This window comes from Chryseobacterium sp. 2987, assembly GCF_031456375.1.
Lineage (GTDB): Bacteria > Bacteroidota > Bacteroidia > Flavobacteriales > Weeksellaceae > Chryseobacterium > Chryseobacterium vaccae.
Genome location: NZ_JAVDUN010000002.1, coordinates 230687 through 287923 on the forward strand (window position 1 = coordinate 230687; position 57237 = coordinate 287923).

Annotated in this window: 59 protein-coding genes (1 of these 59 running past the window's edge); 30 read left to right on the forward strand and 29 right to left on the reverse strand. The window is 37.6% G+C overall.

Features of this window, described 5'->3' with window-relative positions:
• Positions 1-328 carry the 5' end (the start) of a T9SS type A sorting domain-containing protein gene (locus J2Y40_RS06080; protein ID WP_309997776.1) on the reverse strand. The gene continues 1070 nt to the left of window position 1, outside the view, so 328 of the gene's 1398 nt are visible here — the first part of the coding sequence; it begins with the start codon at positions 326-328; its stop codon lies off the left edge, out of view.
• 145 nt (positions 329-473) lie between these two features.
• Between J2Y40_RS06080 and J2Y40_RS06085 the strand changes: the two genes are divergently transcribed.
• From J2Y40_RS06085 to J2Y40_RS06095, 3 genes are read left to right on the forward strand one after another with little or no spacing between them, the layout of a single operon-like run.
• The gene (locus J2Y40_RS06085; RefSeq protein WP_153399626.1) at positions 474-1817 is read left to right on the forward strand and encodes a cytochrome ubiquinol oxidase subunit I; all 1344 of its coding nucleotides are present in this window, start codon (positions 474-476) and stop codon (positions 1815-1817) included.
• A complete protein-coding gene (locus J2Y40_RS06090) occupies positions 1814-2818 on the forward strand; it encodes a cytochrome d ubiquinol oxidase subunit II (RefSeq protein ID WP_309997778.1) in 1005 nt (334 codons plus the stop codon). Before J2Y40_RS06085 ends, J2Y40_RS06090 begins: the two co-directional genes overlap by 4 nt.
• A gap of 8 nt (positions 2819-2826) precedes the next feature.
• Complete coding sequence (locus J2Y40_RS06095; protein ID WP_309997780.1) at positions 2827-3336, forward strand: ClbS/DfsB family four-helix bundle protein; 510 nt, start codon at positions 2827-2829, stop codon at positions 3334-3336.
• 147 nt (positions 3337-3483) lie between these two features.
• Here J2Y40_RS06095 and lysS read toward each other — a convergent pair whose 3' ends face one another.
• From lysS to J2Y40_RS06115, 4 genes are all read right to left on the reverse strand, one after another.
• A complete protein-coding gene (gene lysS / locus J2Y40_RS06100) occupies positions 3484-5181 on the reverse strand; it encodes a lysine--tRNA ligase (protein WP_309997782.1) in 1698 nt (565 codons plus the stop codon).
• Positions 5182-5385: 204 nt separating this feature from the next.
• Entirely contained in the window at positions 5386-6318 is a 933-nt protein-coding gene (rlmF, locus tag J2Y40_RS06105; protein ID WP_153399619.1) for a 23S rRNA (adenine(1618)-N(6))-methyltransferase RlmF, read from the reverse strand.
• Between the two features lie 3 nt (positions 6319-6321).
• On the reverse strand, positions 6322-6696 hold the full coding sequence (locus tag J2Y40_RS06110; RefSeq protein ID WP_309997784.1) for a c-type cytochrome: 375 nt from the start codon (positions 6694-6696) through the stop codon (positions 6322-6324).
• Positions 6696-6917 carry a hypothetical protein gene (locus J2Y40_RS06115; protein ID WP_153399615.1) on the reverse strand — a complete coding sequence of 74 codons (222 nt, stop codon included), beginning with the start codon at positions 6915-6917 and terminating at the stop codon, positions 6696-6698. Before J2Y40_RS06115 ends, J2Y40_RS06110 begins: the two co-directional genes overlap by 1 nt.
• Before the next feature lie 139 nt (positions 6918-7056).
• Here J2Y40_RS06115 and J2Y40_RS06120 point away from each other — a divergent pair, with 139 nt between their 5' ends.
• From J2Y40_RS06120 to J2Y40_RS06205, 18 genes are all read left to right on the forward strand, one after another.
• Positions 7057-7701 carry a hypothetical protein gene (locus J2Y40_RS06120; RefSeq protein WP_309997786.1) on the forward strand — a complete coding sequence of 215 codons (645 nt, stop codon included), beginning with the start codon at positions 7057-7059 and terminating at the stop codon, positions 7699-7701.
• Positions 7702-7919: 218 nt separating this feature from the next.
• Positions 7920-8453 carry a hypothetical protein gene (locus tag J2Y40_RS06125; RefSeq protein WP_309997789.1) on the forward strand — a complete coding sequence of 178 codons (534 nt, stop codon included), beginning with the start codon at positions 7920-7922 and terminating at the stop codon, positions 8451-8453.
• A 238-nt stretch (positions 8454-8691) separates the two neighbouring features.
• Positions 8692-10116: an anthranilate synthase component I family protein gene (locus J2Y40_RS06130; protein ID WP_309997791.1), complete on the forward strand. Its 1425-nt coding sequence runs from the start codon at positions 8692-8694 to the stop codon at positions 10114-10116.
• A gap of 45 nt (positions 10117-10161) precedes the next feature.
• On the forward strand, positions 10162-10761 hold the full coding sequence (locus J2Y40_RS06135) for an aminodeoxychorismate/anthranilate synthase component II (protein ID WP_153399607.1): 600 nt from the start codon (positions 10162-10164) through the stop codon (positions 10759-10761).
• A gap of 42 nt (positions 10762-10803) precedes the next feature.
• On the forward strand, positions 10804-11793 hold the full coding sequence (gene trpD, locus J2Y40_RS06140; RefSeq protein ID WP_309998594.1) for an anthranilate phosphoribosyltransferase: 990 nt from the start codon (positions 10804-10806) through the stop codon (positions 11791-11793).
• A 55-nt stretch (positions 11794-11848) separates the two neighbouring features.
• Positions 11849-12628 (forward strand): indole-3-glycerol phosphate synthase TrpC, encoded by a 780-nt coding sequence (gene trpC / locus J2Y40_RS06145; protein ID WP_309997794.1) that lies wholly within the window; start codon positions 11849-11851, stop codon positions 12626-12628.
• 1 nt (position 12629) lies between these two features.
• A complete protein-coding gene (locus tag J2Y40_RS06150) occupies positions 12630-13322 on the forward strand; it encodes a phosphoribosylanthranilate isomerase (RefSeq protein ID WP_394349968.1) in 693 nt (230 codons plus the stop codon).
• 55 nt (positions 13323-13377) lie between these two features.
• A complete protein-coding gene (gene tnpA / locus J2Y40_RS06155) occupies positions 13378-13830 on the forward strand; it encodes an IS200/IS605 family transposase (protein ID WP_153399603.1) in 453 nt (150 codons plus the stop codon).
• A gap of 78 nt (positions 13831-13908) precedes the next feature.
• The gene (locus J2Y40_RS06160) at positions 13909-14445 is read left to right on the forward strand and encodes a hypothetical protein (RefSeq protein WP_153399602.1); all 537 of its coding nucleotides are present in this window, start codon (positions 13909-13911) and stop codon (positions 14443-14445) included.
• On the forward strand, positions 14417-14953 hold the full coding sequence (locus J2Y40_RS06165; RefSeq protein ID WP_153399600.1) for a hypothetical protein: 537 nt from the start codon (positions 14417-14419) through the stop codon (positions 14951-14953). The genes J2Y40_RS06160 and J2Y40_RS06165 overlap by 29 nt, the downstream gene beginning before the upstream one ends.
• A gap of 17 nt (positions 14954-14970) precedes the next feature.
• Entirely contained in the window at positions 14971-16161 is a 1191-nt protein-coding gene (trpB, locus tag J2Y40_RS06170; protein WP_153399598.1) for a tryptophan synthase subunit beta, read from the forward strand.
• Positions 16154-16537 (forward strand): DoxX family protein, encoded by a 384-nt coding sequence (locus J2Y40_RS06175; protein ID WP_309997801.1) that lies wholly within the window; start codon positions 16154-16156, stop codon positions 16535-16537. The genes trpB and J2Y40_RS06175 overlap by 8 nt, the downstream gene beginning before the upstream one ends.
• A 19-nt stretch (positions 16538-16556) precedes the next feature.
• Positions 16557-16697 (forward strand): hypothetical protein, encoded by a 141-nt coding sequence (locus J2Y40_RS06180; RefSeq protein ID WP_309997803.1) that lies wholly within the window; start codon positions 16557-16559, stop codon positions 16695-16697.
• Positions 16694-17428 (forward strand): tryptophan synthase subunit alpha, encoded by a 735-nt coding sequence (gene trpA / locus J2Y40_RS06185; protein WP_309997805.1) that lies wholly within the window; start codon positions 16694-16696, stop codon positions 17426-17428. The genes J2Y40_RS06180 and trpA overlap by 4 nt, the downstream gene beginning before the upstream one ends.
• A gap of 78 nt (positions 17429-17506) precedes the next feature.
• Positions 17507-18235, forward strand: a complete 729-nt coding sequence (lipB, locus tag J2Y40_RS06190; RefSeq protein ID WP_153399592.1) for a lipoyl(octanoyl) transferase LipB — start codon at positions 17507-17509, stop codon at positions 18233-18235.
• A 26-nt stretch (positions 18236-18261) separates the two neighbouring features.
• On the forward strand, positions 18262-18393 hold the full coding sequence (locus J2Y40_RS06195) for a hypothetical protein (RefSeq protein WP_309997806.1): 132 nt from the start codon (positions 18262-18264) through the stop codon (positions 18391-18393).
• Positions 18394-18610: 217 nt separating this feature from the next.
• Complete coding sequence (locus J2Y40_RS06200; RefSeq protein WP_309997807.1) at positions 18611-19561, forward strand: protein-glutamine glutaminase; 951 nt, start codon at positions 18611-18613, stop codon at positions 19559-19561.
• 70 nt (positions 19562-19631) lie between these two features.
• Positions 19632-19949 (forward strand): hypothetical protein, encoded by a 318-nt coding sequence (locus tag J2Y40_RS06205; protein WP_153399588.1) that lies wholly within the window; start codon positions 19632-19634, stop codon positions 19947-19949.
• A gap of 118 nt (positions 19950-20067) precedes the next feature.
• On the opposite strand, the gene J2Y40_RS06210 is transcribed toward J2Y40_RS06205, so the two are convergent.
• Positions 20068-20820 carry an SDR family oxidoreductase gene (locus J2Y40_RS06210; RefSeq protein WP_309997809.1) on the reverse strand — a complete coding sequence of 251 codons (753 nt, stop codon included), beginning with the start codon at positions 20818-20820 and terminating at the stop codon, positions 20068-20070.
• Positions 20821-21053: 233 nt separating this feature from the next.
• Here J2Y40_RS06210 and J2Y40_RS06215 point away from each other — a divergent pair, with 233 nt between their 5' ends.
• The 3 genes from J2Y40_RS06215 to J2Y40_RS06225 are packed head-to-tail and all read left to right on the forward strand — an operon-like array spanning position 21054 to position 22575.
• Positions 21054-21686 (forward strand): NAD(P)H-dependent oxidoreductase, encoded by a 633-nt coding sequence (locus J2Y40_RS06215; RefSeq protein ID WP_153399584.1) that lies wholly within the window; start codon positions 21054-21056, stop codon positions 21684-21686.
• 31 nt (positions 21687-21717) lie between these two features.
• Complete coding sequence (locus J2Y40_RS06220) at positions 21718-22152, forward strand: MarR family winged helix-turn-helix transcriptional regulator (protein WP_153399582.1); 435 nt, start codon at positions 21718-21720, stop codon at positions 22150-22152.
• The gene (locus J2Y40_RS06225; protein WP_153399580.1) at positions 22153-22575 is read left to right on the forward strand and encodes an organic hydroperoxide resistance protein; all 423 of its coding nucleotides are present in this window, start codon (positions 22153-22155) and stop codon (positions 22573-22575) included.
• A 468-nt stretch (positions 22576-23043) separates the two neighbouring features.
• On the opposite strand, the gene J2Y40_RS06230 is transcribed toward J2Y40_RS06225, so the two are convergent.
• The 9 genes from J2Y40_RS06230 to J2Y40_RS06270 form a co-directional block, all read right to left on the reverse strand.
• Positions 23044-23673, reverse strand: a complete 630-nt coding sequence (locus tag J2Y40_RS06230; RefSeq protein WP_153399578.1) for a peptide deformylase — start codon at positions 23671-23673, stop codon at positions 23044-23046.
• A gap of 449 nt (positions 23674-24122) precedes the next feature.
• Positions 24123-24995 (reverse strand): ChaN family lipoprotein, encoded by an 873-nt coding sequence (locus J2Y40_RS06235; RefSeq protein WP_309997815.1) that lies wholly within the window; start codon positions 24993-24995, stop codon positions 24123-24125.
• Between the two features lie 114 nt (positions 24996-25109).
• The gene (locus J2Y40_RS06240; RefSeq protein WP_153399574.1) at positions 25110-26138 is read right to left on the reverse strand and encodes a hemin-degrading factor; all 1029 of its coding nucleotides are present in this window, start codon (positions 26136-26138) and stop codon (positions 25110-25112) included.
• Positions 26139-26142: 4 nt separating this feature from the next.
• Positions 26143-26793: a class I SAM-dependent methyltransferase gene (locus tag J2Y40_RS06245; protein WP_153399572.1), complete on the reverse strand. Its 651-nt coding sequence runs from the start codon at positions 26791-26793 to the stop codon at positions 26143-26145.
• Positions 26794-26795: 2 nt separating this feature from the next.
• Positions 26796-27566: a heme ABC transporter ATP-binding protein gene (locus J2Y40_RS06250; protein WP_309997820.1), complete on the reverse strand. Its 771-nt coding sequence runs from the start codon at positions 27564-27566 to the stop codon at positions 26796-26798.
• A complete protein-coding gene (locus J2Y40_RS06255) occupies positions 27566-28606 on the reverse strand; it encodes an iron ABC transporter permease (protein WP_153399568.1) in 1041 nt (346 codons plus the stop codon). Before J2Y40_RS06255 ends, J2Y40_RS06250 begins: the two co-directional genes overlap by 1 nt.
• Positions 28590-29468 (reverse strand): ABC transporter substrate-binding protein, encoded by an 879-nt coding sequence (locus J2Y40_RS06260; protein WP_309997825.1) that lies wholly within the window; start codon positions 29466-29468, stop codon positions 28590-28592. Before J2Y40_RS06260 ends, J2Y40_RS06255 begins: the two co-directional genes overlap by 17 nt.
• A 17-nt stretch (positions 29469-29485) precedes the next feature.
• On the reverse strand, positions 29486-30589 hold the full coding sequence (locus tag J2Y40_RS06265) for an HmuY family protein (protein WP_153399564.1): 1104 nt from the start codon (positions 30587-30589) through the stop codon (positions 29486-29488).
• Positions 30590-30599: 10 nt separating this feature from the next.
• Entirely contained in the window at positions 30600-32720 is a 2121-nt protein-coding gene (locus J2Y40_RS06270) for a TonB-dependent receptor domain-containing protein (RefSeq protein WP_309997828.1), read from the reverse strand.
• A 96-nt stretch (positions 32721-32816) separates the two neighbouring features.
• On the opposite strand from J2Y40_RS06270, the gene J2Y40_RS06275 reads away from it, so the two are divergent.
• Together J2Y40_RS06275 and J2Y40_RS06280 are read left to right on the forward strand one after the other, a co-directional pair.
• Complete coding sequence (locus J2Y40_RS06275; protein ID WP_153399561.1) at positions 32817-33626, forward strand: T9SS type A sorting domain-containing protein; 810 nt, start codon at positions 32817-32819, stop codon at positions 33624-33626.
• A 194-nt stretch (positions 33627-33820) separates the two neighbouring features.
• Positions 33821-35125, forward strand: a complete 1305-nt coding sequence (locus J2Y40_RS06280; RefSeq protein ID WP_309997831.1) for a T9SS type A sorting domain-containing protein — start codon at positions 33821-33823, stop codon at positions 35123-35125.
• Positions 35126-35218: 93 nt separating this feature from the next.
• On the opposite strand, the gene J2Y40_RS06285 is transcribed toward J2Y40_RS06280, so the two are convergent.
• From J2Y40_RS06285 to J2Y40_RS06295, 3 genes are all read right to left on the reverse strand, one after another.
• Entirely contained in the window at positions 35219-35509 is a 291-nt protein-coding gene (locus J2Y40_RS06285; RefSeq protein WP_153399558.1) for a putative quinol monooxygenase, read from the reverse strand.
• Positions 35510-35598: 89 nt separating this feature from the next.
• A complete protein-coding gene (locus J2Y40_RS06290) occupies positions 35599-36486 on the reverse strand; it encodes a sulfite exporter TauE/SafE family protein (RefSeq protein WP_153399556.1) in 888 nt (295 codons plus the stop codon).
• Positions 36487-36687: 201 nt separating this feature from the next.
• Complete coding sequence (locus tag J2Y40_RS06295; protein ID WP_153399554.1) at positions 36688-37095, reverse strand: Rrf2 family transcriptional regulator; 408 nt, start codon at positions 37093-37095, stop codon at positions 36688-36690.
• A 300-nt stretch (positions 37096-37395) separates the two neighbouring features.
• Here J2Y40_RS06295 and J2Y40_RS06300 point away from each other — a divergent pair, with 300 nt between their 5' ends.
• The 4 genes from J2Y40_RS06300 (at position 37396) to J2Y40_RS06315 (ending at position 41518) form a co-directional block, all read left to right on the forward strand.
• The gene (locus J2Y40_RS06300; RefSeq protein WP_153399552.1) at positions 37396-37824 is read left to right on the forward strand and encodes a DUF4268 domain-containing protein; all 429 of its coding nucleotides are present in this window, start codon (positions 37396-37398) and stop codon (positions 37822-37824) included.
• 524 nt (positions 37825-38348) lie between these two features.
• Entirely contained in the window at positions 38349-39002 is a 654-nt protein-coding gene (locus tag J2Y40_RS06305; protein WP_153399550.1) for a hypothetical protein, read from the forward strand.
• A 176-nt stretch (positions 39003-39178) separates the two neighbouring features.
• Positions 39179-40180, forward strand: coding sequence for a hypothetical protein (locus J2Y40_RS06310; protein ID WP_309997836.1), 1002 nt, complete (start codon positions 39179-39181; stop codon positions 40178-40180).
• An 87-nt stretch (positions 40181-40267) separates the two neighbouring features.
• A complete protein-coding gene (locus J2Y40_RS06315) occupies positions 40268-41518 on the forward strand; it encodes a serine hydrolase domain-containing protein (protein ID WP_309997838.1) in 1251 nt (416 codons plus the stop codon).
• A 128-nt stretch (positions 41519-41646) separates the two neighbouring features.
• On the opposite strand, the gene gldG is transcribed toward J2Y40_RS06315, so the two are convergent.
• From gldG to J2Y40_RS06370, 11 genes are all read right to left on the reverse strand, one after another.
• Positions 41647-43314, reverse strand: a complete 1668-nt coding sequence (gldG, locus tag J2Y40_RS06320) for a gliding motility-associated ABC transporter substrate-binding protein GldG (RefSeq protein ID WP_153399544.1) — start codon at positions 43312-43314, stop codon at positions 41647-41649.
• Between the two features lie 4 nt (positions 43315-43318).
• Entirely contained in the window at positions 43319-44047 is a 729-nt protein-coding gene (locus J2Y40_RS06325; protein ID WP_153399542.1) for an ABC transporter permease, read from the reverse strand.
• Between the two features lie 96 nt (positions 44048-44143).
• Positions 44144-44695, reverse strand: a complete 552-nt coding sequence (locus J2Y40_RS06330) for a CopD family protein (RefSeq protein WP_153399540.1) — start codon at positions 44693-44695, stop codon at positions 44144-44146.
• Between the two features lie 93 nt (positions 44696-44788).
• Positions 44789-45439 (reverse strand): hypothetical protein, encoded by a 651-nt coding sequence (locus J2Y40_RS06335; protein ID WP_309997841.1) that lies wholly within the window; start codon positions 45437-45439, stop codon positions 44789-44791.
• Between the two features lie 245 nt (positions 45440-45684).
• Positions 45685-46881, reverse strand: a complete 1197-nt coding sequence (gene kbl, locus J2Y40_RS06340) for a glycine C-acetyltransferase (RefSeq protein WP_153399536.1) — start codon at positions 46879-46881, stop codon at positions 45685-45687.
• 93 nt (positions 46882-46974) lie between these two features.
• Positions 46975-47547 (reverse strand): hypothetical protein, encoded by a 573-nt coding sequence (locus J2Y40_RS06345; protein WP_153399534.1) that lies wholly within the window; start codon positions 47545-47547, stop codon positions 46975-46977.
• A gap of 94 nt (positions 47548-47641) precedes the next feature.
• A complete protein-coding gene (locus tag J2Y40_RS06350; protein ID WP_153399532.1) occupies positions 47642-49567 on the reverse strand; it encodes a M1 family aminopeptidase in 1926 nt (641 codons plus the stop codon).
• Positions 49568-49897: 330 nt separating this feature from the next.
• Positions 49898-51826, reverse strand: coding sequence for a M1 family aminopeptidase (locus J2Y40_RS06355; RefSeq protein WP_309997845.1), 1929 nt, complete (start codon positions 51824-51826; stop codon positions 49898-49900).
• An 87-nt stretch (positions 51827-51913) separates the two neighbouring features.
• Complete coding sequence (gene dacB / locus J2Y40_RS06360) at positions 51914-53383, reverse strand: D-alanyl-D-alanine carboxypeptidase/D-alanyl-D-alanine-endopeptidase (protein ID WP_153399528.1); 1470 nt, start codon at positions 53381-53383, stop codon at positions 51914-51916.
• 159 nt (positions 53384-53542) lie between these two features.
• The gene (gene priA / locus J2Y40_RS06365) at positions 53543-55990 is read right to left on the reverse strand and encodes a primosomal protein N' (RefSeq protein ID WP_153399526.1); all 2448 of its coding nucleotides are present in this window, start codon (positions 55988-55990) and stop codon (positions 53543-53545) included.
• 177 nt (positions 55991-56167) lie between these two features.
• Complete coding sequence (locus J2Y40_RS06370; protein WP_309997847.1) at positions 56168-57076, reverse strand: AEC family transporter; 909 nt, start codon at positions 57074-57076, stop codon at positions 56168-56170.
• Positions 57077-57237: the final 161 nt, after the last annotated feature.

Consider the following 57237-nt stretch of genomic DNA (forward strand, 5'->3'; position numbering starts at 1 on the left):
ATTTACCATCAGCAACCGGATATACAGTATTACTATCAGCATATAAAACAGAAGCATCACCCTGTGCAGGCAATGTTATCGTACTTAGCAGCGTTCCATTGGCATCATAGGTCATAAAATTGGCATTAGAAGCAGCATCTAATGGGCAGATTACAACATAATTGTCAGAAGTCACGTAATGTCTGTTCCATACAAGGTCGTTACTATTATTTACGGTAAAATCTATTGTACCATTCGTTCCATAAGAGGCATCTTTCGTTAAAGATAATTGAGAATACAATACAGATGAAAAGCATAAGGCTGCCGCCAGAATGAGTCTTTTTTCCATGGTTATGTGTTTTTAATTTTGGCAAATATAGTTTTATTCTCAAAAAATACCAAAGTTAAAACCGATTTCTAAAATTCATGCTGTTGTAAATCATATTCATCATCAATAATTTATCCGTAAATTTATTTACTCAAAAGTTGATATTATGGATGATTTTATTGCCGCCCGTGCGCAGATGGCCATATCACTAGGTTTCCATATCATTTTCGCCTGTGTGGGAATGGTCATGCCTTTTCTGATGGCTTTCGCTCACTGGAAATACCTTAAGACCAATAATGAAGTATATAAAGGGCTCACTAAAGCCTGGAGTAAAGGTGTTGCGATCCTGTTTGCAACTGGGGCCGTTTCCGGAACAATGTTATCCTTTGAGCTGGGGCTTCTCTGGCCCGGATTTATGAAACATGCCGGACCTATATTCGGAATGCCGTTTTCTTTAGAGGGAACAGCATTTTTTATTGAAGCTATTGCGATAGGATTCTTTTTATATGGATGGGAGAAGTTCAACAAATGGTTTCACTGGTTCTGCGGATTTCTTGTAGGGTTAAGTGGTTTGGCTTCCGGAATTCTGGTGGTTGCAGCCAATGCATGGATGAATTCTCCTTCCGGATTCGATTATATCAACGGACAGTATCTGAATATTGACCCAATCAAAGCAATGTTCAATGATGCGTGGTTTCCGCAGGCACTTCATATGACTGTTGCTGCATTTTGCGCTACAGGATTTGCGGTAGCCGGGGTGCATGCTTTTCTGATTATGAAGAAGAAAAATGTGGAATTTCATACCAAAGCATTCAGAATAGCTGCCGGTTTTGCATTAATAGGGGCATTCGGAGCCCCTTTAAGCGGTGATGTTGCCGCCAAATCTGTTGCTGAAAGACAACCTATTAAACTTGCTGCAATGGAAGCTCATTTTGAAACTGAAAAAGGAGCGGCATTTGTTATTGGAGGTATTCCTGATGAAGAAAAAGGTGAAATAAAATATGCTATAAAGATCCCTAAAGTTTTGAGTTTTCTGGTAAGCAATGACTTCAACTCCGAGGTGAAGGGTCTGAATGATTTCCCAAGAGATGAATGGCCTCCAATTGCTGTTACCCATTATGCTTTTCAGATTATGATCTTCTTTGGGGTGGTCATGATATGTATTGGAGCCGTTTACCTGTATGCTCATTTTTTCAGGAAAGAATGGCTCACCAAAAACTGGCTTTTAAAAACATTTCTGATTGCGACTCCTTTTGGATATATTGCTTTAGAAGCAGGATGGACAGTTACTGAAGTAGGACGCCAGCCATGGATTATTTACGGAGTGATGAGAACAATAGATGCCGTAACTCCAATGCCGGGAATACAGTATTCTTTTTATTTCTTTACTGCCATTTTCGTTTCATTATCCCTGATTATTATTTTCCTGCTGAGAAGACAAATCCAGATGGTACCGAAGCTTTATGATCCTACCGATCCTCAGTTTAACGATAAAAACAAAAAATCATGATCTACATTGTTATAGGTTTTCTCTGGCTTTCTATCTGTCTTTATATTATTTTAGGCGGAGCCGATTTCGGAGCCGGAATTGTAGAACTTTTTACCCATAAAAAAGCCCGTCATAAAACGGAAGAGATCATGTATGAATCCATTGCTCCGGTATGGGAGGCCAATCATATGTGGCTGATCATCGCTATTGTGATTCTTTTTGTAGGTTTTCCTGAAATTTACACTACAATGTCTACGTATCTTCATATTCCGTTGGTACTAATGCTTTTGGGAATTATAGCAAGAGGAACAGCCTTCACATTCAGACATTATGATGCTGTGAAAGACAACTGGCAGGTTTTATATACCCAAATCTTTTATTATGCCAGTCTTCTGACCCCCTTTTTTCTGGGTCTGATTGCTGCAGCTACCGTTTCATATTCTATCAATCCTGATGCCGTTGGTTTTCTGGATCTGTATATTTTCAGCTGGCTGAACTGGTTCGGGGTTTCTGTGGGATTATTTACTGTAGCCCTTTGCGCTTATCTGGCTTCTATATTCTCATTAAGAGAGACGCGAGATAAAGCAGACCTGCTCCTGATGATCAGAAAATCCAAACAGACCATGATCTTTGTGGTCATCACGGGGGCATTGGTATTTTTAACCGCCTATCTTTCAGACATTCCTCTTTTGATGTGGGTATTTTCAAAGCCTTTGGGAATTATGGCGATTGCTTTTGCGACCATTGCCTTATTGCTTATTCTTCGGGCTATGAATACACAAAAACTGCTTCCGGTACGCGCTCTTGCAGGTTTCCAGATGGTGATGATCCTTGTTGCCGCTACCTATCAGCACAATCCGGATATCATTTTATTAGGAAACGGACAGCACCTTTCATTACTGGCTCATACAGCTCCTCCTAAAACCATCTCAGCTTTAGGATGGGCTCTGATGCTGGGTTCTCTGTTTATTCTTCCGTTTTTGTTTTATCTGATGGCTTCATTCAGCAAACAGAGAAAATAAATAAGAATATGATTCAATACGAAAATAAGACGGATCTGATTGATACCATAAAAAAGAATTACCTGCTTTATGATCAGGAATTCAACGATATCAAAGAAGAAGAAAAAGATCTGCTGAAACCGGGAGTTGATAAAACACCTGCTCAAAATATTTCCTATCAGCTGGGCTGGACTAGTCTTCTTTTACAATGGGAATCTGATGAGCAGAAAGGTATTGAAGTAAAAACTCCCACATCGGAATACAAATGGAATAATTTAAAAGGGTTATATGAATCTTTTTACGAAAAATACAGTTCTTACAGCCTGAAGCAGCAAAGAGATCTTCTGAGAAAACAAGTAGATGAGATTGTCCAATGGATAGAAAATCTTGATCATGAAACCTTATTTCTTCCGGAACAGAGAAAATGGGCAACCACTCCTGCAAAATGGCCAATTTGGAAATGGATCCATATTAACACTGCAGCTCCATTTAAGAATTTCAGGGCACAGCTTCGGAAATGGAAAAAAGAAAATCAATGAATTTTGAAGAGTATGATAACATCTTAAAGTTATTTTCCTTTTATTATTATCATGCAGAATATCAGAAACGATATGTAGCCGTTACTACATAAAAACGGGCTGCTTCAAATTTGAGGCAGCCCGTTTTATACTTCTTTAAAGTTATTTTTAAACCAGTTTCATCAAAAGATTTTCATCAATCTTTTCTACTTTCACCAGGTTATTTTTCGTTAAAGTTTTGGAAGCTTTATCCCATTTCTTTCCTGACAATTGGCATCTGTCTTTCACTTCTGTCAAAGCCATTGGTTCTTCCTGAGAATTAAGGATTTCAAGAATTACTTTTTCATCTTCACCCAATTCAATCTGAGGAACCGTTTTTTCAGGTCTCATCTGAGGGAAGAACAATACTTCCTGGATGGATGCGTTATTGGTAAGGAACATGATCAATCTGTCCATACCTATTCCTAATCCTGAAGTTGGCGGCATACCGTATTCAAGGGCTCTTAAGAAGTCCTGATCAATGAACATTGCTTCATCATCTCCTCTTTCTGACAAAGCCATCTGTGCCTCAAAACGCTCTCTCTGATCAATTGGATCATTAAGCTCTGAATAGGCATTGGCAATTTCTTTTCCGCATACCATCAACTCAAAACGTTCCGTTAAGCCTTCTTTGCTTCTGTGTTTCTTAGTCAGTGGAGACATTTCAACCGGGTAATCTGTAATGAAAGTCGGTTGGATGAAGTTTCCTTCACATTTTTCGCCGAAGATCTCATCAATTAATTTTCCTTTACCCATTGTTTCGTTCACTTCGATACCGATAGACTTCGCGAAATCATATAATTCCTGCTCTGTTTTTCCTGTAATATCGAAACCTGTAAATTTCAGGATCGCTTCCGTCATGGAAACTCTTGGATATGGAGCTTTGAAATCAACATTATGCTCTCCAAACGTAGCTGTAGTAGTTCCATTTACCTGAATGGCACAGAACTCCAATAATTTCTCAGTGAAATCCATCATCCAGTTGTAGTCTTTATAAGCTACATAGATTTCCATTGCAGTAAACTCAGGGTTGTGGGTTCTGTCCATTCCTTCATTTCTGAAGTTTTTCGAGAACTCATAAACACCATCAAATCCTCCAACAATCAGTCTTTTTAGATATAATTCGTTAGCAATTCTTAAATATAATGGAATATCTAAAGCATTGTGATGCGTGATAAACGGTTTTGCAGCTGCTCCTCCTGGAATAGACTGCAAAATAGGTGTTTCCACTTCAAAATATCCTGCATCATTGAAGAATGTTCTCATAGCATTGAACAATTTTGTTCTTTTCACGAAAATTTCTTTCACCTGAGGATTTACCGTTAAATCTACATAACGCTGTCTGTATCTTAGTTCAGGATCTGTAAAGCCATCGTGTACTACTCCGTTATCATCAGTTCTCGGCTGAGGAAGCGGACGAAGTGACTTAGTAAGAAGCGTAAAGTTCTTTACTAAAACCGTCTTCTCTCCTACCTGAGTAGTAAACAAAGTACCTTCAATACCGATGATATCACCAATATCTAAAAGGTGCTTGTACACTTCGTTATATAATTCCTTATCTTCTCCCGAACAGATTTCGTCTCTGTTGAAGTAAACCTGAATCTTTCCTTTAGAATCCTGCAATTCTGCAAAAGAAGCCTTTCCCTGAATTCTGCGGGACATTAATCTACCAGCGATCTTCACCTGTTTATTTTCAGAAAAATCCTGTTTTATAGATTCTGTAGTATCTGTAATGGTATACTCATCCGCAGGGAACGCATTAATTCCCATTTCAGTAAGCTTGTTCAGCTTTTCTCTCCTAATGATTTCTTGTTCTGATAATTGCATTTCTTATTTTTCTAAAAGCGTACAAATTTAGGCATTTTTGAGTTGACCATCAATGTCTTTTATCAGAAATTTAGTAAATGACGGTGGTGAAGGAGAATTTTTATTGAGATGAGAGATAATAGACGGAGAGATGAGAGACTTTTGAAAATGTGAATGGGCAATGGTGAATCTGCTTTGCTGTGAATTTTTACATACAACAATTGACTATTGACATTTAAACCCCGCTCTGTCCTTCTCCGGAACAAATGTCCAGGCCAATATTCTGCTGACTTTTTGCCCCTGTGCCATATCGATAATTTTAAAATCAGCGGCTTTCACTTTTTTGATGAGCGTCATTAATTTATAAAGGTTATCGCCTTTTGAAACCAGGCATGTAAACCATAAAACCTGAGATGAATAAGAAGAACTCTCCTCAATCATTTTTGAGATAAAGGCCAGTTCACCGCCTTCACACCATAATTCGGACTGTTGTCCTCCAAAATTAAGCAGAGGCTTCCGGGATTTTGACTGTCCCAAGCCCTTTCTTTTTCTTACGCTTCCTTTTAACGCAGATTCTTCAGAATCATGAAAAGGAGGATTACACATCGAAAATATAAACCGCTCACCAGGCTCAACAATATTTTTGAATATATGATTGGAATCGGGTTGTTGCTTCACATGAATAAAAGATGATAAATCAGGATTCTGGTCCAAAATAAGCTGTGCATTTTTAAGTGAATCCTTATTAATATCCGTTCCGGTCATTGTCCATCCGTAAGACCTATAGGACAGCAAAGGATAAATCAGATTAGCTCCTGTTCCGATATCCAGTCCTTTTACTGAACTTCCTGTCGGAATTTCCGGATATTGTTCTGCCAGCAGATCAGCAATATAATGAATGTAATCTACCCGCCCGGGAATAGGAGGACATAGGTTAGTCTCCGGAATATCCCAGTCTTTGATATTATAAAAATGTAACAGTAAGGCTTTGTTCAGTAATTTTACAGCTTTAGGAATGCTAAAATTGATAGTTGCCGTATGGTAAGTATTTACAAAAACATAATGCTTCAGTTCCGGCACACAAGAAATAAGCTGCTCAAAATCATAAGGATCCCGATGCAGATTTCTTGTGTGCAGACTGGATTTTTCAGCGGCCATATTTTATTTTTTCTGGCTTAAAATATAGGCTACCATTTTTTTGGCATCTTCTTTAGAAACCTGTGGATGGGCAGCCATCGGAACGCCTCCCCAAACTCCGCTTCCGCCTTCTATAATCTTGGAAGCCAGAAGTTCAATATCCTTATCAGAATACTTTTCTGCGATCTCCTTATAAGAAGGTCCTATCATTCTTTCATTTACGGCATGGCATCCTGAACAGTCTAATGTCCCGATAATCTGTTCACCGGAAAGATCTGATTTTGCAGGCTCTGAAGCCGCAGTGGTTTCAGATGGTATACTTTCTACCGCCATATTTTCTTTTTTAGAACAGGAAAGGATCAGAAATCCTGTAACTCCTGCCAAAAGTAATTTTTTCATTATTTTTTCGCTGTAGAATCTGTTTTAGCAGCTTCAGGAGCGGAAGTTGCAGGAGCAGCGGCTGGCGTTGCGGCTGGTTTAGCTGTAGAATCTGCAGCTACAGTTGGAGCATCAGGTTCTGGCAGCATGGTGTTGCTATCCTGTAATGTGTGATCAGGTTTTTTAGAACAGCTAACAGCCAATAAACCTCCGATAAATGCGATTGCTAATACTTTTTTCATTATTTTTTCTATAAAATTTAGACAAAAATATAAAAAATTAGCGTTTAAACTCATGACATATGTCCACATTCATGATATTTATACAGAAATTTAATGATTTTATAACGGCTATATCCGCAGATAATTTTAAATTTAAACTATGATTTTCATTTCTAAAATCCTGTTTTTCACCAGCCATCATGGTTTTTATACTGTGATCGTTCTTCTGCTGTTCTTTGGGTTGCTTTCATTTCTGACAAAAAAAGCATGGCTTCTTGCTCCGATTTTGCCGCTGGCTATTCTGAACGGCTTTGCCGGACAATACCTGAACGCTTGGTTTTTAAATCAATACGGAGTAGAAAGTATTGCTGTTATCACTTCAGATGTTGAGACCAACTCCACATTAAATGACATGTACATTCATGATTATGAAGCTATTGTAAAAAATCAGAACGGAAAATATACCCCCACATTCTTTTCTACCACAACGGCCTCTATTTATCCTATTGAAAATGCGATCAGAATTCCAGAGGTAGAAAAGCCATTCCCGGTAAAATATATTCCGGGCTATGAAAAAAATATTGTCATCCTGTATTATCAATCGGAAGCAGGAAAAAATCTGCTCAGATATGAAAAATTGGCTCCGGTGAATTCTGCAAGAATAAAATATGAAACAGACAGGACCAATAAAGAATTTATTCAAGAATATTCTGCCGCTTTGGAAGAGTATTTACAGTTATATGACGATCCTGAATACAAGAATAAACTTGAGGAATTAAAAAAAGAATCAAACAGCTCCAGATAGCAGTTTTGGAGCGTTAAAAGTCTGTTTAAATTCACTCAATACATCCATGATTATCAAATATTTTATCCTTTGATGAAATTCAATAAATCTTATTTAAAAATAATTCTAAATTTAGTCCAGAGTTTTTAATTATCATTTGAACTGAACCTGCCCTTTATCCCCTTTACAACCACTATCTATTGAAAACAGACTTTATAGAAAAAAAAACTATTTTGAAAATGATCTGGATTTGTTCCATTTCATGTTTCATCTTCTTTTTTATTGCGGTCAAGGCTTTTATGAACCAACAGATAACCCTTGATAATATTACTGAAATAAAAGGAATTTTAAAAGAAAATATTATAATTGAAAAAGGAAAAAGGGGAAGCGAAACTTTAGTTATCAGATTAAAAGAGTATCCGGAAATAAAGTTCGTGATTGGCAGTATTTCCATAGATCAAACTTATACTCACGAATTAATGTCCGAAAACAAGCAGTATGATACTCTTAGTTTCTTCATTGAAAGTAAAGAATTCAGGAGGAAGATTTTAAGATCAGAAAATGTTCCGTTTCCGGAAAATTATTTACGCAAAAACACCATAAGCATCGTTGAAATTCATAAGAACAACTTTCAGTATTTAACGGTGAATGATTACAATAACACCCATCAGAAAAACACATATTTAATAATTGTCTTTTTGGGATTCATGGGAGTTCTTATGCTGTTTGTCGGGATGAAAGGGGTACAATATTACCGGGCAAACTACCGGTAAAGTGTATTAAAGTTTTTTTATTTTTTTTATTTCTGTATCAAAAAAAATTTCTACATTTGTCCCATGTTAAATATCAACAACAATATGTGGTGGTGGCTTTCAAACTCTTCGTCGGGTCTGGAAGTATTGTCCTGTTGTTAATTTTACAATAGAAATAAGCAAAAACAATATAGAGGCTTTGACGGATTCCGTTGAAGCCTTTTTTTATGATTCAATCTCAATAAACAAAAAACAGCAGATGTCTATTCAAAAAATTAAAATAAAAACCGTTTCGAAAAAAACATTGGGTGATCTTCATACCCCGATGAATATTTATCTTCAGATACGGGACCGTTTCCGTGATACCATCCTTCTGGAAAGCTCGGATTCTAAAAACATTGATAATAATTTTTCTTTTATTGCCATCAATGCCATAGCCGGAATAGAAGTTAAAAACCTCAGCGAATTTGAAGTCAAGCTTCCCGGTTCCGATCCCGTAAAACAATTTATAGGAGACCGGAATATTACAGAAATATTTGATGAATTTCGTACTACTTTCGAATGTGAAGCTTCCACAGATCCGGTTGAACAGACTGCCCAAAGCCTCTTCGGATATACCAGCTTTGAGGCTGTACAGTTTTTTGAGACCATCAGCCTGAAGCCGCAAAGCCCGGAAGTAGAAATTCCCATTCTGCGGTATAGATTATACCAATATGTTATTGCCATCAACCATTACAATGATGAAATGCATATCATTGAAAACCAGATCAGCGGTATAAAATCTGAAGTTTATCTGCTGGAAAATCTGATCAAAAACCAGAATACTCCGGTCTACCCTTTTGAAAAAACCGGTGATGAAACCTCTAATCTTACCGATGAAGAATATATAGAGCTGGTAAAAACAGCCCAGAAACACTGTATGAGAGGTGATGTGTTTCAATTGGTCCTAAGCAGACGATTTGAACAGAAGTTTAAAGGTGATGAATTCAATGTATACCGTGCTTTAAGAAATATCAATCCCTCTCCGTATCTTTTCTTTTTTGATTACGGAAATTACAAATTATTCGGCTCCAGCCCGGAAAGCCAGCTCATCATTAAAAACGGAAAGGCTATCATCCATCCTATTGCAGGAACTTTTAAAAGAACGGGAGATTTTGAGACTGATATTCAATCCATTGAAGCATTAAAAAATGATCCTAAAGAAAATGCAGAACATACCATGCTGGTAGATCTTGCCAGAAACGACCTTGGCAAATTAGGTAAAAATGTAACTGTTACCAAACTGAAAGAGATCCAGCTTTTTTCTCACGTCATTCATATGGTAAGTGAGGTTACCGCTGATATTCAGGAAGACATCAATCCATTGGAAATGGTCTCCGCTACCTTTCCGCAGGGAACGTTAAGCGGTGCTCCAAAACATAAAGCCCTTCAGCTCATCAATCAGTATGAAAAGAATTCCCGTGGCTATTACGGGGGATGTATTGGAATGATCGGGCTCAACGGAGGCTGTAATCAGGCCATTATGATCCGTACTTTTCTAAGTAAAAACAATACCCTGTATTATCAAGCCGGAGCCGGGCTTGTGGCCAGATCAGTACCTGAAAATGAGCTGCAGGAAGTTAACAATAAATTAAATGCACTGAAAAAAGCAGTAGATAAAGCAGGCAAATTAGTGATCAATTAAAATGCAGTGTTCCAATTCATCTTCCAAACCATTAAAAATAAAAAAATGAACAATAATATAAGCTCTCAAATCCCAACTAAAGTTCTCGTTTTCGACAATTACGACAGCTTTACCTATAACCTTGTCCAGATTATCGAAAGAATTCTGAACCAAAAAGTAGATGTGGTAAGAAATGATGAAATTACTTTAGAAGAGATCGGAAAATATGACAAAATCATTCTTTCTCCGGGTCCCGGAATTCCTGAAGAAGCAGGGATTTTACTTGATCTTATCAGGGAATACGCACCCAGCAAAAGTATTTTAGGAGTATGCCTCGGGCAGCAGGCTATTGCTGAAGCTTTTGGAGGAAATCTGATCAATCTTTCTGAAATTTTTCACGGGGTAGCAACCTCTGCGGAACTGATAAAAGAAGATACCAAGCTTTTCAGAAATCTTTCCAGCGGGCTGGAAGTCGGAAGATACCACAGCTGGGCCGTTAATCCCGAAGGTTTTCCCGAAGAACTGGAAATCACAGCCGTAGATAAAGACGGAATGATCATGGCTCTTCAGCATAAAACCTATGACGTACACGGGGTGCAGTTTCACCCTGAAAGTATCTTAACTCCTGACGGGGAAGTTATTATCCGAAATTTCTTAAATGATTAAAGAATGACAAACTCTTCTTCAACAACCGTAAAAACTCCACAGATGAAAGAAATTCTTCAATACCTGTTCAATCATCATACCTTATCTAAATCTGAAGCAAAAGCTACGATGATTGAGATCGCTCAAAATAAATTCAATTCTGCGGAGGTTACCGCTTTTATCAGTGTATTTCTGATGAGGAACATCACTCTTAACGAATTGAAAGGCTTTAGAGAAGCTTTGCTGCAGATGGCTGTTCCCGTCAATCTTTACACCGATGATACAATGGATATTGTAGGAACCGGAGGCGATGGAAAAAACACAATCAACATATCAACCCTGGCAAGCTTTGTCGTTGCCGGAGCAGGACAAAAGGTAGCCAAACACGGAAATTACGGAGCATCTGCCACAACGGGATCATCCAACGTGATGGAGGAATTGGGATACCAGTTTAAAAATAATTCCGACCAGCTGAATGATGATCTGGAAAAAGCCAATATCTGCTTTCTTCATGCCCCGTATTTTCATCCTGCCCTACAGTCTGTGGGTGCTTTGAGAAAAGCTTTAGGACTAAGAACATTTTTTAATCTCTTAGGACCACTGGTAAACCCAGCAAAGCCTAAATATTCCGTGATCGGGGTTTATAATATGGAAATCGCAAGAATCTACCAGTATCTTCTTCAGAAAGAGAACCAGGAATTTATTCTTCTGCACGGACTGGACGGTTATGATGAAATAAGCCTTACCCAGGACAGTAAGATGATCACCCAAAATACTGAGGAAATTTATTCTGCGGAAGATTTAGGCTTCCAGCCTGTCACTCCGGAAAGTATAAAAGGAGGTGAACACCCAAAAGAATCGGCCCGGATTTTTAGAAATATCCTGGAAGGAAAAGGAACAGAATCCCAAAATTCAGTAGTCCTTGCCAATGCAGCCACTGCCCTTTACCACACCCATAAATTCGGAACATATGAAGAAAGTCTGCAGCTGGCCCAGGAGAGCCTGCACAGTGGAAAAGCATTGAGAAGCCTGGAATTATTGATCAACGGCTGATCATATACATTAAAAGTAAACTTATGATCTCTTTATACCTTATAAATTGAAACCCATGACGATCCTGGATACCATTATTGCGAGAAAAAAAGAAGAAGTTGCCGTTTCAAAAGCAGAAATTTCAACAGATCAACTGAAAGACTCAGCATTTTTCGGAAGAAAAAGCTTTTCTCTGAAAGAATCTGTACAAAATAAAAGCGGAATTATTGCTGAATTTAAAAGAAAATCACCTTCCAAAGGAATCATTAATGACCTGGTTTTACCATTGGAAGTAACAACAGCGTATCAAAATTTCGGAGCTTCCGGAATTTCAATTCTAACCGATAAAGATTTTTTCGGCGGCAGTTTTGATGATATTCTAAATGTTAGAAGCCAACTCAACATTCCAATCCTCAGAAAAGATTTTATGATTGATGAATATCAGTTTTATGAGGCAAAAAGTATGGGTGCTGATGCCGTTTTACTGATTGCCGCATGTCTTTCACCACAACAGGTTCAGGAATTCACAGAACTCTCCCATCAACTTGATCTGGAAGTATTACTGGAAATCCATACAGAAGAGGAACTTGGACATTTCAATCCAGACATCGACCTGGTTGGGATCAATAACAGAAATTTAAAGGATTTTAAGGTTGATCTTCAGCATTCTGTCCGTCTAAAAGACCAGCTTCCTAAAGATACGGTATCTGTTGCGGAAAGCGGAATTTACCGTATTGAAGATTTTCATTACTTAAAAGATAAAGGATTTGAAGGTTTTCTGATGGGAGAATATTTTATGAGAAATGCAAATCCGATGAAAGCGTTTGAAGAATTCAGTGTTGAAATTCGTAAGTAAGATGAGTATGCAATCTATTACCAGCAATATAAATACTAAACTGAAAGTCTGCGGTTTAACACAAGTTGATCAAATCAAAGAACTTATTTCGATGAAAGTTGATTTTCTGGGATTTATCTTTTATGAAAAATCGCCAAGATATGTTTTGAATCACCTGAAGCTGGAAGATATTTCCAACATCAGCCATTCAGGGAAAACAGGTGTTTTTGTGAATGAGGAAATAAATAAAATTGCAGACATTGCAGAAAAAGCAGGTCTTCACCTCATCCAGCTCCATGGAGACGAAAACGAAGATTTTACAAGTCAGTTAAAAGAAAAATTATCCTCTGAAACTAAAATTATAAAGGTGATAAGAGTGGGTGAAAATAATCACGAAACCAGAAATAAGATACAAAAGATATTGAATTCTCAAATCTCTGCCATCAGTTATATTCTTTTTGATACAGACAGCAGTGCATTCGGAGGGACGGGAAAACAGTTTGATTGGACTCTATTAAATGGACTGAAAATATCCCTTCCCTATTTCCTGAGCGGCGGCATTTCCGAAAATAATATTAACGATATCAATCATTTGCAGCAAAAACCATTTGCGGTAGATATTAATTCCAAATTTGAAACATCACCAGGCATTAAAGACCTGAATAAAATAAAAAAGATATTCCAAAACCAGTTCCGAAGGGACGACTTAACATAGAATCGGATGCAATCCGATTAAAATAACGAAACAAAAAACATAAAAACACAAAAAAATGCCCCAGTCATTAGTAAAAAATTATCTCCATATTGTTTTCAGTACAAAATATCGGGAAGATTTCATTGATGAAGCGATAGAAAAAGAATTGTTTTCCTACATTGCTGTATTATGTCATGATTTTGAAAGTCCGGCACTTCAGATTGGCGGAACGGGCGATCATATTCATATTTTGTGTTTGCTTTCAAGAAAAACAGCCTTGATGAAACTGGTTCAGGAAATTAAAGCGCATTCATCAAAATGGATCAAAACAAAAGGATCGAAATATGAAAATTTCTTCTGGCAGGATGGTTATGCTGCATTTTCGGTGAGCCGGAGTGAAATTAATAACATTATTAACTATATCAAAAATCAGCGTCTTCATCATCAGGAGCAGAAGTTTAAGGATGAACTTCTTGAAATACTGAAGAAACATGATATTGAATATGATGAAAAATATTTATGGGACTGAAAGAGGTTAGATGAAAATAGATTTTTTTGTCCCTAATTAAATTATTCCTTCGGGAACTCTAAAAAAACAACAAATAAAATGATGAATATCCATCAGTTAAAAAAAACATTTTACAAAACCCTGTTTCCGCCAAAGTTCGGGAATGAAAAAATACAGGCTCTATATAATTTTGTGTCCCAAAATGACAGGGATGTGGAATACTGGACCATAGACGGACCACTTCTTGAATTTATCAATATCATCAAAGGTTTTAATGAAAGTGATATTCAGTACTTTTTTGAACGGATCGGCTTGTGGAACAGCTATTATCTGGTGATTATTTCTGATAAATTTTTAGACAGCCATGTCAAAGCCAATGTTAAATATGATCTCGGGAAAATTTACGCTAAAGTTTTTCTGCTTTATGAAGATTCCGATCCGTATTTTTTAATTGATAACCTTGAAATTGCAGTCACCATGTATGATTCTAAAATAGATATGGCTACATGGATTGATCTGGCAAACAAAATTGAAATGCTTTATCACAAAAAACTGATCCCTGCACAGCAATATCAGTACAATCAGGATTTTATAAATAAGTTTATCCATGAATTACTTGATCAAAAAAACGAATGAATTAAGCAACCCGGAAATCGAGTATATCCTTAAACTCTGGGATATTTCTGAATGGATGACCATGAATACTTCAGATTTTCGGTTTTCTTTTAGAAATTCGGAGTTTCATTTTCTGGTGAATCAGCGTGATGAAATATTGGCTTTGAGCCGGCTCAATTTTGATTTCACTCTTGATATCTCTGGAAAACAGTATATTTTTGCTGAAATTGTAGGATTGGTTTCGGCACAGGAAAAGAAAGGATATGGCTCTATTCTGGTAAAATTTTTAAAAGAAAATACGGAACAGAGAAATCTGGAAGTCATAGGATTCTGTCTCAAAGAATTGCGCCCGTTCTATCAACAGTGTGATGTTGAAATTTTAAAGAATAAGGCCAAAAACATTATGGAAAATAACGGAACAGTATGCAACTCTTCTGAAGATGATGACATCCTGATCTTCCATCTGTCTGATGAAAGAAAAGAACTGCTGAAATCCCTCGGCCCTGAAAACAATGCCTATTTTAATTAATAAAAGAATAAAAAGAAATGAATTATAAAAACCCCGATGAACACGGATATTATGGAGAATTTGGAGGTGCTTTTATCCCTGAAATGCTTTATCCGAATGTAAAAGAGCTCCAGGAAAACTACCTTGAAATTATAGAATCTGAAGAATTTCAGAAAGAATATCAGGATCTGCTTAAAAACTATGTAGGCCGCGCTACTCCGCTTTATTTTTCTAAAAATTTAAGTGAAAAATACAATACTCAGATTTATCTTAAAAGAGAAGATCTTAACCATACAGGAGCTCATAAGATCAATAATGCTTTAGGACAGGTATTGCTGGCAAAACGTTTAGGAAAGACCAGAATTATTGCAGAAACAGGAGCCGGACAGCATGGTGTGGCTACTGCTACCGCCTGCGCTCTTCTTGGGATGAAGTGCATCGTTTACATGGGAGAAATCGATATTCAGAGACAGGCTCCCAACGTAGCAAGAATGAAAATGCTCGGAGCAGAAGTTGTTGCAGCTACTTCAGGTTCCAAAACACTCAAAGATGCCGTAAACGAAGCGTTAAGAGACTGGATCAACAATCCGGTCACCACCCATTATGTAATCGGAAGTGTAGTGGGCCCTCACCCTTTTCCTGATCTGGTAGCCAGATTTCAGAGCATTATTTCAAAAGAGATTAAGGAACAGCTTCTGGAGCAGACGGGAAAAGAAAATCCTGATTACGTTATTGCCTGTGTAGGCGGAGGAAGCAATGCTGCAGGGACTTTCTATCATTTTGTAGAAGAAAAGGACGTAAAAATTATTGCCGCAGAAGCCGGAGGTTACGGTATTGATTCCGGAAAATCTGCTGCAACCACTTTTCTGGGAACTTCAGGAGTTCTTCACGGAAGCAAAAGTCTTGTGATGCAGACGGAAGACGGGCAGGTAATTGAACCCCACTCGATTTCCGCAGGGCTTGATTACCCGGGAATTGGCCCTTTTCACGCCCATTTATTCAAAGAAAAAAGAGCCGAATTTTTCAGTATTAACGATGATGAAGCCCTAAAAGCGGCTTTTGAGCTGACAAGGCTGGAAGGAATTATCCCGGCGCTCGAAAGCGCCCATGCTCTTGCTGTTTTAGATAAAAAGAAATTCAAGGAAAATCATATCGTCGTTATCTGTCTGAGCGGACGAGGTGATAAAGACATGGAGACCTATCTTAAACATCTTAATAATAATGAATAAAAAATATTTAGTTGCCGTTCTGGAATGGTCTTTTGTACTCTTTACAGCATTTAATATGTGTATTTATGGAAGTACAAAATATGTACAGTTCGGGAACATTTCCCAATATAAACGTCCGCTTTTTTCCTACGACGGAATGAGTTTAATGTGGGCATTCTATGCTTACTCCAAAAGCTACTCTACTATTTTGGGCCTATTTGAAATCCTCGGAGCATTGCTGTTATTAGTTCCGAAAACAAGAATAATAGGATGTATCGTTCTCTCAAGTATCCTCATTAATATCATCATGCAGGATTATTTTTATGGGGTTCACCGGGGTGCCATGGCCAACGCTGTATTTTACCAGCTTTTAGTGATTGGAGTGCTTTGGTTTTAACAGGGAAAAAGTATTGCTCATGATTAAAAACGCAGCGATTGAATTCAGCATTCCGGGAAAAAAGAAAATCATAAGTATCTTATTAATTCTTGGGCTTTTTGTAGTATTGGCCGTTATTCAGGAAGCTTTAGGATCGTTATTAACCTTTTTAAAAATATGAAAAAACTAAACATATACTTTACAGCAGGAATTCCGCAACTGGAAGATACTGCAGACGTTATACAACTTATTCAGGATTCTGGGGCTGATATGATTGAAATAGGAATGCCTTACTCTGATCCCGTAGCAGACGGACCCATAATTCAGCAGGCTCATGAACTGGCTTTACAAAACGGAATGACCATTGAAAAGCTTTTCTCACAATTAAAAACGATTAAAGAGGAAATCAGGATTCCAGTAATTCTGATGGGATACATCAACCCGGTTTTAAGTTTTGGGTTTGAAAAATTCTGCCTTGAATGCTCAGAAAGTGGGGTTTCAGGATTAATCATTCCGGATCTTCCTCCTATTGAATTCGAAAAAAACTATCAGCAGATCTTAAAAAAATACAACCTCAACTTTACTTTCCTGGTTACTCCGGAAACTTCCGACGAGAGAATTCTGTATCTGGATTCCTTAAGTTCAGGATTCCTGTATGCAGTAAGTTCCTCATCTACAACAGGTAATGAGAATGCTGTTTTAAAGAATGAAAGCTATTTGACAAGGTTAGCCTCTCTTCCATTAAAAAATCCGGTAATGATCGGTTTTGGAATCAAATCGAAGGAAGATTTTGAAAATGTGACGGAAAAAGCAGACGGTGGTATTATAGGAACCGCATTTGTGAATATCCTGTTGCAGTATAAAGACTGGAAGAATGTTGCCATAGATTTTATCCATGCTGTAAAAGGGTAAAATTCACTAAATTTGTACGGTCAAAAAAGTGGTATGAAATCATGGTTTCATCCATTAAAATAAAACAGACATCAGTATATGAATACAAATCAGAATAAAGCAGTCGCATTTGAAGATCTGGGCATCAAAGAATATCAGCCCGCCTGGGATTACCAGGAAAGTCTGATGAAAAATATCATCGATACCAAAATTAAAAACCGCGACCTTCCTGCAGAACAGCATATTACTACGCCTAATCACCTCCTTTTTGTGGAACATCCTCACGTTTACACATTGGGCAAAAGCGGACATGAAGAAAATATGCTTGCCGGAATTGACAAGCTAAAAGAGATTGAAGCTACTTTTGTGAAAACCAACCGCGGTGGTGATATTACCTATCACGGCTATGGACAGATTGTAGGCTACCCGGTTCTGGATCTTGAAAATTTCTTTACGGATATTCATCTGTATATGAGAAATCTGGAAGAAGTAATCATCAGAACCATTGGTGACTACGGTCTTAAAGGAGAGCGTTCTCCGGGAGAAACAGGAGTATGGCTGGATGTAGGTAAACCTTATGCCAGAAAGATCTGCGCCATGGGAGTGAAAGCTTCCCGATGGGTTACCCTTCACGGTTTTGCCCTGAATGTAAATACAGATATGCGCTATTTTGAATATATTATTCCATGCGGTATCAAAGACAAGCAGGTAACTTCTTTAAAAAGAGAACTTGAAAGAGATCTGACACCAGAGGAAATGGAAGACGTAAAAGCCAAGATCAGAAAGCATTTTGCAGATGTTTTCCAGGCTGAGCTTCTTTACAAATAATTCATTAACAAAAATATATATTCCCTATGTATCATCACACTGATCCATGGGGAATTTTTTATTTAATAACCATAACGAAAACAGAGGGAGGACTTGAGAATGATGATATGGTAGATCAGTCCGGAACCTATTATCAGGATGTATTAAAAACAGTTTAAAGCACCGAAAGATGAGAAAATCATTTATATCACTGGTTTTCAAACCATACAACCCTCATTCAAAGCAAAAATATTTTGATTTTTATTTCAAAATAATTGGTTCATATTTTATTTTTATTTACATTTAATATCACAATTAGGTGAACTAATTTAATTTTAAATAAAAATAAAAACTACACCAACTTAATATATTATAAACCACAAAATCATGAGAATTATGAAAAATCTTATCCTATCCATGATGGCATTTGTGAGCGTTCTGTCACTTAATGCCTGTGCCGATTCCAATGCGAATCAGGACCTGACCACCAAAGAAAGCAACGTTGCTTTAAAAGACTTTGGAAAAACCATTCCGGTGGGGATTGAGGAAGAAAACGGAACCCTTAAAGTTTCATTCATTGTTACCGCACAGTTCTATACCATTCAACAGACCAAAGAAAATGAAGGTTATGTCGAAATGCTCCGACAAGCCGTGAAAAATGAAACCCCTGTTCATGTTTTCCTTAAGCCGAATACCTCTGAAATTGCAAAAATTGAAAAAGCGACCGATGAAGATCTTCGTTATTTTAAATCTGTTTTATCAAAAGAAGTAAAAGAAGAAACCAATAAACTGACCAGCGTTCTACCTAATGTTGCGACTTTAAACAGTATGTTCACCCTGATCAAAAATCAGGCTTGTGGAACCTCAACAGCTTCTTCACCTTGTATTACTTTCAGATATCCTGTTGACGGATGCTATGCCAGAGCCCACAAAATGAGACAGATCCTTATCAATAATGGTTATGATGCTGAAAAACAATTTGTCTATGGCAACCTAAAAGCTTCTACAGGTACCTGCTGTGTATCATGGAGCTACCACGTTGCTCTTCTTGTAAGCTATAAAAACGCTTCCGGTGTTACAGAGAAAAGAATCTTTGACCCTTCCCTTTTCCCAAGCGGACCGGTTACAGACGCTGTATGGAGAGCTGCATGTGCCAATTCCAGCTGTGGATCGGTATTGGTAAGTTCATATGCTAATACAGCAGGAAATGTGTATTACAGAAGCCCGGCAGGTGCGCTGATGTATGATAACAGCTACATCAACACCAACTGTGTACTGACCACTTTCAGCTCCTTATCAGGATGCTCTCCTTCCCCGGCTCCTTATGTGGGACACTGTGGATTTTAACTAAATTTTAGCAGTTCCTGTATCTATTTTATTGATAAATTGCAGGAACTGTTATTTAATACTTTATTTTATGAAAGCCTGGACTTATATACTCTTATTATTTGTTATGATTACTTCCTGCTCCGGTAATTCAAGCCAAAAAAATCTGACATGGTATAATAATTCAACCATCAGCAATATTACAGAAGACCCGGACAATCCGGAAAATTTCATGCGCGTATCCATAGGAATAAGCCAGCAGGTATTCTATGTATCCAAAAAGAAAGATGATGGTATTATCCTGGACAAGGCAACTCAAAGCTATAAAAAAGGAAAAGCTTTTGATATAGGTATCGAGAATAATACCAACATCATTAAAGAAATGAAAGAAGTAAAAAAGAACCAATAATCCTGTTGATTTCTTTCTATACATTTTGATTAAAATATTGATTTCAAAACAGTCTGCATTCTTCTCAGCAGACTGTTCTTAAAGGGTCCCGTTCAGTTCTCGGCGGGATCTTTTTCTATTAACGGATCACAGAAATTCCCGCATCTACCTTTATTTCTGCACCATGAATATAAGAGGCATCATCCGAAGCCAGAAATAGGACTGTATTGGCAATCTCTGTAGGTTCTCCCTGTCTTTTAAAGGGGATTGTAGGGATAATACCGATAACCGCCTGATCAATCTGTTCAGCGGTCAGACCTGTATTATTAAAAATATTGGTTTTAATATGGCCGGGGCTGATTCCATTCACCCGTATCCCACGATCTGTTAATTCTACTGCAAAGGTTTTAATAAAAGACTGTACCGCCGATTTCGCTGCTGAATACACCGAAAAATTCGGCATCGCAATTTCAGTTGCTACAGAAGTATTGAAAATCACCGAACTTCCTCTTTTCATCATCGGCAGGATCTGCTGAACGGTAAAGAAAGGGCCCTTCACCAGCATATTGAAAAGTTCGTCAAACTGCTCTGTCTCCACATTTTCAATTGGAGCAAACCTTCCATATCCGGCATTGGGAAAGAGTACATCAATACTTTCGGTGTACTTCAGCACCTCATTACGCAGATTCATCAGATCCTGCATTTTCCCGGCATTGGAAACAATTCCAAAAGCATTTTCTCCTAATTTTTCTAAAGCTTTATGGACAGTCTCTTCACTTCTGCCCGTAATAACTGCCCTTCCACCTTCACGGATAAACTGTTCCGCTGTGCCCAATCCCATTCCGTTGGTTCCGCCTGTAATTAAAATGGTTTTGTTTTTAAATCGCTGCATTTTTTTTGTTTAAAAATTCTTCTGCAAAGATTAAAATACAGCCCCTTCTAAAAAATCCGATTCCTGCGGAAAAAATCATTCAACAATAAAAACAAATTATGCAAAGCACAATTAAATTTTCTAAAATTAAATTGTACACAATTTAATTGTTTGTATATTTGCAGTGTAATTTTAACCTTTTGCTTATGAAGCAGGAGATTTTAACTGAAGTAATTTAATTTAAAAATAAAGAAATGTCATTAATAGAAGATTTACAATGGAGACATGCGGTAAAAGCATATGATTCCAACAAAAAAGTATCTGAAGAGGATCTGAACAAAATTTTAGAAGCTGCGAGATTAGCACCCACTTCCTCAGGGTTACAGCCTTTCCGCATTATTGTTGTGGAAAATCAGGAGTTAAAAAATAAAATGGTGGCCGGTGCCCTGAATCCTGAAGTGATGAGAGATTCTTCTCATGTTCTTGTATTCGCTGCATGGGACAGCTATTCTAATGAAAAGATCGATAAAGTATATGACTACCACACCGATGTAAGAGAACTTCCAAGAGGACGTTTCGGGTCTTATACCGATAAAATTAAGGAGATGTACAACGCTCAGAGTTCTGAAGAACATTTTGCCCACACTGCCAGACAAACGTATATCGCTCTGGGAATGGCCCTTGCTCAGGCGGCCGAGTTAAAAATTGACAGTACTCCGGCAGAAGGTTTCAGCAATCAGGTTGTGGATGAAATTCTTGGATTAAAAGAATTGGGACTTAGAAGTGTAAGCCTTTTATACCTCGGATACAGAGATGAAACGAATGACTGGCTGTCTTCTATGAAAAAAGTAAGGATTCCAATGGAGGAATTTATCATCAAAAAGTAATATCTTCAACATTTCTTTCATACTCAGCTTTATGGATAATTCAAACCCGCCAAAATTAGAAAACCAGATCTGCTTTCCCTTATATGTTATTGCTAAAGAGATCACAGGTCTTTACCGTCCTTTTCTGGATGAGCTTGATATTACCTATCCTCAATACCTTGTACTAATGGTATTATGGGAGAGTGACGGGGTTACGGTAAGCCATATTGGTGAAAAAGTTTTCCTGGACAGCGGAACCTTAACTCCCCTTCTGAAAAGATTGGAGAGTAAAGGAATTATTGACCGAAAACGGAAAAAAGAAGATGAAAGAGTGGTTGAAGTATTTTTAACGGAATCAGGGAAACAGCTGCAAAAGAAAGCCTGTGAAATTCCCGGAAAAATCCAGAATAAAATCGGTATAGAAACCGAAGATCTTATTCACCTTAAGGAAACGATCCAAAAAATATTAAACAAAATAGAAAAATAAATGAAAACGTTATATACAACAAAAGTAACAGCACAAGGCGGAAGAAACGGTCATGTAAAAAGTGAAAATGGAGTTTTGGACCTTGATGTAAGAATGCCTAAAGCTTTAGGTGGCAGCAATGATAATTTCGCCAACCCTGAAATGCTTTTTGCAGCGGGATATTCTGCCTGTTTTGACAGTGCTCTTAACCGCGTCATCAGCCTTTCTAAAATAAAGACCGGTGAAACAACTGTAACGGCACAGGTAAGCATAGGACAGCTTGACAACGGAGGATTCGGACTGGCGGCAGAACTGGATGTCAATATTCCTGGTGTTTCCATTGAAGAAGCACAGGCACTTACAGAGAAAGCCCACGAGATCTGTCCATATTCTAATGCAACAAGAAATAATATGGAAGTGAAACTTTCCGTAACGAATAACTAATTATTTTCTATATAATAAAGGACATCTTATTTCTTTGATAAGATGTTTTTTTGTGCCTAAATCATATCAACATGGTAAATAGAAGCGGATCTCAGGAATAAAAAATCTGTGAAATCTGTGGGAAAAATTGATGTTCTGGTTTATGCCGCGGATGCACTAATAAAATGATTCGTATATCCGTGGCAGTCCTCGGGTTGGAAAACGCGATGGCGCAAAGGTTTTTGACTATGATAACGTTTTAAGGCGCAAGAAAATCAAGGATTTTCAGCAACTGATACAGTATTAAATTTTATCGGAAATAAAATCTTAGCGCCTTATACCCATAAAGCAAGAAAAAAATAGCGTCCTTGCGCAAACCAACAACAGTAAACTCAAAAAAATCTACCACATATGCAAGAGATTTAAAAGCAAAAAATTCGTGTATCCGTGGCAAAAAACTTCGCATTAAATTTTATAAATTTTCTGTTTCTACCTTCGCATCAGATCAGTCTTTTGATAGGCATCAACTTTTTTGTAAGCATCATTCTTTTCCCGTTCTTTTTTATCGGAAATCAGGATGCCGAAAAGATGGTCTATTTCGTGCTGGAAAATAACAGCCGTGAAACCTTCTACAATCTCTGAATATCTCTGCCCTTTCAAATCAACATATTCTAATTGGATTACTTTGCTTCTGTAGAACTGGTCTCTGAAATCAGGAATGGAAAGATCACCTTCAGGACCGAGATTTTGTATATCTGATTTCCAGACAATAACCGGATTAATGAAATATTCCAAAGGTTCATCCTGTTTATCAAAACGCTGTACCCAGATTACTTTTCTGTTGATGCCTACTTGCGGTGCTGCAATCCCCACTCCCCCGTCTGTAGAAAGAAGAGACTCTTTCATTCTCTTAACTAAAACAGCTGTATGAGGGTCTGTTGCATCAATTTCTGAAGAAAAAGCCAATAATGTTTTATGCTGATGACCGTCTGTAGTCTGGTAAATAGGAAGCGCAGTGCTGATGTCTCCCTGATTGATGATTGAAAGTTCAGCCGGTGTCAGCTTCTGAGCATTAACAACCCCGATAAATAAAACGAACAGAAAGGATAATTTTTTCATTTTCATTGAATGTAATACAAAGATAAAGATTGTTGTAAATTAACCTGAGCTCGGGGTAAGGAATTTAGGGATAAAAAGACTGGAAGATGGAAGAAGGAGGCTGGAAGTTACTTTCAGTTATAGATACTGAAAGCTACTGCATGATCAGGTTATCTTAAATAAATGAACACTTATTATCAGCAGGCTTCATAACTTCCCTCTTCCAGCTTCAAACCTGTATCAATAAGAAACTCTTATCCCGAATTGAGGTAAAATTAAATGGACTGAAATTTGTCTGAGGAATATTAATTGATTCTGATGAAGCAGAATTAATCACATCAATACAAAAAAATCTGCGCCATCTGCAAAATATGCGAGAGATAAAATCCCCTTAAAAATCTGTGAAATCTGAGTAATCTGCGGGAAATAAAAAAACAGGCCAAAACCTGTTTTAAATAGAATATTATTAATTAAAAAGTCTTCGTCATATCCGAAGGAATAATCAGATTAAAATCTGTGGGGATATAGTCCTTTGAAGGGATTTTCAGTTCCGGATCTTCGGATTCAAAAACAGAGATTACGGCCATTTTCAGGTTGGGATTCTTCTGTTTAATATACCAATAAATGCCTCCGAATTCTTTGCTGTGATAGTTTCCGTTGTAATGGATAAACGTTTTCCCGGCCTGCAAATTTTTCAGGATAGACTCTGCCATGGTAGCATCTTTTACAGCCTGGGCAGAAATAAAGTTCATTACTTTTGTTCCTTCCGCATGATCACCCATCATGGCTTTCATTTCAGGATATCCCGGTGTATCTAAAGTAACTTTTATGGGGAGCTGGGCAATGTATGCTTTCTCCTGTGTACTTAATTTATTTAAGGATTCGATTCCTTCTTTGGACGTTTGGGAAGCGTATCTTCTAGGGATATTGGTTGCAATAAAACTCAGCTTTTTCTGTTTAGCAAAATCAACAAGAGGCTTATAGTCTGTAGCGTAATTGTTCCATAAACGCGTTGAATCTTTAAGGGTTTTAGCATCAAACTTCCCGCTCAGATAATTGTTCAGCTGGGATTGGTTGTCTCTTTCAAACATTTCGGCACCCAGAATGATCTGACCGTTTTTCTTTTCGGATAAAGCTTCCGTAATTTTCAGCTGAAGCCAGTGGTTGACAGAACTGTTATGGTTCTCGCCAAAGAAGACAACATCATATTCAGCCAGTTCTTTAACTAGTTTATCGGTCTTTACTTCTTTTCCTTTTTTATCATAGAACTGATAGGCTTTAAAATTCTGCGCGTTTAATGAACAGAATCCTGCCAGCAATATGGCTATGAAAATATTCTTCATTTCCTCTTATTTAATTGATCACAAATTACATCTTTTTGAATGAACAGCAAATCTGCTAAAAAAAGCCGCCTTGAATTAAAAAAACAAAACGGCTCATTCAAAATCATCTAATTATTATTTTTCTAATTCTGTTACAAGGTCTTTCCATTCCTGTAGTTCAGGGATTCCCGGTTTTCTTTTTCCGAAGAACTGAACGATGAAATCTCCTTCTTTGTTGAATACTTCGATGGCAGTCACCTCTCCGTCTTCTGTTGGTTTCTTAACGATCCACGCTTCCGAAATTTTTGTAACATCCATATGCAGGTTGAAATCCGGGTCCATTACATTGAACCACTGCTGATGCCAAAGGGTTTTCTTTACATTTCCGGTGTGGATCTGGATAATTCCTCTGTTTCCTACAAACACCATGATCGGAATGTTCTTTTCTGAAGCATCTTCCAGTACGTTGACTACTTTAGCATTATCGATTTTCTTAGTAAATCCTTCAGGAGCCAGTCTTAAAGCCTGTGTTCTGCTCACTCCGAATTTTCTGGTCATCATAAAGAAATCGTGGGTATCTTTTAATTCTGTCCATGCTTTTCTGAATCCTTCTGCATCAATCTCAGAATCCGGTTTTTCTGCGGCCTTTGGAGCTACTGCTTCAAAAACTAAGGCTTCATTCTGATCTTCAGCTTTATATTTTTCAGCAATGGCATCGAAAGCAGCTCCGTTACTGTCCTTTGTAAGGTAGATTTTATGTAGGGCAAGTCCGTCTTTTCCGAAGAACTGAAGGCTTTTTTTATCTCCTTCCACTACAGCAAAAGCAAATTTCCAATGGTTAAGGAAAATTCTCAGATCAATATCTTCCCCTACAAAAAGCTGGGCATGAGGACTGCTGAAATCTCCGTTCAGGTAAGTTCCTTTTCTTTCATGTACACACTCATCATTGCGGGTAAGAGCCATTACTTTTCCAAGCTGCTCTGCTTCGGTAAGGATATTCTGAAATTCAGGCTTCAGAATGGTTACTCCTTCTCCCACACTTGTTGCCAATAGTTCAGCTTCGCTTACTTCCAGCTGAGCTGCTGCATTTCTTATTCTGATGTGTGGATTTTCTGCTTTCAGAGCTTCCCATTTTTCCTTTAGGTCATTAACTAATGTGCTCATTATCTTATTTTTTTATGGTTAAAACTGTATAAATTCTTGTTATAGTTTCGTCTCCTGTTTTGCTTTTTATTTCTTCTTCTTTTTCGGAGATCTTCATTCTTTTGAAATGGCTTTTGGAAACCAGTTCTTCCATTTCGGTATTGCTGTACAGGGTAAAATCAAATTCTGTGAATGGCAATTTTTCCATGAAATCCCTTTGTCCGAAAGTAAGAACTACTGTTCCGTCTTTCTTCAGCACTCTGTAGATTTCATTTAAAAACGCTACTGGCTCTTTCCAGAAATAAACCGTATTGACAGTGAATATTTTATCGAAGGTTTTATCGTCAAAAGGAAGTTTCTGTCCTTCGTATAATATAAAATCTGCTTTACCTTCAAATTCCCTATTCAGCTTTTTCGCTTCCTGATGCATGGTTTCGGAAATATCAATTCCTGTATACTTCAGGTTTTGGGCTTTGCTGAAAATATGTTTTACATGTCCTGCATTGCCATGCCCTATTTCCAGAATATGCTCATGATCTTCTATTAAAAGTGTTTTGATACTTTCCAAGGTCATGCTGATGTTGGTTTCATTCATCATCTCACCGATCTCTATTCCTTTTTCTCCCTGAGGATTGGCAAGATTCTGTGCGAGGATCTTTAAATCGTCTTTTTCCATGGTTATCCAAAAATGATCATAGGGTTATTGGTAATAGGATGTCCGCAAATGGTACACGGGAAATTATAGGCGTGACTGATATTTTCAGCAGTAAAAACTTCCTGCGGCGTTCCATAGACGGAAACCTTTCCTGATTTCATTAATAAAATTTTATCGGCAAACTGTGCTGCCAGGTTCAGATCATGCAGTACGACAATAGCACTATTGGCCTTTTGGGTAAAGTTTTTAATAATCTCCAGTGCTTTATACTGATGTTTTATATCTAAATTATTCAACGGTTCATCCAGAAAAACCAGTTTATGGGCAATATCATTCTGCAGCTGGGCCATCACTCTTGAAAGATGCACCCGTTGTTTTTCTCCTCCGGACAAGGTATTGTATTCCCTTTCTTTCAGATGGAAAATATCGGTTTCATTCATCATGCCGTCTGCAGCTTCTGTATCTTCTTTTCCCGGCTGGGCATCGAAGTACGGATATCTTCCCATCATCACTACATCTTTTACATCCAGAGGAATATCATTGCTGTTGTGCTGGGAAAATTTCGCCTTATGCTTTGAAAGCTCTTGTACGTTCCATTCACTGATTGGTTTATCTTTAAAAAGCACCTTCTGTTTGTTCTTTATTTCATTGGCCAGAACACTCAGCAGGCTTGATTTTCCGGCCCCGTTCGGTCCTACAATGGCAAGAAATTCTCCATATTCCAAAGAAACATCTACGCCATCCAGAATATAAAAATCTTTGTGCTTATAACTGATCTGATGTGCCTTTATCATTACAGCGATTTTTTGAATTTAACTAAAATAGCGATAAAAATGGGGCCTCCCATAAGTGCTGTAAGAATCCCGATCGGCAGTTCCGAAGGTTCTACAATACTTCTGCTGAACGTATCTGCCGTAAGAAGCAGTATACTTCCGTATAAAGCCGACAAAGGCAGAATAAACGTATAATTGGATTTAAATAAAAGCCTTAAAATATACGGGACAATCAGTCCTACAAAGCCTATTGTTCCTGAAAATGCCACACAGCTTCCCACCATAAGAGCTACAGTGATAATGATCTGTTTTTTCAGTCTTTCTACGTTAATTCCTAGATGCTGAGCGTCTTTTTCTCCCAACATCATTGCGTTCAGTGCTTTTCCTTTCGGAAGAAGTATGATATAGGAAATGATCAGGACGATGGCCAGAATAATATTCTTCGTCCAAGTTGCTGCGGCAAGACTTCCCAGGTTCCAGAATGTAAGATCCCTAAGCTGTTCATCTTTTGAAATATAGATCAGGAAACCTGTAATTGAAAACCCGATCGCTGTAATGGCAACACCGGTAAGAAGCATCATCACTACATTGGTTTTTCCTCCGCTTGTTGAAATTCTGTACACCAGCATCATTGATAAAAAAGATCCTATAAATGCGGAAATTCCCACCAGTGAAAATTGTACGGCTTCAGGAAGATACTGTTTGAAATGTCCTCCTAAAACAATGGCAATTGCCGCCAGCAGCGTTGCTCCCGATGTAAGTCCTATTAAATCTCCCGTCGCCAGAGGGTTTTTGAAAAGTCCCTGAAGACTTGTTCCCGATACCGACAGCATACTTCCTATTAAAATAGCCATAATAATTCTGGCTGCTCTCACATCCCAGATTACATATTTATCGCTTAAAGATATTCCCGGTTCTCCTTTTATATACTGCCACAAAACTTTGAAAGGTGAATTGCCTCCAAAATCGTAGACTCCTGTATTAAGCGCCAGTACTGCTATGATGACAAGCAGTACTGTGCTTATAGTTAGATAAAAGTATAGTTTACTTTGTGTTCTCAATTAAAAGTTTGTTTAATCCTACTGCTGCTTCTCCTAATCTTGGTCCAAAACTGGAAACCAATCCTCCATCCATTGCGATGATTTTCTTATTTTTCCCGGCATTAGTCTGGGAAACTCCCGGCATCTTAAGGGCTCCTTCATTTCCACCTGCTCCCTGAAGTCCGGTTGCAAAGAAGAACAGTACATCAGGATTTGCTTTTACCACGGCTTCCGGTGTCAACGGTTTGAAATCTTCAAAATCATTTACTGCATTTTCTCCACCTGCAAGACTGATTAATGAAGCCATTGGTGTATTTTTACCGGCTACCATCAGCATATTTCCTCTGGCATAGATGAATAATACTTTAGGTTTTTTCGCGATGGGCTGTACCTGCTTCAGATCAGCGTCAATCTTATCATTTAATTTTTGATAGTCTGTGTTTCCTACTGCTTTGGCAACATCTGCAATAAGCTTTTTAGTTCCGTCAACCGTAAATTCCTGTTTGAATACTTCTGTTTTGATTCCTGAAGAGTTGATTTTTCCTAATAATTCAGGGTTGATATCTTTGTCTGAAGCTAAGATCAGTGTAGGACTTACTGCCATAATCGGCTCGATCGTCATGGATCTTACGTGTCCAAGATCTTTAGCGGTAGCTTTCAATGTTTCCGGATAAGTACTGGTAACATCTGTTCCTACGATTTCTTTTTCGTGTCCCAATGCACTTACGATTTCAGTAATCCCACCGTTCAGAGTGACAATTTTATTGTTGCTTTTCGGAGCCTCTGAAGAGGTTTCCGTTGTATTTTCTGTTTTAGCGCCTTCTTCTTTTTTGCAGGAATACACTGCCATTAAGATGGAAGCTGCAAGAATGAATTTTTTCATGATATACTATTATTTGATTATTTTAATGCTTTATACTGGAATGATGAATGCCCTCTGACTCCCTCACTGCTTGTAAGTCTGGTAAATCTTAATTTATAATAGGTCCCTTCAGCATCTTTGATCACATAAAAAACGTTGCCTATTACCTGATATCCCGAAGGTCCTACTTCTCTCCATCCTCCCCCTATTACTCTCTGATCATTATATACCAGCTTGGAGTCTACAACATCTGCCTTCTCGAAATTATTAAATGCTTCAATTGTGGAACCTGATGCTACTTTTACTTCGTAAGCGCCTACATTGCCCATATTATTGGTCAGTACAAAATCTGCATAGCTGTAGCTTCCCGCTCCTTCAATAAGGTTGGTAAATACAGAGAAGGATATATCCCATTTATTTTTTTCCGGCTGGATGCTTACTTCTTTGCCTTCTTTTAAGCTGTAAAAAGTATAATTATAGTTACTTTTCTTACTGATGATGGCTTCTTTCAGCGTAGTATCATTAAGACCTCCGTATTTTATTTTATAACCTTCACCACTTCTCACAACCTGAATTTTCATCCAGCCTCTGTCGGCACCTCCAGTAGAAACTGAACCCAATGCTACATTTCCTACATAAAGTTCTTTACCCATATTAACCAGGTATACTCCATTCTCAGCATCATTGGCTGCGATTCCTTCTATTGCGGTATATCCGGAAGGAAAGTTACCGGTTACATCATCAACGTATATAGAATTCGCAGGATTATAATTTCCTACTTTTACCTTAGCCTTTAAAGCTGTCAAGTCTGAATCTTTCACAGCGGCAATATCCGTTACATTCGGAATTTTTGCAGCAGCCATGGTAATTGATGAGTTTAATATTACCTTAAATCCGTTATTTCCTGAATAAAATGCCAGGTCCCAGTCTGTTCTTACATTCACCGTCTGCTTGGGAGTTCCATCATCATTCACATCACTAAGGTCTATCCAAACCTGATTGGGCTCTTTGTCACCACCTATGGAAGGATCCACGATCTTTCCCTGCGACGGCGGTACAGCCACTGGATCTTCATTATTATTGATACATGACTGAGCAATAAATGATGAACCTATAAGGAGATAAAATAGTATTTTTTTCATTGTTAGAATTTTAGAAATTATAGCTTAGTCTGGCAACATAGCTTCTGCCATAGAAAAGATTAGAATTCGTATTTGCCGTTTCATGAGCATTTCCTGTAAGGGTGGTATCTCTCACCGAAGAAACGTCGAAAATATTCTTAACACCCAATCCTAGTTCCAGATGTTTGTTAAAGAATGGCTGGGATACCATAAAATTCATCATATGGAAATCACCTCTCTCTCCTATATCATAATAGGCATCTGCTCCAAGGGGAGAAACCAGAACAGGCATCTGCGTTTTCCCGGTATATTTATAGAATAGGGAAAGTGTTGTGTTCGTTTTCGGGACGGTATAGTTTACGGCTGCATTCGCTTCAAAAGTATAATAAAAATTATCCGGCGAATCAACTCCTCCTTCAGACAGTTCTCTGGAAATCCCATAATAAGTAGCATTTGCTGCTACACTCAACTGGTCTTTCTGAGCTCTGAAGTTGGCTTCAAAAATATAGGATCTGTACTTGTTGATGTTGATATATTTATACTTCAGTGGCTGCTGGTTAACAACAGCAAGTTCAATACGGTCTTTTACATCCATATAGGTAGCACTTGTTCCTGCTTTGAAATCCCATCCTGAAGAAGTTGTAAATTTTTTCTCGCCATTCAGGGAAGCTGTCATCCCCTGCTCCGGCACCAGGTTTTCATTTCCCTGGATATCATGGTTGGTATCTACCCTATAGGTATAAAGTTCATCAAAGTTTGGAAAACGATTGGCACTTCCAACCACCAATCTTAAATTTTCATTTTCACCTGCTTTTACTCTTGCAGTCAGGGAGTAGTTGTGCTGGGTATCAAATTTGTCGCTTAAAGCAAGACGGTAACCCGGACGAACTGAGAGCCAGTCGGTGGCCTTCCATTCTACGGACATGAAATTGGCATAATTGAAAATTTTTCTTTTCACATTATCTGTCTCTCTAAAAAACCCGGCAATATTTCCCGCATATCCTGTAGTATGGTCTAATTCATAGCCCAGCTGGAAATCAATTTTCTTACTGTCTAAAAAGTTACTGAATACCCCCCTCGAATAAAAAACATCGGCTTTATTATAAGATTCGTACTGATCTTTATTCCCGATTACCGTTCTGTTGGGCACATCATATTTATAGTCTCTGTATTTTCTGTCCTGGGTCTGATAAGAAAAATCTCCGGTATAGTTGATAGCTCCCAATTTAGTTTGTACATTCAACTGATGAAGATATCTTGTTGTTTTATAATCCCTGTCTACAGCAGCATAGGTATTATTATCAACCCCATAGAAATATTCCCCGAGAATAGGATTGTAATAATTCAGCTGTTCATTTAAAAAACCGAATTTATAGAAGACAGAAGTGTTTTTATTGCTATACCTCACCACCCCGTCTGCATTGATTACATCTTTTGGCTGCCACAAATATCCTCTCTTTCCATCCTGTTCAAAATATTTATAGCCTTCCTGCGGACCTTTAAAGCCCTGAAAATCATTCCGGTTAAAATTAATACCTACAAACCAGTTTTCATTGATATTATAGCCTAAATTAAGAGTTTGAATATGTCGCCCTTCCCCTTTTTTATACCAGTCGTATTCCTTTCCAACAGTTTCTTCCTGTATGGCGGCATTAATAGTCACTTTCTGTGAACTTCCTTTTTTGGTAATGATGTTAATTACTCCTGCTACGGCATTACTTCCGTAATCAACTCCCATTGAACCTCTTACAATTTCTATTCTTTCAACGTTATTTACGTTAAGTTTTGTAAGGTCAATATTATTTCCAAGACCTACATCCCCTACCACAGGTATATTATCTATTAGGATTTTGGTATATTCACCTCCCAACCCCATCAGATTAGCTGTAGAATTCCCTGAATTCCTCTCCGGAATGATCAGAATATTCAGGCTCTGATTAAGAATATCCGATACATTGGTAGCTGCCATATTCTTAATTTGTTCTGCATTGATAACCTCTACTTTATAAATGGAATTATTGATGGACTGCTGTTTATATTGTCCCGTAACGACAACCTCTTCTATTTTCTTCTGATTAAGAGAATCTTTTTCCTGTGCATTCACCCATAGAACGGCAGATAATGACAGTATGGAAAGTACCTTCTTCTTCATAGACACAAAAAATTTTCGACAAATATAGTGCTTTATTTAGAACAATTAAAAATAAAATATTATTTTTGTGGAATAATTCTAAATAAAAATAATGTTATGAAATTAAAACTACTTCTAGGAGCTTTTATATTGACAGCCATTACTGCTAAAGCGCAATTACCTTCTATTAATGAAAATTTTGATGCATTTACAGTAAATGAAGGCCAGGAATCTCTTCCGCAAAACGGATGGACAAAAGTAATGCCTGCTCTGGACCCATCTGTTGCCCCGGTTCTTACAGTAGAAGCTCCAGGAGCTGCTGACAAGTATATTCAGGCTTATTCCTTAACCTCTCCCAACACCCCATTTTATCTGGTATCGCCTCAAATTGTTGCTCCGGCAGGAGGCCAGACTATATCTGTAACTACATTAAGAATTGGTGGTGTACCTGGTGGTAAAGGATCTCTGGAAATCGGTCTTGTAACAAGTCCTACTGATATGTCTACCTTTACTTCTCTGGGAGAAGCTATTGTTATGACAACCAGCACACCTGTAGTAACTACCTTAAATGTTCCTGCTTCTACCCAACAGTACATTGCCTTTAAATTTTCTGCAACATCTGTTCACCAGGCTTTACGTATGGACAATGTTGTGTTAACTTCAGCCGGCTCATTAGGAGTTTCCGATGCTGCTAAATCAAAAGAAGACATTAAATTCGCTGTTACTTCGGACAATACTGCATTACAGTTCGTCACAAGAAAAGATCCGAAAAACATTGAGATCTATTCTGCTTCAGGACAAAAAGCTGCTGAAGGAAAACTGAACGGACAAAGATTTAATATCAGTGAACTTCAGACAGGCGTATACTATATGCTGATTGAAACTACAGAAGGTTCTGTAATTAAATCAAAATTCATCAAAAAATAAGGTTTATTAGACTATTATTTGCCTTTTATACAGCCGGATGGTCAACAGATCACCCGGCTTTTTCCTTATTAAAAGGCATTCCCTATAACATCCAAAAGTAAAACACGATAAAAATCATGTTTTTATTTAGAATGATTAAAAACAATTAATATACTTTTGTGGAACGATTCTAAATAAGAAAATATAAAAGCATTATGAAAACACAATTACTTTTGGCTTCATTATTAACTCTGGGTATCCAGCAGACTGTTTTATCTCAGACCGACGCCAACGGATACACAACTGTGAATATGACGATGGGACCTCAATACCAAAACAGGGTATTTTTTGATCTTGGAACGAACGGTACCGTTTCCCAGCCTGCCACTACCTGGGATGTAGCTTTCTACAGAGCTTCAAGCACCAATTTTGGAACAAGAATTAATGATGCTTATGATATCAAAGTATATCAGGCTTCCAATAATCCTGCAGACTGGAACAATATAACAAGCAACAGTGTAGCCTCTTATGGTGCTCCGCTTTTCAACGCTGATAATACAACTTCTATCCAGGAAGGTGCTTTTGAACAGGGCAGTGAATCTTCAGGGTGGGGAGAGTACAACTTCGGAAGTCATCACGTTGAAGGAAAAGTAATTTTTATCCTTAAATACCCTTCCGGAGCCACTGTAAAATTCATGATTGAAGATTATTACTTTGGTTATACCTTTAAATATGCAAAATGGAATACAGCAACTTCTTCATGGGATGCTACCCAGACCAAAACAATAGCTAATGGTTCTGATGATGCTTATTTCAATTATTTCTCGTTCAATACAGGTGAAAAAGTAGCTAATCTTGAACCGCCGAAAGCTAGTTGGGACATGATGTTTACAAGATTCTACACAGATTACCCTTATATCGATCCGGATACAGGCCAGCAGCTTACGATGAAATACAGAATGTCAGGCGTTCTTCAAAACCCGGCCATCAGTGTTGCCAAAGTACAGCCGGAAACTCAGGAAACGGCTGCAACAACCATTCCTGCTTCTACTGCATTTTCAAAAAACATCAGTACGATCGGATATTCATGGAAACCTACAATGGGCGCTCCATTCTCCAATGTGGTATATTATGTAAAAAAGGGTTCTGACTATTACAGAATGTACTTTACATCGAATGAGGGCGCTTCAACCGGAAATATGTATTTCAAATACAAAAAAATAACCGGCAGTCTGGGAATCACTGAAGTAAGTAAAAAAGCTTCTTTCGGGATCTATCCGAATCCTACCGCATCTGACAAAAAAGTAACGGTTCTTTTTGATGTAAAAGAGAGAGCAGATAGTAAAGGTAATGTAGAAGTATATGATCTTACCGGAAAAAAAGTATATGCAGCAGAACTAACCAACCAAACAGGATTCTACAAACAGGATCTGAATTTATCCCACCTTACCTCCGGAAACTATATGGTAAAAATTACGTACGGAGGTAGTACGGAAACCAAAAAGCTTATTGTGAAATAAACTCAATTTCAATACTTTCTATTTTTTCTAATCAAAAGGCGGCTTCAGAATTCTGAAAACCGCCTTTTATTTTTTGAATGAAAAGATCAAAAATTAATAAATCTTAAAACCTTTATATACCTCTACCGAGCTTTCCATGATCTTTGAGGCATCTTTACGGAAATCCAGAAGATGATCCTGTCCGTTGTGTCTGTTATGGTGGTCAACACTTTCCCAAAGCTCAATCAGAAAAAAGGTTCCTTTGTTGTCTTTGTCTTCAACAAGGTCATACTGAAGACAGCCTTCTTCTTTTCTTGTCTCTTTCACCAGATTCTGAAAAAGCTCTACAGCCTCCATCAGATAATTTTCGTTGAACTTAAAAAGTGCTACGATATGTAAATTCATATTCTATTGTTTTGTGGTGTAAAAGTAAAATATTTTCAAAACTGAAAAGTATTTTATGGGCTTTTATTTTGCTAAAAAGAGTATTTATTTCAGCTTAATACTGATTTATAAATCGTTATACAACTCATCACAATGACTAAAACTCCTATGACCAGAAACATTTTTTTCACAGGAAGCTTTGCCGTAAGCATTGCTGAAAAGGGAGCGGTAAAAATTCCACCAATCAGAAGTCCAAGAATAATATTCCAGTGCTGGATTCCCAGAGTAAAAAAGAAAGTAACGGCCGCGGTGATGGTAAGAATGAATTTGGCTACTGTGGAGCTGCCGACTGCAAATCTGGGAGTAAATGCATTTTTAATCAGTGTTCCGGTAACCAAAGGTCCCCAGCCTCCGCCTGCAAACGAATCTATAAAGCCTCCGATCACTCCAAGCCGGGTAAGATTGGTTTTTTTCTTCATGGCTTTATCCTGTTTTTTCTTAAAAGCATTCAAAAAAATCTGGACTCCCAGGTATAAGGTGTAAAAGGCAATGATTGTTTTGGTGATTTTAGCATAATACTCACCAAGATAGGTAAGACAAACTGCTCCGATAACTGCTCCGATAACAGCAGGAACAGCCAGTTTTTTCACCAGGTTTTTGCTTACATTTTTCAGCTTGATATGGCTTATGCTCCCTGCAGCTGTCGTAAAGCTTTCAGCAGAATGGATACTTGCACTTACAATATGCGGAGGAATATTCAGGAATAAAAGCGTTGTTGTACAGATTACTCCATACCCCATTCCCATAGATCCGGCCACTACTTCAGCTAACACCCCAACCAGAATCATCCAGTAAAAAATATAGTTATCTTTCGCCAAAACAACCTGCAGTTCGTCCAGAAATCCCATACCATACAGCGATGAAACTACAATACTTATTATTACTGCTGCTATAAAAAAGACATTCAGCCTTACCCGAATTTTATTGGTAATAATCATAATAATATCGTGGTTTCTGTTTCATTAATACCGACTGCATTCTCTTCTCCCCAACCATAAAAGATAAGTAATAAAGTGCTTTTCAGGATATCTGTATCTACTTTTGAAATCATAATCCGGTTATTTGAAGTAATGCAAATATCAGATAAAAATATTACTCTACAAAAAAAGTAGACTATTTATTCAAAAAAAAGGATCGGGTCAATCGACCAGATCCATTAAAGTTTTTCTTTCTAAAATATTCAGCGATGCATCGCGGACTTCTATCAGTACATCATGCAGCCCGCAGTGATCTTCATTGCAATCTTCACATTTTTCATAGAAATTCAGACTGACGCATGGCAGCATGGCAATAGGTCCGTTCACCAAACGAATAATCTTGGCAAGCTTAACGTTTTCAGGATTTTCTTTTAAAAAGTAACCTCCTCCTTTTCCTTTTTTACTGTCAAGGATATCCGCTTTTTTTAATTCCAGCAGGATGTTTTCTAAAAACTTTAACGGGATTTTTTTATGTTCGGCAATTTCGGAAATAAGAACCGGGCCGTCATTCCTTTTTTCTACCAGGTACGACAGCGCTTTAAAAGCATATTGGGATTTTTTTGAAAGCATTACAGCAAAAGTAAGAAAATAGTTTGAAATGTGTAAGAAGATGTAAAAAAGCAAACATGGTAATTGGCACGAATACCTAATAAAAATATAATACTTAAGCCTTGTACAGAAATTCATTTAAGGTTTTAAAAATTTATAGTTTCTATTAGTCATCAATAAAAAATCTGCCCAATATGCCAGATCCGCGAGGGAAAAAAAACACCAAAAAATCTGTATTATCAGCGAGAAATACAATAAACAAACCTCCTGCTACTCCTTTCCTATTTGCCTTTTCCCCATTAAATTCTTAAGTTTGTCTTTATGTTCAGTAAACAGGAAGCACAGCAGTTAAAAAAGGAGTTTTGGACGGCCTTTGGGAAATCTTTTCCAAGAAAGTGGATCTTATATGATACGAAGATCAAGGATATGTCATTCAAATTTTATGCAGATAACAAAAAAGCAGAAGTTTCCCTGGACATAGAGATGAAAGATGAAATCTACCGGAATGCTTATTATGAAAAGATCTGGTCCCTGGAAGATATTCTGAAAGATTTCATAGGAAATTTTCAGAAAGAGGAACATTTTATGCTCGACAACGGAAAGATCATCAGCAGAATCTGGACTGAAAAACATGGAGTTTCTATTTTCAACAAAAATTCATGGCAGGAAATGTTTGAATTTTTTGTAGAAAAAATGGATGGATTTGAAAGGTTTTACTATGAATATGAGGATTTTATCAAAGATGTATAATAGAACCAGCCGCACCATTTTAACTAATATGTACAAATAGCTGTACAATAAGTACCACAGAAACTTAAAATTTCATCATAAAAACACAAATTAGGTTCTTTAATTCTCTGATTTTAAATATATTTGAGCTTTCAAAAAACTAACTATGATAATTAACCGCAAAACTCTTTTTTTACTCCAAAATACTGCCCGAAAAACAAATACTGCCAGGCCATAATTATTCTTTTTAAAATTTACATTGTAAAAATATCTATTTTGTAAAGAAAATATACCTGAAATTTTTATAGCCCACTTTTTCAAACTTTAAGTTGAGACAAGATACAATTATTGATGTAGTTCAATATTTAATTGGTTGAGTCATTTCTATCTTTATGGGCTTTAACCTTTTAACTTATGAAAGGAAATTCTATCTAAAGGGGAGAATACAATAAAAAAGTAATAAATCTGAAAAGCAAACAGAGTTCTGACTTACCTCTGTTTTAGAATAAACACGCTATTGATAACATAATTTACACAATTAATCCATGAAAAAAGTATACAAAAATATTTTTGGCGACGTCATTTCAAAGGCTGAAGCCGAAAAACTGGACGACTACCATCTGTATTATTATGAGAAGAGCTCTGAAAGGGTAAAAGAAATTGAATTTCTGACCGAAGATGAGATATACAGCATCAATTACTTCATGAATGATACTGAAGACGAGAACCAGGTATTCAAATACCTGAAAGAGAAATCTGAACTTTTTGATATTGAAAAAAGAGAATCTGCCGGAGATTTTATTATTGCAACCAATAAAGTATATTCATTATCCTCAGATGAAAAACCACTGATCTCCAAAACAATCTTTTATCATGATGATCCTGAAAACTTCATCTGCTCCCAGATTATTGACAATGATACCCTGAAGCCTATCATGGAAAGAACAACAAAATGCTGGTATACAACCGACAAAAGCGGTGAAAAGTATGCGGCCATAGAATTCAGCTATCAGGAGGACGGAAAGCTGGAGCTTGCCATAGATAAAACACCCGATCCTGAAAATGAACTGAATTGGGAACACTATGATTACAGTACTTTTAAAGAACTTCAGAACCGGTTTTCAACAGATATAAGCTATTATAAAACAGCAACACTTCTTCCTAAAAATTTGGTTCAGGAAGAAATTACATCTTATTAATTTTTTTGGATACTACAGGAAAGCTGATTATATCCATTAGTGAGCAGCATTCAAAACTTATTAAAGAATAAATCAATATGATCAAATAAATAGAAACCTTCGGGTTTCTTTTTTATTACACCACCTTCAGTTTATATATTTGAAAAATCTCCTTAAATTCGGAGTTTATAGTTACCATGAAAATAATCAAAGCCATTCTAATCTTAGTATCTTTCCTGCTATGTTATATTCACGGGTATGCTCAGGCAGACAGTGTATACGCTCAGATAAAAGATTATCAACCTTCCAGCTTCAAAGAAGTGTATCTTCCCAACCATAAGTTTGTAAACCCAACGATCGATTTCAACCGTATGGTGGATGATTTTGTCCCTGAAGCAAAAGTTACCCTTCCCAATCAGTATGAAGAACGCACCTGGAACGGAAAAATAAAGAAAATCACAAGATTCAATAAATACCCGAACGATCCTCAGAAACAAGTTGTAGATTCTTATTTTTATAACAAAGAGGGACTGCTTATCAAGAGGAATTTTCACACCACGACCAATGTCCATTTTCACTATGATGTCCAAAACAGGCTTATCAGAAAGGAAACTGTAAGAAATGACAGTGATACTCTTAATATAAGGCAGTACTCTTATAACAATAAGAATCAGGTCACAGAATATATTGAATCTCTTTTTGAAAATGGTAAGCGCAGGAGTGCTCACTGGAAAGTCGATTATGATCCTGGCAATCATACCATCTTAGTCTATGCTGTTCAGGCTGATCAAAAATTACTGCTCGTCAAAAAACTGACTTATAACGGAAATAAAGTGAAATCTGAAGAATATATGGACGGAAAACTATTTGCGGATGCCGGAGTTGAAATCACTTATTCGGAAAACAACCGCTTGATCAGCAGAAAGTCCAATCAATACAGTTATTTTTACAGTTATAATAAGCTCGGTCAGAATATAAGAGAAATCAATATCCGAAACGGTAAAACGTGGGATGCAGATACAAAAACTTATGGTAAAAACGGTTATATGACGCATCTTTCGCATGAAAACCCTGTTAGTAAGAGTTCAAGGATTATCCGATATACATTTGACTCCTACAATAATAAAATTTATGAAGCTTCCGGCCCCGATGCCAACAGTAATTTTTATGAATACTTTTATGAAATAGAATATTATTAACTGAAACCTCCGGGTTTCTTTTTTTGTTCTTTTCCGGATCTATTTGTAACAACAGGCACCGGATAAGTGTCTTATTATAAAAAACATATGAAAAGGATTCTATTTTTCACCATCCTGTCTTCTGTATTTTTTTCCTGCCAATCTGCGAAAATCGGCTCAGATAGTAAAGATAAAAGCATAAAGGATTCTTTGAATGCAGCCATCAGCAACATCTACCAGCAGGAGCTATTCAACGGATTTGCCGTTTCGGTAGTGGATGATCAGTCTGTTCTTTATCAGAAAGGATTTGGTTTTTCTGATGTTAAAGAGAAAAATCCTTATACAGATCAAACCATTCAGAATATCGCTTCCGTTTCCAAAACGTTTGTGGGGATTACTGTTTTAAAAGCACAGGAACTGGGAAAACTCAATCTGAACGATCCTGTTAATAAATACCTGCCGTTTAAAGTTGTCAACCCGCATTTTCCGAAAACCGAGATCACCATCCGGCAGCTAACATCCCATACTTCTTCCATTCTTGATAATGAATTTTATCTGTCTAAAACCTATTACCTGAAACCTGATCAGAACCTTGCCGGAGCCAAACTGAACTTTGATGATGAACAGGTTTTCAATCCTTCTGAATCTGCGATTTCAATGGCCGATTATTTAGAAAACGTCCTTACAGAGAACGGAAAATGGAACAAAGAAAGCTTTTCTTCCTCTCAGCCGGGAAGTATGTACGAATATTCTAATGTGGGAACCACACTGGCTGCATACATTGTAGAGCGTGCAACAGGACAGTCTTTCAGTGATTTCACCAAACAATATATCCTGAAGCCTCTAAAAATGAATCATTCAGGATGGAAGTTTAAAGAAGTTGATTTCTCAAAGTTCTCCAGGCTCTATGAAAATCCAACTACGGTTCTACCCTATTATTATTCCATCACCTATCCTGATGGCGGGTTTATAACCAACATCCATGATCTGAGCCTCTACTTGAGCGAATTAATGAAAGGCTATAACGGAAAAGGAACAATTCTGACAAAAGAAAGCTATAAGCAATACTTTACACCACAACTTTCTGCTTCCAACTTCACGGAACGGAATGATAAAAACCCGTACAGCGAATCTTACAACACCGGAATATTCATCGGTTTTGGCTATACAGGCTACATTGGGCATACCGGAGGCGATCCGGGCGTAATGTCGATGATGTTTTTTGACCCGGAAAATAATCTGGGAAGAATTATGATTTTCAATACTAATTTCTCAGATAAGAAAGGGAATGATGCTTTTTACGGGATATGGAATGTGCTGGAAAAGTATCAAATGCGTTTGAAAGAATCAAAAAGATAAATGATACTTGAGAAAAAGACTATCATGGCAAAAGAAGTTAACGCAGAAAGACGCGATAAAATATTCAAAGGATAATTCCGGAATAAAAAAGGAGAAACTCAATATCAGTTTCTCCTTTTTTATATTTTCTATCCGAATTTTCTCTTCCTCATCCAGAAGAACAATCCTCCCAGAAGACCTATTACGGCTAACGGAAGCAGTAAATTCAGCCACTGCCAGTTTGTTTTTTCTTCGGTGATCCTGTTTCTGTCCAGAAGTCTTTCTTCAATATTTCGGTTTCTCAGCTCCATCAGGTTGCTGTCGTCCAGAAGGTAATCCAGGGCATTTCTCAGGAACTGTTCATTTCCGAACTCCTGATTCGTGAGAAGATCAACACCCAGAGGAAGCGGTTCCCCTTTAAGGACTTTATTTCTTCCCACATCACCATCAGCAATTACGATCATTTTATTTTCAGGGCTCTGGTTTTTAAAGCCCGGATAAGATTTTCTTTCAATTCTTGAAGCATAAGCAGATTCAAACTTTCCTTCCAGTGCCACTGCGAAGATTTTTGGGGTACTTGGTTTTTCCATCTGCCCAAGACTGTCTACACTGGCAATCTCTTTAAGATCCACATAATTCGGAACCTGTTTCAGAAGGGTTCTTTCGCTGGATTCAAAAAGGACTTTCGTCTTGATATTTTTTCTTCCCAGTGTATCGATAGAAGTCGGGAATTCAAATTTCACCGGGTTGATATTTTTAGTCACCGGATTATCATTTTCAGCAATTCCCAGCGGGAAATACGGCCACGGAAGGCTTGTATACTGCGGGTTCCCTCCTACTTCACCGGTCACTAACCTCAACAATGCAAATTTCTTCACATCTTTTACCAACGCCGGATTGATTCTCAGTCCGTAGTTGAAGAAGAAATCTGTCATATTGATATCCACAGGGAAAGGCATTACTTTTTTAGATCTTGTAAGGGTATCCATTTCAGCATTCACGGCATCAATCATCCACAGCGTTTTTCCGCCATTCATGATATACTGGTCAAGAATTACTTTTTCATTATCGGTAAATGCTTTTCTTGGCTTCGCAATGACCAAAGCGCTCATCTGCTTCAGCAATGGAATATCAGCCTGCGTAAGCTCGGTCTGGTTTTTTGGAATAACAGGTCCTGCATCGTAATTTTCCAGTGCCAGCTGCATAAATCCGTGGAATTCTTCAGGCCTCAGTTCATCCTGATTAACCAAAACTCCAACTTTCTTTCTTTTATCAGCTGCAATATTTTTAATATTGGAAATCAGACTGTATTCCAGCCCTTCAATAGATCTTGTAAGCTGTTCATTAGCATCTATTCCGGCCTGCTGCACCACCAAAGGAATAGAAACTCCTCTCTTGTCATATTTGATTACCGCATATGGGAAAAGGGTAATCTGGGAAATCTTGCCGTCTTTCACATCCGGAAGTACGGAAGGCTGCATTCCCATTGCCATCAGGGTATCCTGTGACATTTTGGTTTTAATAGGATCAATAAATTTAAAATCAATCTTTGGATTAATCTTTCTGAATTCTTCCAGCATGAAACGGGTTTCACTCTGAAGCTGTTTAAAGCTTGCCGGAAAGTCGCCTTCAAGATAAACATCAACCGTTACCGGCTTTTTAACCGACTCCAGCACTTTTATGGTGTTGTCTGAAAGCGTGTATCTTTTTTCTTTGGTAAGATCCAGTCTTATTCCTGAATAAGTCAGCAGAATAACCAAAGGTACAATAGCAAACAGGAAAATTCCTATCGGAGATTTAGCGTGTATCTTCTTCATAATTCTACTTCTTTTTATTGATAAAATGATTAGACAATACTAAAGCGGCACCAATGACCAGGATAAAATAAGCCACATCTTTAAGATCGATAAGCCCTCTGGTAAAGCCTAAGAAATGCTGGTAGAAGCCCAGGTTCTGAAGAATAAAATCCGCTCCCCCTAAAAGTTTATAACTCGCCAGCTGCTCTATTCCGAAATACATGATGAAGCACATGAAAACGCCCAGCAGATAAGCCATGATCTGATTCTGTGATAATGAAGAAGCTAAGATCCCTACTCCTGAAAAAGCAGCAATTAAAATAACCAGTCCAATGTAACTTCCAAAGGTCATTCCCAGATCAATATTTCCTGCAGGAACGCCTAAAACGTAAACCGTATAAAGATAAATGAGTGATGGAATAAGGCATAAAATACCTACAATCCATACGGAAAGAAACTTTCCTGTTACCAGTTCCGAAACTTTCAGCGGTTGGGAAAAAAGCCAGTTAAGGGTTCCCGTCTGCTGTTCTTCGGCAAAGGTTTTCATGGAAAGGGCCGGAATAATGAACATCAACAGCCACGGAACGAGTACAAAATAGCTTTGAAGAGAGGCCATTCCAATTTCAAAAATATTAGAATCATTCTCGAAAAAAAACAGAAAAAGAGTTGTTATCAGACTGAAGGCGGCAATGATTACCCACGCGCTCCAGTTTCCGAAATAACTCCAAAGTTCTTTCTTTAAAATTGCAAACATGTTTTATAGTTATGAGTTATGAATGATTGGTAAGAAGAAACCATTATAGGTTGAGTTTTAATCAATTTGCAACAGTCTTTCAAAACCAATACATCTTTAAGGTTTTCTTTTATTTTTATTAACGAGTTTAACAGTCATCATGATCAAAAATACAAGAACGAAAAATCCTGCAATTAATTGCCACCAGTATTCAATTACTGAAGATTTCAGGATCACGGTAAATACGACAAGAAAGAGAATGAAGGTTGCAATCTCATTGGCCTGTCTCAGTTTGATATTGGCTGTTTCCATGGTATTTCCGTTCAGTTCCTTAAGTTTCAGTACTTTTTTCCAGCACCAGTAATGATAAATGGCAAGCCCGATAAGGAAGGTAAGTTTTAAATGAAACCACGGCATTTTCATCAGCCCGGTATTTAAAAAGATCATGACCAATCCGCATACCGCCATGATTACCCCGGCAGGAACGGTGATGATATTCCACAGCCTTCTGGCCATAAAAGTGTACTGCTCTCTCAGAATTTTCTTTTTTTCTTCCGGAAACTCATCGGTATCTTTATAGTAAACGAAAATCCTTACGAGATAAAAAATTCCCGCAAAGTAGCTTACCATGAAGATAATATGTAAAGCTTTGATGATGGTATACAGCATCCTAAAAATTTGTTTGCAAAGATAGCTTATTTCGGAAAAAAAGAGAATTTAATCTAAAATCTTTAGCTTAAAATAATAAAGATTAAATATTTTTTAGAATTTGAAAATGAATTTCATATCAACATTAAAATTGAAACGCAAATTGGAACCTTGCCGATTTGAATGATAATCAAAAGGAAGACCATCTATAGGAGCATAATCTTCTTCCTTTCCTGTCATATTAGTATAAGAAATTTTTTTTTGTCTGATACCAAAGCCAATTTTAGGCATAAAACCAAACCATGAAGACTCTTTATGAATCAAAATGCTATAGTTAATATTTAATCCATATTTGGTTCTTTTATAATCTGCTGAACTAAAAGAATAATAAATATCATTTTCGTCGTAATATTTTCCTGAAATATTTTTTCCTGTTTGATTTAAATAGAAAGCTTCTGCTGATACAAAATGTTTTAATCTTGATTGGGGTGCCAAGCTGTAAAAAATTTCCGGTTTTATCTCAAAAACCCTGTTTTCCCCTTCAAAATTGCCCATATTTACAGGAATTATTTTATCGGTTCCATATGCCACTTCGCTTCCAACCCACCATCTTTCATTTATTTTCCGCATATAACCTATATTATAGCGTTGGTCACGAAAAGGAGCAAAAGCACTTACAGTAAGTATTGATTTGTAATCATCAGATTGAGCATAAATTGTTTTGAAAAAGCCAAAAAATACAAAAAGAAGTAATTTTTTTTTCACAAAATGGTTATTATAATTAGTGCTCCAAATATATTATATTATCATCTATTCAGCAATAACATTTTTTTAACTACAATTATTTAATTACTAAAAGAAATAGTATCAATTATTGTAAAAGTGGTATATTTTTAATGTATTTCAATTTTTCTTTATTGTTAATACGTCCAATCCCCTGAATAAAAAAACAGGATTTCTCTAAATATAAGAAATCCTGTTTTTATTCTACAAACGTAGATTTTTTTATCTTAAGAAATCACCCCTAATTCTTTTCCTACTTTTTCGAAAGCAGCAATGGCTTTGTCAAGATGTTCTTTTGTATGCGCAGCAGAAAGCTGTACTCTGATTCTTGCTTTTCCTTTCGGTACCACAGGATAAAAGAACCCGATCACGTAAATTCCTTCATCCATCAATTTTTCAGCCATTTTCTGGGAAAGCGGAGCGTCATAAAGCATGACAGGAACAATAGCTGCATCGCCATCAGGAATATCAAATCCTTTCGCTTTCATCTGGGTTCTGAAGTATTCTGCATTTTCCATTACCTTATCACGAAGTGAAGTATCATCGGAAATCATATCCAGAACTTTCAGAGCCGCTCCTACGATACCCGGCGCCAGTGAATTGGAGAATAAATACGGTCTTGAACGCTGTCTCAGCATGTCAATAATTTCTTTTTTACCGGAAGTAAATCCACCCAAAGCTCCACCAAGAGCTTTTCCTAAAGTAGAGGTGATAATATCCACTCTTCCCATTACTTCATTAGCTTCGTGGGTTCCACGGCCTGTTTTTCCGATGAAACCTGTTGCGTGAGAGTCATCCACCATCACCAAAGCATCATATTTATCAGCTAAATCACAAACTCCTTTTAGGTCTGCAACAATTCCGTCCATAGAGAAAACTCCGTCAGTAACGATAATTTTGAAACGGTGATTCTTTTCAGAAGCAGCAATTAACTGTGCTTCCAGATCTTCCATATTGTTGTTTTTATAACGGTATCTTGCCGCTTTACAAAGACGTACCCCGTCAATAATAGACGCATGGTTCAGTTCATCTGAAATAATCGCATCTTCTTCAGTAAATAAAGGTTCAAAAACACCTCCATTAGCATCAAAAGCAGCTGCATAAAGAATAGTATCTTCAAGACCCAGGAAATCCGCAATCTTTTTTTCCAACTGCTTATGAATATCCTGTGTTCCGCAGATAAAACGTACGGATGACATTCCGTATCCATGAGATTCAATCATATCCTGTGAAGCTTTCATTACCTCAGGATTGTTGGATAATCCCAGATAATTATTGGCACAGAAATTCAGAAGTTTTTTCCCGTTGGCTTCAATTTCAGCACTTTGTTGAGAAGTAATGATTCTTTCTCTTTTAAAAAGACCATCATTTTCAATGTTTTGAAGTTCGTTCTGTAAATGTTGAAGATATTTTTCAGAGATCATTTTTTAGTAAATTTTTAGATGTGCTAATTTAATAAAAAAAGCCGTTTCAATCTTATGAAACGGCGGTGTTATTTATGGATTCTGAAAACCAGATTATTTAATGATCGGAATTACGGTATGTGCCAGCATCTGCTGTACATTTTCTGTGGTTTTCTTATCTAATTTTTTATAATCTTTCCAGTTGGTTACCATTTTTACTTCTCCCTGATTATTCACCACCATAAACTTGGAAAAATCTGGGATCATTTCAAACTGTGGCGGGGTCATCTGCTCTGCAAAAGCCCTGTTGCGCTTTTTAACTCCTCCCGGGAAATTTTTATTTTTCAACACCAGTATTTTTGCATCTGCGGACCTGCTCTTCACAATACTCATGGCTCTGTTTATTTTCCTGTCATCTTCCCCTTCTACCAAAACAATGTACACACTGGTATTGTAATCTTTTTCGAGCTGAAGAGCATCAGGAAGATGTTCTATACAAGGCACACACCAACTCGCCAGGGTATAAAATACAGTATTGGGTTTTCCTGAATTTTTAGCGATACACAGAATATCATTTTTATCCACCGCGGTCGCTTCTATGAATTCAGACTTTTTAAGGCTACAGTTCTCCTGCTGGGCAGACAGAAATGCACTTCCGAATAAACAAAACAGTAATAAAATTCTCATAATTTCAATTTCTGGTTAAAAGTTTTAATTAACAATAACAAAAATAATGAAATCGTAATATCGTTGTATTTTAAAAACCTGTTTTAAAATATTTTTAACGTTTAATGAATTTAATATGCTGTTCTTTTACCGTAAAAATATAAGATCCCGGAATCAGGTCTGATATACCGATCGCCTGTCCCGGCTGATAGATACTTTTTCTTACCAGTCTTCCGTCTGCTGTATGGACAGAATATTCCGTTGCTCTGTCAACTCCTTTTAAATACATTTCGTTTTTGGCAGGATTCGGGTACAGGGCGAAATTTTCTTTTTCCACAGAAGACACACTCAGTGTATTATCCTGGATCACCGTTGAGTTTCTTTCAAGAATCTGGTATTCATAATTAAATTGCACACTGGCCACCGGGAAAGCAACCGTTTCTACAAAATACTGGTTATTTGCCGTATTATTCAAGGTAAAATAGGCGGTCTGTCCGGCTGTTCCGATGACTTTTACAGGTAAAGGCATTTCAAAAAAGCTAACCGTTGGTGAACTTTGTGTCTGGGAAACTTTAAACCTGATCTGATTTCCGGTCTGTTTCCATCGGGTAGTATAAATAGGATATCCTTCGCCGTACAACCAGTCATTGAAAAATTCTGTAAAATCTTTTCCGGTGGACTGCAATAATGAAGCTTTAAAATCTGAGGTTGTTGCATAGCCATACGCTAAATTCGGTCTTGAAAGGTAGTCTTTCACAGCCTGGTAAAAAGCAGCATCTCCAAGAATCCATTTGATCATTCTTACAATATATCCTCCTTTGGAATAAGACAATCTACCATCGAAAATTCTGTTTACGTTAGACAATCCTGTATCAGGAACATATGTACTTCCACCGGCACCACCGGTAATATAAGTTTTCTCTCCCTGCAGGTAATTTAAAAATTCGCTATTGGTCATCAGGAGCTTTTCATACGCCAGATGCTCACCAAAAGTAGCAAAACCTTCATTCAACCAGATGTCATTCCAGGTTCCGCAGGTAATTTTGTCACCGAACCACTGGTGCGCAAGTTCGTGAGCAATAAGATCTTTGCTCCAGCCTCCCATAGATGACATCGTCTGATGTTCCATTCCTCCGCCCCAGGTAAACTGCATATGACCGTATTTCTCGTTACGGAAAGGATAAGGGCCGAAATAGGTTTCAAAAGTATCCATCATCTGCTTAGTCCATTCTATATTGGCCATGCTTGTTGTATTTCCATTCGTAGAAGGATACACATAATTAACGAACGGAAATGGCGGATTGCCAATCGTACTGTTTATTTTAACAAAATTGGTAACGGAAAGCGCAATCAGATAAGCAGCTGTGGGATACATCGTTCTCCAGAATGTCAGTTTTTGTCCTCCTGCAACTGAGGTTTCAGACATCAGTTTACCGTTGGCAGCTACATTATATTGTGAAGGGGTTGTAATTTTAAAATCAAACCGGTCGATCTTATCGTTAAGACTTTGTTTTGTCGGAAACCAGTCCTGCGCCCCGTAAGGCTGACTTAATGTGGAAAGAACAGGAGTTCCGCCCTGCGTGTTATTAAAGAAAATATCCGTTGCTGTAGGAGCTCCGGAATAGTGAATCGTAAGCGAGTCCAGCGTATTCCCGGGAATTGAAGCCGGAAAATCGATCTTTATTTCTTTGGTGGCCAACTGCTGAAAAGGGATATTCGTTCCATGATATTTCACCTGGGAAACCGTAAGTACATTCGTGAAGTCGAAATAAATACTTCCTATATTCTGATTCGGTTTAAAATGAGAAGTCACCGAACCTGAAATATTAGACGATCCCGGAGTGAGGGTAAGATCCATCCTCTGATACTGCAGATCGTAATTTAAAGTATTCGGGTTGATATTACCGGCGGCCATTTTGTTGGCATAAGACTGCATTTCCTTTGCAGCCAGTCCTTTTCTTTCGATATTTTCCTTTCGGTCCTGACTGTAAAACGGCTGTGACAGCAATGCACATGCAACAAAAAAATAAAGTGTTTTCATATTCAGAAATTAATTCTGAACACAAAATAAACACTTTTTACCCTAAAAATAAAAGATATTTCTAATAAGATGATTTTTTTATTGAAAAATTAACAATCTCCAAGAACCTTAATACTAAAGTGGTTCAAACTTTTTTATTAAACCACAAAAGGCACAAAAGATCAAAATACCTTATTTAAAGTTGATCATTACTATGAAAAAAGAGAACACATAATCTTCAAAAATCTTTGATTTTTATTCTTTTGAGAACTTTTATGGTACCATAACATCTGTACAAATAGCTTTTGTTTCTTTTGTGGTTAGGTTTAAAATTAACCTTTTCTAATATTCTTAATGTTTTAAAAACTTTATATTTTTCTCTTGTATTGTGAAAATATAGGTTCCAGGCACCAGGTCTGAAACAGATACCGCTTTTTCCGGCTGGTAAGTTCCTTTTTTAACGAGCCTTCCGTCTGCAGTATGAATAGAAAACTCAGCAGTTCTGTGTATTCCTTTAATATAAAGCTCGTTTTTAGCAGGATTCGGATACAGTGCAAAATCTTCCTTTTCCACAGAAGAGACACTCAATGTATTATCCAGAACCACTGTAGAATTTTTCTCCAGAATCTGGTATTCATAATTGAACTGAATGCTTGCTACAGGAAAAGGTACTGTTTCTACAAATCCTTGGTTATTAAAGGTATTGTTCAAGATAAAATAAGCAGTTTCGCCAGCTGTTCCCGTAACTTTTATAGGCAAAGGCATTTCAAAAAAGCTAACTGTTGGTGAACTTTGAGTCTGGGAAACTTTAAACAGGAGCTGATTCCCGGTTTGCCTCCATTTTGTTGTATAGGACGGATAGCCTTCTCCATACAGCCAGTCATTAAAAAACTCTGTAAAATCTTTTCCTGTAGACTGAAGAAGTGAAGCTTTAAAATCCGAAGTTCTCACATAATTGTAAGCAAGAGCCGGCCTTGCATGGTATTCTCTGATGGCCTGATAAAAAGCCGTATCACCTAATATCCATTTGATCATTCTTAAAAGATAGGCTCCTTTAATGTATGACAATCTGTTATCGAAAACCCGCCCTACACTTGGCAGACCACCATCCGGTACATATACGCTTCCATCAGGAAAAGTTGTAATAATATTGATCTGGCTTATCAGGTAATTCATAAACTCAGCATGGGTCATGATCAATTTTTCATTGGAAACGTGTGTCCCGAATGTGGCAAACCCTTCATTCAACCAGATATCATTCCAGGCTCCGCAGGTAACTTTATCACCAAACCACTGGTGAGCGAGCTCATGGGCAATAAGATGTTTAGTCCAGCCTCCCATGGAGGTCATGGTCTGATGCTCCATTCCACCACCGTACTTAAATTCCATGTGCCCGTATTTTTCATTGCGGAAAGGATAAGGACCAAAATAGGTTTCAAAAGTATTCATGATTTGTTTGGTCCATTCTATATTATCCATGCTTGTTGTATTTCCATTGGTAGACGGATACACATAATTAACAAACGGAAATGGCGGATTGCCGATAGTACTGTTTATTTTAACAAAATTGGTAACAGAAAGCGCAATCAGATAAGCAGCTGTCGGATACATGGTTCTCCAGAAAGTCAGTTTCTGCCCTCCCGGAAGAGCGTTTTCAGACATGAGTTTTCCATTGGCGGCAACACTGTATTGGGAGGGAGTTGTAATTTTAAAATCAAACCGGTCGATTTTATCATTGAGGCTTTGTTTTGTCGGGAACCAATCCTGTGCGCCATAAGGCTCACTCAATGTTGAAAGAACCGGTACATCGCTCTGCAAACCAATTGAGAAAGCATTATATTCAGTAGATGGCGGTCCGGAATAATGAATTGTGAGAGAATCCAGTGTATTGGCAGGCACGGAAGCCGGAAAATCTATTTTTACTTCTTTGGTAGCCAGCTGCTGAAAAGGAATACTGACCCCGTGATATTGTACCTGGGAAACCGTAAGAACAGTTGTCAGGTCAAAATAAATACTGCTGATGGATTGATTAGGTTTAAAATGCGATGTAGCTGATCCGGTAATCATATGGTCTTCCGGATCTAAAGATACATCCAGCCTCTGGTACTGAAGATCATAGTTCAGGGTATTGGGATTGACGTTGAAAGTGGTCATTTTCTTGGAAAAAGCATTCATTTCCTTTGCGATCAGCCCTTTCATTTCAATGTTAGAATCCTGTTTCTGGCCATAAAACAGAGGAGAAACCAGTATACTTATGATTAAAAGATAAAATTTTATCATACTCAGATCATTAGATTTAACCAAAGATAAAAAAAACCTTCTAATCATTGATTAAAAGGCTTTTATATTATTGAAATAATTATTTTTCTACAGATCCAGAGCGGGTTCAAGAATTTTTTCCATTCTCTTCTTTACCATATCTACAGATCCTGAATAGTTGTTCACCATTAAAGAAAAAACCAGTGTTTTTCCTGAATTGGTCTTCAGGTATCCCGCTAAAGTTTTTACTTTATTCAGGGTACCTGTCTTAGCAAAAACCTGTCCGTTTCCTGTTCCGATAAACATTCTTTTCAGTGTACCGGACTGTCCGCCTACTGGCAGTGAGCTTAGGTAGGTTTTATAGTACTTTTCATCCATCAGAGAAGATAAAAACTTCACCTGAGAGATTGGTGTCACATTGTTGCTTCTTGAAAGTCCGCTTCCGTCCATATAAGTTAAACCAAGCATATCAAAATCTGATTCTTTCAAATGACTGGTTACGACCATTCTTCCTGATTCGGAGGTCTGGTCGCCCATTTTCTGGAAGCCTACCGTTTTCAACAACGCTTCGGCAAGCGAGTTGTCGCTGTGCTGGTTGGTGTAATAAATAATATCGGCTAAGGTTGGGGATTTATACGATGCAACCAGTTTTCTGCTTTCAGGGGTCGCATCTGTCATTTTAGGAGTTACCTTTCCAGTAACTGGAATTCCACCTTTTACCATGGTGGTTCTGAAGGTATTGGCCAGGTAAGCCGGAGCATCTGGCAATTTGGTGGTTAAAGTTCCGTTTCCGTCATATTTTTCGGCATAAACCATCTGATTGGCGTATGGAGAAACATAGAAGAACTTTTTTTCAGAGGAGAAACCTGCTTTTTTTACAATCAGCTTTTCGTTGGCTGGATTAATTTCCCGCGTAGTTCCTACAGGCAGATAGTAATTATTGTTTTCAAGCCATACAACATTTTCCGGAAGCCTTGTAATATTGCCTTTGAAAAGCGCTGTCTGAATGATAATATCACCATTTACCTTTCTGATTCCTTCGCGTGAAAGTCCGCCCATGAAGTCTGAAACAATGTCTCTGTATGACCAGGCACCTGCTTTATTGGTTCCCAGAGAAGGGTCGCCGCTGCCCACTACATAAAGATTTCCGTTCAGGGTGCCGTTTTCGTCAATCGTTCCTGAATATTCCAGCTGGGTCATCCATCGGTAGTTTTCACCTAATAAACTCATTGCTGTCTCTGTAGTCAGCAGTTTAGTAGTAGAAGCCGGAACCAAAGGAGAACTTTCGTTGTACGAAGAAATGACTTTCTTCGTTTTAGGGTCATACACTACGAATCCCCAATTTGCATTTTTCAGCACGGGATCCGCTACCATTGTGTTTACATTAATGTCTACAAGTTCTTTGGCTGACAAAACGGCTTTCTCTGCCACCGATGTGATGGGAGAAGGCAGATTCAAACTATTTTTCTGATTGTCGTAAGCCTGTGAGTAAAGAACAGTAGAAACGGTAGATTGAGCAAGGAAAAACCCAGAAGCCAATACCGCTGCACTTGAAATATATTTTCTGAAATTTACCATCTATCTTTTTTTGTTCTATAGTTTGACACCATAAAAAATGATGGATTACATCATTCAATAAAGAAGCCAAACATCTAATTAACGACCAAAAGTAGAAATTATTGTCAGATAAAGGGTCACTTACCCGTTATAAAAGACTGTAAATTTTGTTAAAAATTGTTAAAAATCAACAAAAACACCTTTTTTAATGCTTTGATAAGCAGTAATTTCATCAAATTCTTTCAAACTTAACAAAACCAAAGTTTTGAACTTTTCATAGTTCTTTCCACGTGGGAGTTTAAGCATAATCTGGAACTGATATAAATTATTTAATTTTCCGATCTGAGCTTTTTCCGGCCCCAGTACACAGTCTCCGGGAAGGTATTTCCTCAGAACAGAACCTAAAAACTGGGAAGCACGGTTGGCTTTATCTTCTCTTCTGTGTTTTAGCTCAATCATAATCAGTTTCGTGAACGGCGGGTAGTGAAATTTCTGACGTTCGGTAAGAATGTATTTGTAGATCTTCGCAGGATTATTCATTTTGATCAGCTGAAAGACCGAATGTTCCGGATTATAAGTCTGAATTAAGATTTTCCCTTTTCCGGAAACTCTTCCCGCTCTTCCGGAAACCTGCGTAATCAGCTGATAAGCTCTTTCTTCCGCTCTGAAATCCTGGACATACAATAGCGAATCTGCCTTGGGAATGGCTACCAGTTCAATATGATCGAAGTCAAGACCTTTGGAAATCATCTGAGTTCCGACTACGATATCCGTTTCTCTTTCTTCTATTTTCTCATAGAGTTTTTCGTAGGCGAATTTTTTACGCATGGAATCTACATCCATCCGATCTACTTCGTTTTCAGGAAACAACTTGGAAACTTCTTCATGAATCTGCTCCACTCCTACACCTCTTTCGTTAAGATTTTCGGAATAGCATTTCGGACAGGTTCTGGGTTTTGAAGCTTTTTGGCCGCAATAATGGCATTTCATTTCGTTAGCCGCTTTATGATACGTCATTACCACATCACAGTTTGAGCAGTAATTCACGTAACCGCAGGTCTCACATTCCACTACATTGGCATAACCGCGGCGGTTATGGAGTATGATGGTCTGATTTTTTTCAGCCAGTGTTTTTTTGATCTCATCAATTAAGTGTAAAGAAAAATTTCCGGAGACCTTTTTGGATTCCTGGGCTTCTTTAAAATTGATCAGCTCATATTCCGGCAGATTTACATTTCCGAATCTTTCATTCAGGAAAACATATTTCATTTTCTCTTTTCTGGCTGCGTAATAGCTTTCTACAGATGGCGTCGCTGATCCCAGAATCACTCCGGCTCTATAGAAATTCCCTAAAACCAAAGCAGCATCTTTTGCATTGAAATAAGGGGAAACTTCTCTCGGACGGTAAGCAGAATCATGTTCTTCGTCTACAATAATAAGTCCCAGATTCTGAAAAGGCAGGAACAGGGCATTTCTTGTCGCAATGAGAATTTTTATATCATTCTGTCTGATTCTGCGCCATACTTCCACCCGTTCAAAATCTGTAAGCTTCTGATGATAGAATCCGAGCAGTCTGCCATACTTTTTTTCAAGCCTTTGAGTGATTTGTTTGGTCAGAGAAATTTCAGGGAGGAGGAAAAGTACGTTTTTACCTTCGCTGATACATTCTTCAATTTTTTCAAGATAAATATGGGTTTTCCCGGAAGATGTCACTCCATGAAGCAATACATTCCGCCCTTCTTCAAATGCTTCATCAATTTCAGATTTAGCGATTTTCTGAGATTCGGAAAGCTCTTCAAGCTCTTCAATTTCTCCTTCATAGCTTTCAATCCTGTCCTTCTGCATATAATATTCTTCAACAAGACCTTTATCTGCAAGCGGTTTAAAATGAGAACTTCCAAAATAACCATCCTCAAAGAGTTCAGCTTTTTTAATAGGGATTTCAGGATGCTCTGTCTGCTTTTCCAGAATGGCAAGAAACAGATCTTTCTGCTTGGCAGCTCTGTTGAGTTTTATCAGAATATCCGTCAGATTCTGGTTCTTTAAAACCTCATCATTTATTTTAACATAGGCAACTTCCTTCGCTTTATATTTTTCCGCAACTTTCTCATCAATCTCAATATATTGCAGATCAATCAGGGAGTTGATCGTTTTAATAATTTCTTTCTTAGGAATAAAAGCTTCAATATCAGTAAGATTGATCAGCTGTCGGACCTCCAGAGCCTGGATAAGATACATTTCATTGACATCCAGGTTTTCAAAATCAACGGTTACATTGGGTTTTAATTTTAAGTACGTTTCACTTTCCAGCTTCAGGGAGGAAGGAAACGCAAATCTGTAGATTTCTCCTAATCCGCACAGATAATATTCCGAAAGCCATTTCCAGAAACGGATCTGTTCTTCAGGCAGGATCGGATTTTCATCAAGAATACTGATCACTTCCTTGGCAACAAAGCTTTCCGGAGCGTTGTCATGAAGTTCAAAAACAATTCCAGTATAGATTTTCTTCCCTCCAAATGGGACAAGAACACGCATTCCGGCCTGAATATTAGACATCAGTTCTTCGGGAACTTTATAGGTAAAAGATCCTTTCAAATTAAGTGGTAAAACAATCTGGGCGTACTGCAAGGGAAAATTTTAAAGTGTAAAATTAGATTTTTCTTCAGAGAACTGCAATTTTTATTGGAATTGAATCTTTACGTTTTCAAAATAATATTTTCACTAATTCAACATCTGCATCATCGAAAATAACAGTGTTGACTCTACTCTCTGAAAATAGGCAGTAAAAAGATTAATCTTTGCGTTTCAGAAAAGCAGTTCTGTAATCTGATACCACATTGCGGAGGTGATAAAGCCTACAATAATACTGACTCCAATGATGAGATTGGTGAGTTTTGTATTGAGACGGAACTGTTCAGCAATAATACTGGAAGTAACCAAAGTCGGCATGGCCGCTTCAAATATGGTGATCTTGGCAACATCTCCTTTTATTCCCAAAAGTAAAGCCATCCCCAAAACAAGGGCCGGCGCCAGAATCAATTTATAAAGCATGGATGCGGACATTTGCGGAATTAACTTTTTCCAACCGTTGAATTTCAGCTGCAATCCTACTGAAAACAAAGCCAAAGGGCTTACTGTTGCTGCCAGTTTATCAAAGAAAGGTTCTGCAAAAGTGAAATCGATGAACTGTGAGAGTACCAAAGCAGATATACAACCAATAAGCGGAGGAAATGTGATCAGTCTTTTTAAAATAAATACAGCGCTTACTTTTCCGGATCTGCTTCCGCCTTTTACTGCGGCAATAATTCCTAATGTTGAAAGGGCAAAAAACATGGTCTGATCACAAATGATGGCGATACTCAGGAGACTTTCCCCGTAAAAAGCACTGATCAACGGAAACCCGATGAAAGAAGTGTTGCTATAACCGCTAGCCAGTTCAAGGGTACTTCTGGAACGCCTTGAATAACCTCTGCTTTTGCTGTAAAACATCATAAAAAAGAAACAGAACACGGAGATCAGAAAAGTAGCTGCAATAGGAAACAGCATTTCTGTAGTCCATTTTACTTTAGGCAGATATTTGAAAGAAACTGCCGGCAGGGCAAGATAAAGAATCCAGGTATTAATGCCTTTATGGGCATCGGGGTGGATAGATTTTGTTGCTTTGAATATCATTCCTGCTATAATGCACACTGCAATCAGAACAAAATTTACCATAACGTTAAAGAAATATTCTGCAAATTTACGGCTGATTTTTCAGTTGGAGGAGTAATATTTATATTTTTTCGGGTATGATTGCAACCAGATTAAATATGAAGGATCATTATTTTTTCTTAAATAATCCAACATAATATCAGCCTGCGAATCAGACCAAAATT

What these genes read in the sequence shown, in the direction of transcription:
- J2Y40_RS06305 (WP_153399550.1), top strand. Translation starts at nt 38,349, where the DNA reads ATGAAAAAAGTATACAAAAATATTTTTGGCGACGTCATTTCAAAGGCT.
- kbl (WP_153399536.1), bottom strand. Translation starts at nt 46,881, where the DNA reads ATGATCTCTGAAAAATATCTTCAACATTTACAGAACGAACTTCAAAAC.
- J2Y40_RS06165 (WP_153399600.1), top strand. Translation starts at nt 14,417, where the DNA reads ATGAATTACTTGATCAAAAAAACGAATGAATTAAGCAACCCGGAAATC.
- J2Y40_RS06225 (WP_153399580.1), top strand. Translation starts at nt 22,153, where the DNA reads ATGAAAACGTTATATACAACAAAAGTAACAGCACAAGGCGGAAGAAAC.
- J2Y40_RS06160 (WP_153399602.1), top strand. Translation starts at nt 13,909, where the DNA reads ATGATGAATATCCATCAGTTAAAAAAAACATTTTACAAAACCCTGTTT.
- J2Y40_RS06095 (WP_309997780.1), top strand. Translation starts at nt 2,827, where the DNA reads ATGATTCAATACGAAAATAAGACGGATCTGATTGATACCATAAAAAAG.
- J2Y40_RS06090 (WP_309997778.1), top strand. Translation starts at nt 1,814, where the DNA reads ATGATCTACATTGTTATAGGTTTTCTCTGGCTTTCTATCTGTCTTTAT.
- J2Y40_RS06295 (WP_153399554.1), bottom strand. Translation starts at nt 37,095, where the DNA reads ATGCTTTCAAAAAAATCCCAATATGCTTTTAAAGCGCTGTCGTACCTG.
- J2Y40_RS06350 (WP_153399532.1), bottom strand. Translation starts at nt 49,567, where the DNA reads ATGAAAACACTTTATTTTTTTGTTGCATGTGCATTGCTGTCACAGCCG.
- J2Y40_RS06355 (WP_309997845.1), bottom strand. Translation starts at nt 51,826, where the DNA reads ATGATAAAATTTTATCTTTTAATCATAAGTATACTGGTTTCTCCTCTG.
- J2Y40_RS06125 (WP_309997789.1), top strand. Translation starts at nt 7,920, where the DNA reads ATGATCTGGATTTGTTCCATTTCATGTTTCATCTTCTTTTTTATTGCG.
- J2Y40_RS06275 (WP_153399561.1), top strand. Translation starts at nt 32,817, where the DNA reads ATGAAATTAAAACTACTTCTAGGAGCTTTTATATTGACAGCCATTACT.
- J2Y40_RS06120 (WP_309997786.1), top strand. Translation starts at nt 7,057, where the DNA reads ATGATTTTCATTTCTAAAATCCTGTTTTTCACCAGCCATCATGGTTTT.
- J2Y40_RS06115 (WP_153399615.1), bottom strand. Translation starts at nt 6,917, where the DNA reads ATGAAAAAAGTATTAGCAATCGCATTTATCGGAGGTTTATTGGCTGTT.
- dacB (WP_153399528.1), bottom strand. Translation starts at nt 53,383, where the DNA reads ATGGTAAATTTCAGAAAATATATTTCAAGTGCAGCGGTATTGGCTTCT.
- J2Y40_RS06325 (WP_153399542.1), bottom strand. Translation starts at nt 44,047, where the DNA reads ATGTTTGCAATTTTAAAGAAAGAACTTTGGAGTTATTTCGGAAACTGG.
- J2Y40_RS06220 (WP_153399582.1), top strand. Translation starts at nt 21,718, where the DNA reads ATGGATAATTCAAACCCGCCAAAATTAGAAAACCAGATCTGCTTTCCC.
- trpD (WP_309998594.1), top strand. Translation starts at nt 10,804, where the DNA reads ATGAAAGAAATTCTTCAATACCTGTTCAATCATCATACCTTATCTAAA.
- J2Y40_RS06175 (WP_309997801.1), top strand. Translation starts at nt 16,154, where the DNA reads ATGAATAAAAAATATTTAGTTGCCGTTCTGGAATGGTCTTTTGTACTC.
- trpA (WP_309997805.1), top strand. Translation starts at nt 16,694, where the DNA reads ATGAAAAAACTAAACATATACTTTACAGCAGGAATTCCGCAACTGGAA.
- J2Y40_RS06280 (WP_309997831.1), top strand. Translation starts at nt 33,821, where the DNA reads ATGAAAACACAATTACTTTTGGCTTCATTATTAACTCTGGGTATCCAG.
- J2Y40_RS06300 (WP_153399552.1), top strand. Translation starts at nt 37,396, where the DNA reads ATGTTCAGTAAACAGGAAGCACAGCAGTTAAAAAAGGAGTTTTGGACG.
- J2Y40_RS06245 (WP_153399572.1), bottom strand. Translation starts at nt 26,793, where the DNA reads ATGGAAAAAGACGATTTAAAGATCCTCGCACAGAATCTTGCCAATCCT.
- gldG (WP_153399544.1), bottom strand. Translation starts at nt 43,314, where the DNA reads ATGAAGAAGATACACGCTAAATCTCCGATAGGAATTTTCCTGTTTGCT.
- J2Y40_RS06310 (WP_309997836.1), top strand. Translation starts at nt 39,179, where the DNA reads ATGAAAATAATCAAAGCCATTCTAATCTTAGTATCTTTCCTGCTATGT.
- J2Y40_RS06195 (WP_309997806.1), top strand. Translation starts at nt 18,262, where the DNA reads ATGTATCATCACACTGATCCATGGGGAATTTTTTATTTAATAACCATA.
- J2Y40_RS06345 (WP_153399534.1), bottom strand. Translation starts at nt 47,547, where the DNA reads ATGAGAATTTTATTACTGTTTTGTTTATTCGGAAGTGCATTTCTGTCT.
- J2Y40_RS06250 (WP_309997820.1), bottom strand. Translation starts at nt 27,566, where the DNA reads ATGATAAAGGCACATCAGATCAGTTATAAGCACAAAGATTTTTATATT.
- tnpA (WP_153399603.1), top strand. Translation starts at nt 13,378, where the DNA reads ATGCCCCAGTCATTAGTAAAAAATTATCTCCATATTGTTTTCAGTACA.
- J2Y40_RS06315 (WP_309997838.1), top strand. Translation starts at nt 40,268, where the DNA reads ATGAAAAGGATTCTATTTTTCACCATCCTGTCTTCTGTATTTTTTTCC.
- J2Y40_RS06135 (WP_153399607.1), top strand. Translation starts at nt 10,162, where the DNA reads ATGAACAATAATATAAGCTCTCAAATCCCAACTAAAGTTCTCGTTTTC.
- J2Y40_RS06290 (WP_153399556.1), bottom strand. Translation starts at nt 36,486, where the DNA reads ATGATTATTACCAATAAAATTCGGGTAAGGCTGAATGTCTTTTTTATA.
- J2Y40_RS06215 (WP_153399584.1), top strand. Translation starts at nt 21,054, where the DNA reads ATGTCATTAATAGAAGATTTACAATGGAGACATGCGGTAAAAGCATAT.
- J2Y40_RS06230 (WP_153399578.1), bottom strand. Translation starts at nt 23,673, where the DNA reads ATGAAAAAATTATCCTTTCTGTTCGTTTTATTTATCGGGGTTGTTAAT.
- J2Y40_RS06235 (WP_309997815.1), bottom strand. Translation starts at nt 24,995, where the DNA reads ATGAAGAATATTTTCATAGCCATATTGCTGGCAGGATTCTGTTCATTA.
- J2Y40_RS06285 (WP_153399558.1), bottom strand. Translation starts at nt 35,509, where the DNA reads ATGAATTTACATATCGTAGCACTTTTTAAGTTCAACGAAAATTATCTG.
- J2Y40_RS06265 (WP_153399564.1), bottom strand. Translation starts at nt 30,589, where the DNA reads ATGAAAAAAATACTATTTTATCTCCTTATAGGTTCATCATTTATTGCT.
- J2Y40_RS06260 (WP_309997825.1), bottom strand. Translation starts at nt 29,468, where the DNA reads ATGAAAAAATTCATTCTTGCAGCTTCCATCTTAATGGCAGTGTATTCC.
- J2Y40_RS06205 (WP_153399588.1), top strand. Translation starts at nt 19,632, where the DNA reads ATGAAAGCCTGGACTTATATACTCTTATTATTTGTTATGATTACTTCC.
- J2Y40_RS06240 (WP_153399574.1), bottom strand. Translation starts at nt 26,138, where the DNA reads ATGAGCACATTAGTTAATGACCTAAAGGAAAAATGGGAAGCTCTGAAA.
- J2Y40_RS06150 (WP_394349968.1), top strand. Translation starts at nt 12,630, where the DNA reads ATGAGTATGCAATCTATTACCAGCAATATAAATACTAAACTGAAAGTC.
- J2Y40_RS06270 (WP_309997828.1), bottom strand. Translation starts at nt 32,720, where the DNA reads ATGAAGAAGAAGGTACTTTCCATACTGTCATTATCTGCCGTTCTATGG.
- J2Y40_RS06085 (WP_153399626.1), top strand. Translation starts at nt 474, where the DNA reads ATGGATGATTTTATTGCCGCCCGTGCGCAGATGGCCATATCACTAGGT.
- trpB (WP_153399598.1), top strand. Translation starts at nt 14,971, where the DNA reads ATGAATTATAAAAACCCCGATGAACACGGATATTATGGAGAATTTGGA.
- rlmF (WP_153399619.1), bottom strand. Translation starts at nt 6,318, where the DNA reads ATGGCCGCTGAAAAATCCAGTCTGCACACAAGAAATCTGCATCGGGAT.
- J2Y40_RS06180 (WP_309997803.1), top strand. Translation starts at nt 16,557, where the DNA reads ATGATTAAAAACGCAGCGATTGAATTCAGCATTCCGGGAAAAAAGAAA.
- lysS (WP_309997782.1), bottom strand. Translation starts at nt 5,181, where the DNA reads ATGCAATTATCAGAACAAGAAATCATTAGGAGAGAAAAGCTGAACAAG.
- J2Y40_RS06200 (WP_309997807.1), top strand. Translation starts at nt 18,611, where the DNA reads ATGAAAAATCTTATCCTATCCATGATGGCATTTGTGAGCGTTCTGTCA.
- J2Y40_RS06210 (WP_309997809.1), bottom strand. Translation starts at nt 20,820, where the DNA reads ATGCAGCGATTTAAAAACAAAACCATTTTAATTACAGGCGGAACCAAC.
- J2Y40_RS06370 (WP_309997847.1), bottom strand. Translation starts at nt 57,076, where the DNA reads ATGGTAAATTTTGTTCTGATTGCAGTGTGCATTATAGCAGGAATGATA.
- J2Y40_RS06330 (WP_153399540.1), bottom strand. Translation starts at nt 44,695, where the DNA reads ATGCTGTATACCATCATCAAAGCTTTACATATTATCTTCATGGTAAGC.
- trpC (WP_309997794.1), top strand. Translation starts at nt 11,849, where the DNA reads ATGACGATCCTGGATACCATTATTGCGAGAAAAAAAGAAGAAGTTGCC.
- J2Y40_RS06130 (WP_309997791.1), top strand. Translation starts at nt 8,692, where the DNA reads ATGTCTATTCAAAAAATTAAAATAAAAACCGTTTCGAAAAAAACATTG.
- J2Y40_RS06110 (WP_309997784.1), bottom strand. Translation starts at nt 6,696, where the DNA reads ATGAAAAAATTACTTTTGGCAGGAGTTACAGGATTTCTGATCCTTTCC.
- lipB (WP_153399592.1), top strand. Translation starts at nt 17,507, where the DNA reads ATGAATACAAATCAGAATAAAGCAGTCGCATTTGAAGATCTGGGCATC.